Below are 57,671 nucleotides of genomic sequence, written 5' to 3'. Positions count from 1 at the left end.
ACATTTTCTACCTGATTCGTTTTAACTTATAAGTGGTGAAACAAAAAGATATGTCAAAGAAACGCATACTTGTAATTGAAGATGATCGTTCTCTCTCTGAAGTTCTCGCATATAACCTGCGACAGGAGAAATATGATGCTGTTGTTGCCTTGGATGGAATGGATGGGCTTCGACAGGCACAACTCAAAACGCCGGATTTGATTATCTTGGACTTGATGCTTCCGCAAATGGATGGTTTGGAAGTTTGTCGTAGATTACGTTCTGACCCAGTGACCAGTAATGTGTTGATTCTCATGCTAACTGCAAAGTCAGAAGAAACGGATCAGGTTGTTGGTTTTACACTGGGGGCAGATGACTATGTTCCCAAGCCATTCAGCGTAAAGATTCTGCTGGAGCGAATTAAAGCTTTGCTCAGGCGTCGCGAAAGCAATGGAGAAGCATCTGATACGATTGTGAGCCAAGGTGTCATGATTGATCGGCGACGGCATCGAGTCATGATTGACGACGCACCGATTTCTCTGACGCGGAGTGAATTTGAATTACTGGAAGCACTCGTCAGGCAACCAGGGCGTGTTTTCTCACGAGCTGAGTTAATTGACGCAGCCTTAGGTGATGATGCGTTGGTTTTGGAACGGACAATCGATGTTCATATCCGCGCATTGCGTCAAAAATTGGATAAACATTCCGAACTCATCGAGACCGTCCGTGGCGTAGGCTACCGATTCCGAGATCCTGATACGGCTTTCAAAAAGCAGACAACATAAGACCGGCTTTCAAGCTTCAGCATGCTTTATGGACCGACTGGATTCGGCTGTGGGCTCTAATTTGTGTTCCTAAACGGTTTGCGTGATTTTTCCGTATTTGCCATGTCTGCCTTTTCTTTTGATAGGTACTTTTTGTGCGCTGTTTCAGGTGGTAAAACCCTCCTTAGAGAAAAAATCTTCTTTGACTATAGTTGACAGCTTTGCAAAAACCGATATACTAATTTTAGTTGAGACTGAGTCTCATACTCTACTTGCCACAAGGTCAAACCTAAAAACAGGGTTATAGAGTCACCTGCCTACATAACCCTTTGGTAACCAAGAGATAAACCTAAAATCAAAAAAGCGTTTGTTACACAAAGTGCCACAAACGCCTGGGTATTAAGTGATATGTCAATCGTTACAGAGAGCAAGTTCAAACAATCTTCAGTAGAACAGATCAAGGAATCTGTACCGCGCCAGCGATTACTCTGTCATTGCCTCAAAGTTACACATGAAGTTGTCCGTCAATGTATCACTGATACGAGTGCGGAATCTGTGCATGAGGTGATGCGTGGCTGTGGTGCAGGAAAAGGCTGCACTGCCTGTCATTGCCGGATTAAAGACTTGCTTGCTGGATCATGCGATGATTGCGGCCAATCTAAACGACGCTGCCTCTGCACCGTTCAGGCTGGTTAATCTCACTTATTCTCTGATCTGCTCTGCAAGGTAGTTCTGAAGCCCGACCTGCTTGATCAATTCAAGCTGTGACTCACACCAGTCAATGCTTTCTTCAGATTCAACAACCATCTGATCCATCAATTCACGGCTGCCAGCATCTTTTTCCTGGTGGCAAAGCTCGATAGCTTCGTTATAGGTGGCAACGCCTTTTGTTTCCAGTTCCAGGCTGTTTTGAATTTGTTCTTCCACATTTTGCCCTACGCGGATCACATCGTAACGTGCTATTTCAGGAACGCCATCCAAATAAAGAATTCTGTCAATGACTTGATCGGCGTGTTTCATTTCTTCAATTGATTCATCATAGAAATGCTTGGCCAACTTGTCGAAGCCCCAGTCTTTACACATCTTTGATGAGATAAAATACAAATTGATTGCTGTCAATTCGATAGTTAATCCACTGTTTAAGGCATCGATGATTTTCTGGCTACCCTTCATTGGTACTACTTTCTTTCGTTTTTTTGTAATGCTGGTATTTATATTTCAAAGGCTCGAGCAGAATTGATTCTTTTTGCTGACCTGAAATAGTATTCGTAAATCAGCATGCTTCTTCCAGACTGAAGTTGATCAAAATCAGCTATTTCTGAGTATTGAAACGAGATCTCCACTCTATTCACCAATTAGGCAGTTCTTAACTGATACCGATTCTCAATCGCAGGCAGAATGGTTATGGCTTGAGCTTTAATAGTTCTACTTTGCGAAATTCAATTGGGTGGCTTTCGGACTGAAGCGAAATCGTTCCTTTTTCCAGCATGATTGGTGCCCCATTCTGAATGAGCTTTTGGGCATCTGCATCTTTTTTGTCTAACTGAGGCTTCGTGTATGAAAGCACAGTTTTGCCATTCACCCGATGATTAATGATTTCATTTCCGCGCACTTCGACTTCCACTGTGACCCATTGATCCCCGTGGTAGGTTTGAGAATGAGAGCTCGTACAATGTGGTTTAAACAACTTGTCGTTCATTACAACGTGCGTACCTGGAGTGCACAGATTAGCCGTCGGCCGTTTTCCAGTCCCTTTGCCTCCGAGTAATTGAACTTCAATGGAAACGGGGAAACGCTGGTCTTTGGTCATGGTTTCTGGTGTCTGTCCATGAACCATGATCCCGCTATTACGAAATGCCCAGCCAGGTCCACCTTTGGATTGCTCTCCTGTGAAACGATATTCAACACGGATGATATAATGAGAAAATGGATCTTTGTAAAAAAGATGGCCAAATTTTTCTGCGAACTCATCATATTGATCATAGGAGACTTTCAGTAAGCCATCTTCCACACGAAACGTATGCCCGAAGTTTTCATTCAAATCATAGCCGCGAATCTTCACATTCCAGCCATCAAGATTTTTCCCATTGAATAACGGAATCCATTCTTCCTGTGTCTTCGTTTCTTCTGCTGGTATGGTTGTCGGAAGGCAAGTGCTCAAACATAAACACCAACAAAATATAAGAAAGGATAATGATTTCACGAATGGTTTCCTTTAACATCAAAGATGGATTTCAGGGGTGAAAGATAATTTCACAGAAAGGGAAGAACATCGTAATGCCCACAGGGTTCTAATGCACATTATAATCCGTAGCCTGGGAAATAGCACGGTTTTGTGAGCGAACTTTCTGGAATTCGATGGGAAGCACTATCGCGTGGATTATTAATCTAACAAAAAACGCCCGTTTTCAGAAACGGGCGTTTTTAAGTGAATTTTCTTTGTCACCAGATCACTGGTGACTGGAAGCTTAGCTACCAGATTCTTCTTTTTTAGGCTCTTCACCACCTTCTGGTACTTCAGCTCCAGCACCACCGGTTGTTGAGCCAGCTTCTGCAGGGGCATCTGCGGCGGGCGTATCAGCTGCAGGTTTGTCAGCTGTGTTAGAAGCAGGTTTGCCGCATCCGACGGCCCATGCTGAAATACTTACAGTAACGAGCACGGCGCAAAGCCGACCCCATTTTGTGAAAGACATTGTATTGTCCCTTCTGAATTGTTGTTAAAAAACTAAGTCAAGCGTTTCCTGCTTTTAAAAACAGGCAAAGGTCTAGAAGCATTAAAAAATGAGACTCACCAGATTTCAAGAGTCATAAAGTATTTAAAGTCAGAATTCATTTTGAAAATAGTAAACGAATGGGCTTTTTCACTTTAACATGAGTGATTTCACTACATGTTTTCTTATGATTATGGGAAATAAGTGGTTTAAGGTGTTTAAATTGGCTAAAAAAATAGTTGATCGTGGAGTGCCAAAAAGTATAGTAAAGATCAAGCATAAATCTCTAAAAACAAGAGATTTATGGAAGAATTAATGTAGACGGGATATTTAGAATTCTCAAAATTTTTATGAGAAACTTCCATATAACAGTTTGCTAATTCGATTCGGGTTTGTCACACTAATTTCAGATTGAGGAATTTTGCTTTTTCAAAATATTCTTTTTGTTGAGCCAGTTCGTTATCCCAATCATTTTCATTATTCTTGTGTTCTAATACGCTATGCGTATTTTTTAGTGTGTCATCATTTGAATTTCTAACTGAATTCAAGTGATGATCAGTTACAGAGTGACAATAAACTCCGTTTTATTGTCGAGAGACTTTTAAGATTAGAGGATGGGCTTCACATGGCCACAGGAACAATCAAAAAAATTACTGAAAAAGGGTTTGGTTTCATTAACGATGGCCAGCAGGACATCTTTTTTCATCTTTCATCACTGGATGGTGTCACATTCGATCAGCTCGTAGAAGGTCAAACTGTTGAGTTTGAAACTGAAAAGAGCGATCGCGGTTTGCGTGCAGTTCGAGTATCTACTTCCGAGTAGGCATTACATTTCAATTCCACGTCTCAACGGGATTGTGTAATATTCCTAGCCCCGGTATTTCAATAACGGCTTGGTCTCCAGGCTGAAGGTATACAGGGGGCTTACGGGCCATTCCAACTCCAGGAGGCGTACCGGTGAAGATAATATCGCCCGGTTCGAGTGTCAGGAACTGAGACACGAATTGGATTACCTCTTCCACGGTAAAGATAAATTTATCGGTATTGGAGTTTTGCATTACCTCTCCATTAAGTGTCAATTTAATGGGGAGACTGTTTGCATTTTGGATTTCATCTGCCGTTACGAGGTAAGGGCCAGTCGGGGCAAATGTGTCTGCTGTTTTTCCCAACAGCCACTGTCCGCCCGGTCGTCCTATTTGCCAGTCGCGCGCTGAAACATCATGGCCGTTCATATAGCCGGCGATGTATTGTGACGCATCCGTCTTACTCACATTACGGCACGTTTTACCTATCACAACTACGAGTTCCGCTTCATAATCGACCTCTTTGGCAATTTCTGGAATACGAATTGGCTGGTGAGGTCCGATGACTGAACTGGAAAATTTGCTGAAACAAACTGGTTCATCAGGAAATGGCATTCCGGTTTCTTCTGCATGGTCCCGATAGTTTAAACCAATGCAAAGTACTTTTCCTGGACTCGGAATTGGTGCCAGTAGGGTCCCTGAGATCTGTTTTCGGGCCTGTTCAGCCTGTAACGCCGCTTGTCTGGCACGATCCAATCCATCTTCTAGTGAGAGTATTCCTTTAAGAGAACGCGGGAGACTTTCATCAATGGCACGAATATCAAAGAACATCAGTTCGTTGGCGCGGTCCATTACCGAAACGACAGTTACCCCTTGTTCCGTTTGTAGAGTTGCCAACTTCATGCAGGCTTTCTCCTCATATCAATCATATGCGTGAAACACAATTAGACTCGGTTGGATTGCAGAAATCTTATTCTGAGAACCTCAATCCAAGTAGTGAACGTCAGGATCATATCAAAGAGTTTTAGAAGAATCTGCATCAGAAAAGGTTTTCCCTGTCTGGCTATCAAATAACTGATAGGTAAGATTTTCATCTGATCTATGGATTGCTATGCTGGAGGAAATCAAATGCCTCTGCTGGAAAGGGGTGAAGTTTAAAAACATTTCCTGGTTCATTTCTGGATGACATCATGACTAAAGCGACTTATAAAGATGCTGGCGTTGACCTGGATCTCTATCAGAAAGCAATGTCTTCCATTCATCCAATGCTTGCCAAGACACATCTAGCACAAAAATCGCGTGTGATGGATTTGCCCGGTGGATTTGCAGGCTTGTTTCGTCTGAATAATCCGGAATCAGGAAAGGCGGGACGCAATTATCAAGATCCTGTCTTAGTGTCTGGAACAGATGGTGTTGGAACGAAAATCAAAGTTGCACTTGAAGCGGAAATTTATAATACCATTGGCATCGATCTGGTTGCAATGTGCGTGAATGATTGTCTCTGTCTGGGGGCAGAGCCTTTGTTTTTCCTGGATTATATTGCACTCGGCAAAGATGATCCTGAACGACTGGTCGAGTTGATGGATGGTGTTACTAAAGGATGCGTTCTTTCCAAAGCAGCCCTGTTAGGTGGCGAAACTGCGATCATGCCTGATTTGTATGATGATGGCGATTTTGATATGGCCGGTTTTTGTGTAGGAGTAGTTGAACGCAACCTGATACTGGATGGCCATGCGATTCAAGCGGGAGACGTAGTGCTTGGTCTGGAATCGAGTGGCTTTCACTCAAATGGTTATAGCCTGATTCGCAAAGTCGTGTTTGAGATAGCAGATATGGGGATCAATGATCCGATTGAAGAGCTGAATCAACGCACTGTCGCTAACTTGTTGTTGGAGCCGACACGCATTTATGTCTCCGCCATCGATTCGGTGGCTCAAGATTATCCGGATCAGATTGTCTTCAGTGGTTTAGCACACATCACTGGTGGAGGGTTGGTAGAAAATGTCGAACGCATTTTACCAGCAAATCGACGAGTCGAGATGAAAAAGTCGGCTTGGGAAGTACCAGATTCTTTCAAGTGGCTGCAATCTTTAGGCGGCATTGATGAAGAAGAAATGTTCCGGGTTTTTAATATGGGTATTGGTATGGTCGCCATCGTGCGTGCAGAACATGCCAAGGCTGTCCAAGAAAAGTTGCAGGCCAGTCAATTCCCGGTGCACGTGCTAGGTAAAGTGACTGAAGGCGAAAAAGTAGTGACACTCGTCTGATCTCAGATTCTTTTTAGAGTTACAATCTAGTCTTGCGCTCTCTATGTTTTTAAAGGACTTACTGATGTGCGGTGCGGTAAACTCAACTTTGCATCTTTTGTTCAATTGTGTGAGCACAGAACAAGCCGGGCCTCTGAATTCATGATCTGCGGTCAAACGAGTGATATCACTTAAGTCGTGATTCGTGCAGATTGATCTGAATTTAATTGTGGTTAAAGATTCTCTGTTTTATTTGCTAAACTGGTCTTCTTTTCAGATATTCTGATCTATAAATCAGCCTAAACCTTAAAAGTAGGTTTTTTAAATATAAATCACGCAGAATATATTCTTTTTTATTGTTCTAAAACCTTGTTCTGGTTCGAAAATGAATAATGACTCCGGTGTCCGATATGTGGACATTCGGACAAATCTTTGGTTGATGTTATGTTCTTCTGACTCAGTCAATTCTGAATTTCAATCAGGAATCGAGATAAATGGAACGCCCTGCCCCTACAGGTTTTGAGAGGACTTTTGCAGACGACGATATCATTGTCAGCAAAACAGATCTGAAAGGCCTCATAACCTACGCGAATCACACTTTTATGGAGGTCTCGGGTTACACAGAAGCGGAGTTACTGGGAAAACCTCATAACCTGATTCGGCATCCTGATATGCCCCGCTGTGTGTTTAAGTTACTTTGGGACACACTTGAAGCAGGAAATGAAATCTTTGCCTACGTCATTAATCTTTGTAAAAACGGAGATCACTATTGGGTACTCGCGCATGTGACACCCAGCTTTGACGGCTTGGGAAACATCATTGGTTACCATTCCAGCCGTCGCGTTCCTGAGTCTGCGGCCATTTCAAAAGTCAAAACTCTTTATCAATCTCTCAAACACATTGAAGATTCTGCATCGAATTGGCGTGTTGGTATGCAGAATGCAACGGACTCTTTGCTTGCTCAATTAGAAGAGGCAGGAATTGAATACGATGAATATCTCTTCGCACTTTGAGAATATGTTATTTTAATCAGTTCAAGTGAGGCAGTTGAACCGAATTGCTATGGTGATGAACAAAACAGATCAATTCTGTTTGATTTAACAGAGGTGACAGATGTTAAAACTGGATACTCCAGAACTGAATTCCGATGCCGGTAATATGGCACTATCCGTCTCGGGGGATGAGAGAGCAGAACTGGAACAATACAGACACTGGATTAAAAATTTAGCGGATGTCTGTGAATCTGCTTCGCAGGGAAATTTGGAAGCACGTTTGTTACATGTTGATGTTGATGGTGATTTAGAGCGCGCAATCCGTTCTATCAATGGGTTGCTCGATTACACCGATGCATTTGTAAGAGAATCAAAAGCATCTCTCACAGCATCTGCGAATGGTAAATTTTTCCGCAAAGTCCTTTTGAAAGGTATGCGGGGAAGTTTCAAACAGGCCTCAGAGGTGATTAACTCTGCAGGTGATAAAATGAAGCATCAGGCAGATGAGATCGAGCAGGCTGGTGTCAGGCGACTGGAGATGGCAGACGCGTTTGAGAAGGAAGTTCAAGGGATATCGACGATTGTTTCAGCCGCAGCAACACAATTACATGCGACCGTTCAATCATTGAAAGAGGTCACGGAAAGAGCGAGCCAGGAAACAACAGATGCAGTAGAATCTGTAAATCAAACCAGCCAAAATGTCAATGTCGTCGCAGAATCTACCGTCCAGTTGAATCACTCGATTCAAGAGATTGATTCTAGAGTCAAAGAATCGACAGAAGTAGTGCAACAAGCGGTCAACGAAAGTGAGCATGCGAAAGAGTTCATGTCGGGTTTGGTGGAAGCAACCGGTGGCATTGGCTCAGCGGCAAAAATGATCGCTGATATTGCCAAACAGACTAACTTATTGGCGTTGAATGCCACCATTGAAGCAGCACGTGCAGGCGAAGCGGGCGCTGGTTTTGCTGTTGTAGCATCGGAGGTCAAAGTCCTGGCTCAAGATACTGCAAAAGCAACCGATCATATCACAGATCAGATTCGTCATATTCAGGGAATTGTTGATGACGCGGTTTCGAATATTTCGACTGTCAGTAGCACAATTCGAAAAGTAGATGAAATCAGTGACTCAATTTCCACTTCGATTTCAGAGCAAAGTCAAGTTATTTCTACAATTCATCAAAACGTAGAAAATGCTGCAGAGAAGACGGCTCAAACAACTGATAGTATCCAGAATGTTTCAGCAACTGCAGACGAAACAAGCCATTCGACTCGAGATCTATTGTGTGCGGCCAACGATATTTCACAACAGTCCGAAAGCTTAAACAGCGCAGTCAATCAATTTCTGGCCACCATTCGTTCTAACTGAGAGAAACTTTCATAGTTTCAAATGGATTTCGTTTTTCTCCAGATGACGAACGATAAGCCAGGTGATCCAGAAGAACAGAACAAAACTGCCCCAGGCGTACCAGGCAGGAGAGTCTTTCGTAGCGAATGGTTTGACCGCTTCCATTACAAGATCATGCAGAATGTAAGCGACTAATGCATTGGTGCCTAGTGTTCTGAATAGAGACAATTCCCAGCCTCGCCGATCACAGGCCAGATGGAACAGCAGATACACAAACAATGACAAACCCGCTGCAAAGAACAGATATGAGAGCGTACCCGCGCGCTGACTCATCATCCAGTAGTTCCACTTTCTCTGCTCCTGTCCGGGTGGTTTGACGAAGGGAGGCTCAGCCAGATAAGCAGTGATTGGATTTCCTTGTTTGGCTTTGAATTGCGCTTTGTCTGGAACTACTGGGTGTGTTGCCAGCTTCTGCTTTTGAAAAACAGGGTTTGCTTGTTCTGCCAGGGGAACATCATAGAAACGGGTACCGCACGAGATGATCCAGCCCAATAGCATTAACACGATTGACCAGAACAAAATTGGTTTCACGCGCGGCAAATCTTTGGCTTCAACAACCCAGTCGCACGCTAATGTACCAATGATTGCTGGGATGGTCCAGGTTAGAAAACCTAGTGGTCCCCCATCGATTCCGTTTGGTGGAGAATTAACCCACGTGAAGTAGAAGTAATAGGAAAGGACGAGATGTGCCGCTGCAGAGAAGATCATGTATGCGATTCTGACGGATGCCCGCGCTCGAATGACAGGCACGATCCAGAGTGAGGTTACTGCGATATGCATCAGCGTTTGAAACCAGGTTCGCTTCAAGGGGCCTGCGATTGCGCCCCAGATTCCGATTGATTGCAGCTCGGTCCAAGTTTTGGCAATGGGAGAGACTCGGTAAATAATCAGTGATACCAATACCAGCCCGAGTAATCGCCTTACAACCCGCATATATGCAGAGAATGATCCTTCTGTTCTCACACGTCTCCCGAATGTCAGTCGAAACGCAAAGCCGACTGCAAACAGGAAGTGAGGCATAATTGTGTCAGCATAGCTGCAGTATGTGTTGTGGTGTTTCAATACAACCGGACAAACAACAAAAAATCCCATATAGTTCACCAGGAACATACCGGCAATCGTGTAGCCGCGAAACTGATCCAATGAAATGATACGCTTGTTTGCACTAGAAGACGCCGTATGGGTAGAGGCTGTGTTCGCCATACTTTTTGAACTTTTTCAGATGAGTTAAAGGAAAAAGTGAAGGAGGTATTGTTAGTCTCTGTTAATTAATATACGAGTTGATGCTGGAAATGAAACGTGACTGCGTGAATTCTGTTAAATATTCAATGTATTTCAAAGAGCAACTGATCAAGTTTCGATGTTTGTTATGAATCGAATGGTCAACCTGTGATCTGATTTGACGGTTCAATGATTCTTTTCTTGTGTTTTCTGATTACGACGATACATTCCTGGAGTGATGTCCGTCTGTTTTTTAAATGCCACATTCAGATACTCGGGATGTTGAAACCCAGTTCTTTCTGCGATTTTGATCAATGACAAATCAGTCTCTTCTAAAAGTTGTTTGACTCGGTCGAGTCTAATACGCATGATTTCTTCGTGAGGTGATCGACCAATTATTTTTTGAAAGCGGCTTTCCAGTACACGGCGGGAAAGAGGAATTGATTTAAGAACATCTTGCACATTGATACCATCACAAGCATGATGACGAATGAACCGGACGGCATCGGAAATAAACTTATCATCAATGGCTTGAATATCTGTAGATTGTCGCGTCGCAATGCCTAGTGGTTTAATCAAATGTGCTTCTGAAGAAACGATATGGCCGGAAATCATCTGATCCAGTAAGGCTGCAGCTTCATAGCCAGTTTGATGTGTATTCGGAATGATACTGGAAAGCGGAGGCTCTGAAAGGTTACAGAGAATCTCATCATTATCCACGCCAAGGATAGCAACTTCTTCAGGTACAGAAACATTGATCGTGCGACACACATCGAGTAGCTGTTGCGCTTTGATATCGTAACATGCCATCACCCCCACTGGTTTGGGGAGTTGAAGAATCCATTCAGAGAGCCGCTGCTGTTCTCGCTCCCAGGGAATCGCTTTTTGGCGTCTTGTTGACTGAGGATAGACGTGGCAGTCAAAACCTGCATTATTGATCGATTGGTGAAAATGTTCTTCCCGCCAGCAAGACCAGTTGAAACGGTGGTCGCCACAATAGGCATAGTGTTGAAAGCCCCGTTCGATCAAATGTTGAGCAGCCAGAGTCGCAATTGCATGATCATCAGTTTCAACCCAGGGAAGTGAAGGTGCCAAACGGGCAGCGCTCACATCGACAGCGGGCACGCTACTTTTGACAACTGCATCAGCAATTTTACTATTTTCAATCCTGGCAATAATCCCATCACCGTGCCAATTGTTGAGCCAGTTCGCGGGAACGTTACCTCTTCCATGCTCAGGAAGGTAAATCGACCAGGGTTGATGTTCATGGATGTAAGACATAATCCCACGTAATAACCCCCGAGCATAAGAATTCGAAGATTCAATCAGTAAGGCAATTGAGGGGCGTTGTTTCATTTTCTACCAGCGGCAAAAGTTTATTTACGTAAATGTAATATTATTAAGGTGTTTAAGCAGCTCACTCAAGTAGAATCGCTTAATCATACTGTAAATATAGAATATTATGAGTTTTTGTCTGGTGAAATATCACAATTTATTATGCGCAAGATTACATGGTACCTGGTTGGCTACCTTTTAAAATAGATTGTTACTTATTCATTGTGTTGGGCCATCAGATAGCAGCAAACATTGGGGAAACTAGCAGCGTAGAAGGAATGTCATGAGTCAGAAGAAAATCAATATCGCAATTGTAGGCCTTGGTTTTGGCGCGGAATTTATCCCAATCTACCAGGCACATCCTAACGCAAATATGTATGCTATTTGTCAACGGTCAGAAGAACATTTGAACGAGATTGGTGATCGCTTTGAGATTGAGAAGCGTTATACCTCTTATGATGAATTGCTGGCTGACCCAGATGTAGATGCCGTTCATATCAACACACCAATTCCCGACCATGCGCCACAGTCAATCAAAGCGTTGAAAGCTGATAAGCATGTTGCATGCACAGTGCCTATGGCGACCACAGTTGCTGAGTGCGAGCAAATTGTTAACACAGTGAATGAAACAGGCCTAAAATATATGATGATGGAAACGGTGGTTTACAGCCGAGAGTTTCTATTCATCAAGGAGATGTATGACAAAGGTGAGTTGGGCAAGATTCAATACATGCAGGCCAGTCATCCACAAGATATGGAGGGGTGGCCCGAATATTGGGAACGGATGATTCCCATGCATTATGCCACACATGTGGTGAGTCCTGTGTTGGGAATGGTCAATGGTCGCGCCGAGTATGTAAGCTGTTTCGGTTCGGGAACTGTGAATGATGATATTGCTGAGAAGTCGGGTAACCGATTTGCCGTTGAGACGTGTCATATTAAAATCAAAGATTCCGACATCGCAGCCCATATCTGGCGATTCTTGTTTGATACGGCACGTCAATATCGTGAATCTGTTGACGTGTATGGTACAAAAAAGTCATTTGAATGGCCTTTAATTGAGGGAGAAAATCCGGTCTTACATACGGCGAAGCAGCCGGAACCAGAAATTCCCGAGCGTGTAGAAGTGCCCGATTACGCGCATCTGTTACCGGAGGAAATTCAAGTATTTACCCGTGCGATTCATGATGAGGAGCATCTTTCATTCTTACAGGGAGCAGGTCATGGTGGTTCGCATCCACATCTGGTAAATGCGTTTCTTAAATCCTTGGTTGAAGATTGTGAACCCTGGCCGAATGCACCGCTGTCTGCAAACTGGACCAGTGTTGGCATTTTAGCGCATGAATCAGCGTTGGAGGGAGGCGAAATCAAAAAACTGCCTGCCTTCACTTTAGAATAGACCAGTAACTGAATTACGATTTTTAAATCAATATTATATCGTCGAAATAAAACCGATTTCCGAGGGAAAAGATTATGGCTCGAAACTCCCTGTTTTTGATACTTGTGATGTTGGCATCTCCACTCCTGGCTGCTGAAGATTTCACGATTCATCAGTTTGAGCGTTTACAATTGGGGAAAGATTTCTATGCAGAGGGTGCCACTTTCGGTGATATCAATGGTGATGGTCATCAGGATCTGATTTCGGGGCCGTATTGGTATCAAGGTCCTGATTTCAAAACGAAGCACGAATATTACCCGGTAAAAGAATGGAATATCAAAGGGTATTCGGACAATTTTTTCGCTTTTGTACACGACGTCAATAAAGACAACTGGCTGGATATTGTGATTATCGGTTTTCCTGGTAAGGAAGCGTTCTGGTATGCCAATCCACAGAACAAACCCGGACACTGGAAAAAATATTTAGCACATCCAGCCGTCGATAATGAATCACCGACCTATATTGACATCACCGGTGATGGCGAACCAGAGTTGGTCTTTCATACAGGAGGGCAGCTAGGTTTTGCGGGGCCAGGGAAAGATCCGACACAACCCTGGCAATTTCATGCCATCTCTCCCAACTTGAAATACGGTCGATTTACTCACGGTTTGGGTGTAGGAGATGTCAACAGTGATGGAAAGCTGGACATCCTTGAAAAAAATGGTTGGTGGGAACAACCGGCTGATGTCAGTAAACCTGGATTTTGGACACGTCATTCTTTCAGATTTACAGGTCCGGGAGGCGCCCAGATGTATGTCTACGATGTAGACGGGGACGGGGACCAGGATGTCATTACCAGTAAAGCTGCACACGCTTATGGCTTATCCTGGTTTGAGAATGTGAAACAGAACGGGGAAATCACATTTGTTGAACATCAAATCATGGGCAGCAGACCCGAAGAGAATAAATATGGTGTGGTCTTCTCTCAGTTACACGCTGTTGCACTGGAAGATATGGATGGCGATGGCATTAAAGATATCATCACAGGTAAACGCTATTGGGCGCATCAGGGGCATGACCCCGGTGCCAGACAACCGTCTGTGAATTACTGGTTCAAAACCGTACGCACAAAAAAAGGTGTTGATTTTCTGCCTTATCAAATCAACGATCAATCGGGGGTAGGGACACAGGTTGTGGTTGGTGATGTAACAGGGGATAAGCTACCTGATGTGGTGGTTGGTAATAAGTCTGGAATATACCTTCTCGTTCACAAAAAGGTGAAGGTGGGGAAGGAAGCCTGGAACAAGGCACAGCCGAAACCGTATGTCCCCAAAAAAGTTTCCTTGAAAAATGAACTGAAGCCAGGTGAGTTTTTTGCGACGAATGCTAAAGGCAAACGTGTCAATGTCGACTTTGAATCAGGGAATCTGAAAGACTGGACTTCCGAGGGTGAAGCTTTTCAACGGCAACCTGCAAAGGGAGACACAGTCTATTCTCGTCGTAATGACATGCGGAGTAATCATCAGGGGCAGTTCTGGGTGGGAACATATGAGTTTCTGGGAGACAAGCCTGTCGGAACGTTAACGTCGGCGTCAATTAAAGTAACTCAACCTTTCGCTTCGTTTTACGTGGGTGGTGGTGCGCATGAATCTACGCGTGTCGAAATTGTGGATCAAGCAACGAATAAAGTGATCGCTAAAGCCAGCGGACGCAACCATGAGCGAATGCATCAGCAACTTGTCGATCTTTCCAAATACCAAGGCAAAGAAATTTTGATTCGCCTTGTCGATCAACACCGTGGTGGCTGGGGGCATATAAACTTCGATCACTTTCGTTTTCATGATAAGAAGCCAGCAGCGTTAACTGCGATCAATAGTAGTGCTCCCCCTAAAAAACATGCACAAAAATACGATGGCTTGCCCGGGGCCAAGGCAGCGGAAGTAATGATAGTACCAGAAGGGTTTTCGGTTTCATTGATTGCCGCCGAGCCTGATGTGCAACAACCGATTGCGATGACCATCGATGATCGTGGACGTTTATGGGTCGCCGAATCCTATGCTTATCCCAGCAAACAACCTGAGGGTAAGGGGAAAGATCGGATTTTAATTTTTGAAGATAAGGACGCAGATGGAAAATTTGAATCTCGCAAAATTTTCAAGGATAAATTGAATCTGGTCAGTGGGATGGAAGTCGGTTTTGGAGGTGTGTGGGTAGGGCAGGCTCCGTATCTCTTATTCATTCCCGATAAAAACGGTGATGATGTACCAGACGCCGAACCTCAGGTTTTACTGGATGGTTGGCACTATGAAGATACACATGAAACATTAAATTCATTTATCTGGGGACCCGATGGCTGGCTCTATGGTTGTCATGGTGTGTTTACACACTCTCGCGTTGGCAAACCAGGAACACCCGACAAAGATCGTCAACCGATTAACGCTGGCATCTGGCGCTATCATCCGACACGGCACGAATTTGAAGTTTTTGCACACGGTACCAGCAATCCCTGGGGGGTTGACTTTAATGATCAGGGACAATGTTTTTTGACTTGCTGCGTGATTCCTCACCTGTTTCATATCGTACAAAATGCACGCTATCGCAGGCAAGCCGGACGACATTTTAATAATTATACCTACAATGATATTAAAACTATCGCTAAACACCGGCACTGGACCGGCGGCCAATGGAATCAGTCTGATCGAGTTGCATCGGATTTAGTAGGGGGGGGACATGCTCATGCAGGAGCGATGATTTACTTAGGTGGAAGTTGGCCGAAAAAGTACCGTAACCAATTGTTTATGAATAACATTCACGGTGCCCGACTCAACCAGGATGTCCTGACTCGGTCTGGGTCGGGCTATACCGGAAATTATGCCCCTGATTTTTTGCTCGCCAATGATCGCTCCTCACAGATTCTCTACCTGCGATACGGGCCAGACGGGCAGGTTTATTTTATTGACTGGTATGATACAAACCAATGTCACCATCGCGAATTTCAGAAGCATGATCGTTCCAACGGACGAATCTTTCGTGTTGCGTATCAGAATGCCAAACCAGTCAAGGTTGATCTGCAAAAATTATCCAGCGACGAATTGGTTAAACTGCAATTGCACAAAAATGACTGGTATGTGAGACAATCTCGTAGAATTCTACAAGAGCGAGGTCCAGACCCAGAAGTTCACGCGCAACTGGCGGAGATCGCGTATAAACATGAAGACGTGACTCGACGTTTACGTGGGTTGTGGGCGTTGCATGTCACAGGAGGTCTCTCGGAATCAAAAATCATGCAAGCTCTGAATGACCCGAGTGAATTTATGAGGGGTTGGGCAATACAGCTGGCACTTGAAATAGGAATCCCTTCTGCGAAACTACTGTCAAAGTTGGCTGAATTAGCGGTTCAAGATCCTTCGCCTGTCGTGCGATTGTATTTGGGGTCAGCCGCGAATCGGTTACCCCTGGATCAACGCTGGGAGATTCTTGCTGGCCTCGTCAGCCATGCAGAAGATCAAAGCGATCATAACCTTCCGTTACTTTACTGGTATGCGGTCGAACCTCTGGCCACCCATAACATGCACCGCTCGTTTGAACTGGCGAAAAAATCTAATATTCCGTTGATCGAATCGTATATATTACGTCGTATTGCTGACATCGGTAGTGAGGAAGCGGTTGCCTTTTTAGTGCAACAACTGGGGCAGGCAAAGACAGCAGAACGTCAAAAAGTTTTCCTGGATTCAATCAATAAAGCACTGCGTGGGCGTCGTAAATTTCCGATGCCCGAGCCTTGGACTTTCGTGGGGAAGAAGTTAATTACCAGCAAGGATCCGACGGTAAAATCTCAAACATTGGCTCTGGCAGTCACTTTTGGTGACCCTCAGGCAATGCAAACGTTGCGCGAGATTCTCGTTGACCGGAAACATGAAATGTCGGGTAGAAAATCTGCGATGTCTTCCTTGTTGGGCGTACAGGATCCTAAATTGGTTCCGATTTTGATCACGTTACTCGACGAAAAAAACTTACGCCGCGAAGCGATACGAGGTTTAGCAGAATATGCCGACGGAGAAATCGCTCCAGCGATTTTGAGACGTTATTCTCAGTTTGATCCGAATGAAAAACGAGACGCCCTCAACACGCTGGCGAGCCGAGCTGATTACGCGCATCAATTAATGGCTGCGGTTGAAGCAAAACAGATTCCTTCCAAAGACCTCTCGGCTGAAATTGTACGTCAGCTGGGTAACTTGAAAGATAAAAGTCTCAATAAAAGAATCGGCAAGGTCTGGGGAATTGTCCGTGAGACGGCGGCAGATAAGAAGAAATTGATCGCCAGTTATAAAAATATGCTTTCTCGAAGTCGACCTAAAACGGACTTACATTTGGGAAGAGCAGTATTTGCGAAGACCTGTCAGCAATGTCATAAGCTATTTGGAACGGGAGCAATCATTGGTCCAGAGTTAACAGGTTCCAATCGTGCAAATTTGGATTACCTTTTGTCAAATGTGATTGATCCCAGTGCTGTCATGGCGAAGGACTACCAGCCTGTCGTGATTGTAACTGAGTCCGGACGAATCGTGACCGGGATCATTAAGAAAGAAAATAAGAATGCAGTGACTGTGGCAACAGCCAATGAAACAGTCATCATCCCTCGCGATGAAATTGATGAGATGAGCCTGAGTGATAAATCGATGATGCCTGACAACTTATGGAAGCAATTGAATAGCCATGAAATTCGATCATTGGTTGCTTATCTGGCCAGTTCAAAACAGGTTCCCATGAAAGCGACGAATGACAATTTGAAATTGTTTTTCAATGGGCAGGATCTAACAGGTTGGACTGGTAATAGCCAACTCTGGTCTGTTGAGAATGGTGAAATTGTGGGACGTTCACCGGGGATCAAGCGGAATGAGTTCCTGGTGAGTGATTTACTCGTGGGTGACTTTGAGCTGAAAGCCAAAGTCAAACTATCGCCTGATGCAGGCAACAGCGGAATTCAATTTCGCAGTTCTCTTCAACCTAATGGTCATGTGAAAGGATATCAGGCAGATATCGGTAAAGGTTGGTGGGGCAAACTATATGAAGAACATGGCCGTGGCCTCTTGTTTAAAGAGTCCGGCGAGGAATTTGTTCGTGAGAATGAATGGAACGAGTATCGAATCGTGGCCGTTGGTTCGCAAGTTCAGACCTATATCAACGGAAATCTATGCACAGATTTAAATGATACCAAAGGAGCAAAATCAGGAATCATCGCCTTTCAGATTCACTCTGGTGGGCCAATGGAAGTGCGCTTTAAAGATCTTGAATTGCGCTTGGGGCCTGTTGCCGATTAAACAATTGTGTTCCCGAACGCATTAAATCACACTGGAATTCCAGCCTGTGGACACCCATTTTGTATTTATATCAATTCGGCGTAAGTAGGCACTGAGTTGTCCGGTATGATGTTGAATATGCCGAATATTATAGATGTGTAATTCACCACGCGTGATTGGTAACCAATCAAAACCAGATTCTTTTTTGAGTGAGATCTCCGTTTCTTCTGCAACCGTATCAAGTGCTTTCTTTCGACATGTCTTCAGGTAGTTAGAAACGATCTCTTGTGTTAAAGGATAATCCAATTTTGGCTTGAATGGATCTTCATCTTGTTCATTGTGAAAATCACGGAGTTGAAAAGAAGCTTCGTCTGGTGAAAGATAAAGATCGACGAAACACAATGTATGATAGGCAACATAGCCAAACTCCATATTAACATTTTTTTCGTGCCAATGATTTTGTGGGCAGTAGTGAATACAATCCCCCAGCATACAGAGTGATGCTTCAAATTGATCTGAGATGATTTTCTTTAAATATTCAATCATGTTGCCATAACCTTTCAATCAAAGAATCCGCACTCTTTCAAATATTGTATACTTTGTTTTACACGCTTATGGTGTTCTTCCAGTGTGGGATCATCTTCACCTTCGATTCCTTCGATTTCCAGGCTGTAAGGGCCTTCGAAGTTCTGATCTTCCAAGAGAAAACGGATTTTAAGAAAGTCCACGCCACCAGCTTCGCCAAGGGTGGTAAAATGCCAATCCTTATATTTACAGTAAGAGTCTTTCAGATGAACGTGCTTCACGAATGGAATGACCTCGCGTAATTCTTCCACAACGTTAGCATGCTCGTTGTAATAATTAATATTGCCTGTGTCGAAGTTGAGTCTTAGCTGTGGGTGATTTAGATCAGTCATCGTACGCAACATTCCGGCCGCATTGACGCAAATACCAGGATGTGTTTCAAAACAATAGGTAATTCCTCTTTCAGCTGCGTAGTCTCCGATGTCCTGCAAGTGTTGATAGAGGGTCTTTCTTTGTGATTCGTCTTCGATTTCACCTGCTCCCCCCACAACCAGACTTACTTCTAATTGGTGTACGAGATCAAGCTTTTGTTTTGTGATCACAACAATTTCAGGGTCAAGCGGGTTTCCACTCGTAATATTACAACTGGAGAGCTGTACCCGATGTTGTTTCAGGAGGTCTTTGACTCGGTCTATATCACTCTGTACTGAGCCATTTGTTAAGATCGGAGTTTCTTTAAAGAACGAAGGGACACCATGATTTTTGATATTGAGTTCCAGGTGTTCGAGACCGGCATCGCGAATATGTTCCATCGCGGCGATAGGGCCAAAGCGACCATATGAGTTTGTCAGGCAAGAGACAAGAGCGGCCATCCATTTTACTTTCTATGTCAAGGATCCACGAACCGTTATTGCAGTACTGCTAACAGGATGTTACTTTGAGCCAGCGACAAATTCAAAGCCAACTGGCGAAAGCTTTTGATCTGAGCTTCCTCATTAGGAAAATGGAAGAGTGTGATACATGGTTGAGACACAGGAACAGCTGAAAACGGCGTTATCGCTCCATCAAGCAGGGGATTTGGATCAAGCAGAGCAAATCTATCAGAGTATTCTTGAATCGGACGCCCGGCAGTGGGAGGCGCTGTATTATCTGGGGACACTACAACTGCAGCGAGGTGATTTGGACCGGAGTATTGAAAATTTTCTTAAGGTGGTTCAATTACAACCCGAAATGCCAGATGTGCATAATAACCTCGGGGTCGCATACCATGCAGCCGGCAAATGGGATGAAGCGGGCCAATCGTTTGAGCAAGCAATTCGGATTCATCCTCATTATGAGCGTGCTTATTTCAACCTGGGTTCATTACTGGAAAGTCGTGGGTTGTTGGAAGAGGCAGCAAAGTGTTATAGAAAATCATATGAATTGAACAAAGAAAATTTGGAAACCTACGAGAAGTTGGCCGATGTTTTGAAGTTGACGGGAGAGCAAAAACAGGCTGAGAGTATTTATCGGGAGCTGTTGGAAAAGACTCCAGCCAATTTTAATGTCGCAATGAAACTGGCTTACGTGCTTGTCTTACAACGCCAGTTCTCAGAAGCCATTCAGTTGTATAAAACAATATTGCAATCGAATCCCGAGCATTATCAGATTTTGGTAAGTTTGAGTTATGTGTATGAGCAAATGGGCGATACGACTGCAGCGATTGAAACAGCGCAGCGTTCAATTCAAGCAGCACCCGATCAACCCGAAGGCTATAACAATTTGGGTAATGCCTTAAAGCTCAAACATGATATCGATGGAGCTTGTGAAAATTTCCAAAAAGCGTTGAGTTTGCGTCCTGAATTTCCAATGGCCGAATTCAATCTTGCAACAACACATATGTTGAATGGAGATTTAGCCGCAGGCTGGCGAGGTTACGAGCGGCGCACAGACATTGATCCAGCAGCTCAGCAGAATCATTCTGGTCCGTGTTGGCAGGGAGAACCTTTAGATGGAAAAACCATCTTTTTATGGTGCGAACAAGGGTTTGGTGACACACTGTTGTTTATCCGCTTTGCTATAGAACTAAGGAAACAGGGCGCAGCTAAAGTTTTGTTACTCTGTCAGACAGAATTAGCCGAATTGCTAAAAACTATTCCAGAGATTGATCAGGTTTTAATAGAAGGCGATGAGATACCCCAATACGACTATCAAAGTTCTTTATTGAGCGTACCTCACTATCTGGCAACCAGTTTGGAAACGATACCTACTGAGATACCGTTTTTTGTGCCCGCACTGGAAAGGAAAGAACACTGGCGAAATATGCTGTCAGGTATAGATGGAAAGAAAGTTGGCTTAAACTGGAGTGGCAATACTAATTTTCCCAAGAATGAATTTCGGTCTGTTGCCTTAGAGACCTTAATGCCTCTTGGTGAAGTAGAGGGTGTGAAACTCGTTAGCCTGCAGCAGGTAAATGGATTGGAACAGATCCAGCCCTTAAAATCGTCAGAAAATTTGTGGCAACCGGGAGCCGAATATCAGGCGGAGATGGGATCTTTTATGGAAGCGGCGGCCTTGATTCAGAATCTGGATTTGGTGATTACCAGTGATACAGCTTTGGCTCATCTTGCAGGATCTCTCGGAGTTCCCGTTTGGATCTTGATTTCACCACTTCCTGAATGGCGCTGGTTTTTGAACCGAACTGACAGCCCCTGGTATCCGACAGCCCGTTTGTTTCGACAAATTCACCTGGGAGAATGGGAACCAGTCATTAACGAAATGAAATCAGAGCTGGAACGGCAATTCCAGTAGGTTTGACTCAATTTTTTTCTCAGAATTATTAAATGAGGGCAAAGCCTCTCTTTGTTTTCAAAATGTACTTTAATGGCGATAAGCTATTGCTTTTTATGAGCATGAGCCTCCTTTTCTATTGTCGCAGTTTTACCGACTATACAGTCTAAAGTGATTATTTCTGGATTGGCTGATTTTGAATTCGTTTCTGAATTCAGAAAAATTTGACGCGGAAGACCTTTCGAACTAGATTACCAATATCTCTCTCCCTGAACTCTCCCTTCGACGGCATTTCCCGAGCAAGTGCTTTCCGGCAAAAATACTGAAATCTGACTCCGTGAATTACTAATCAATGTGTCTGTTGTCAGTTGTGTTACTTTGATAAGAGCTAAAATATGGGTCAAATAGTGGAAGAGTACGAGAGAGGGCCTCGCTTAGACGGTGCTTTGAATCTCGAAACTCCAGATTTTAAGTTCGACAAAAAAGGGATTTTTCTGCGCGAAACAAAACAGTTTCCGTGTTTGCGTCAAATTCCTGAATTATGCAAGCTTGCTGAAGCAGTTGTCGCCAGTTGGTACCTTGAACCGACATTGACCAGTAGCCGTGCCTGGCATCGGATTTCATTCGAGCGGCCGATTGGACTGGCATTTGTTGATGAGAAAACAAAGCAACTGGAAAGTGAACTGCAGACGGTTGAGGGCAGAAATCTATCTATCGAGGGTATTTCATTTGCACATTCTGAGCCGATTTATTCGCGCGAAGTTGCGATTGCACTCGACTTAGAAAAGCCGACGTTGGAATTTCTCGTCACACGTCTGGCATGGAGCCGTTTTTCGGAAGCGCAATTATTCCAGAGTGGTGGTAAATTTATTCGACAGGTTGAAGTCGATAAGTCTCATTTCGAACTTTGAACGACGGATGTCAGTTCCATTGTGCGAGTTCAGAGTGTGCTTTTTGCAGCATCAATTTGATAGAATTCCACTCAGATTCAGGACAGCTTTTGAGGCAGCTTTCGAGTAACTCGATTGATAGGCTTAGTTGTTTTATTTTAAAGCTGTAAGCTGCCAGGTCTTTTTTATGTGCATTTGAAAGAGGGCTTAGTGCAAATAGCCTGCGTTGTACATTCCATGCTTTCTGATAATCCTGCTGTTCTTCATGAATTCGTTTGAGGTTCATGAGCATACGAATGATAATCTCTCGGTGGGTGGCTGGTTTTAAAAGTCTGCTTAGTTCCTTCTTGGAAAGATCTGTTAATTCTGCCAGCCGGATCAGGCATTCCTCCTCATTATAAACGGCACCTTTCAAATAAGGGTCAATGAAGAGTGGTCCCGCCTGTGTTTCATATCGCAGTATGAATTGCATTGGGGCGGCGACTCCCTGGATCTCAATACCCAGTTCTTTGCCGACAGCCATATAGATTAAAGACAGAGAAATTGGGAGCCCTTGTTTATTTTCAATAACATGATTTAGGTAACTTCCTTCTGCTCGATGATAGCAGATGTTATTTCCCATTAACCCGTGTTCTTTGGCGAGGCATTCCACAACAGCTTGGATGAGAGATCGATCGTCCTCAGCCAGTGCAACTCGGCTGGAAAGCTCGCTGGCCCGTTGTCGAATCCAAGTATGAACCGAATCAAACACCAAGTCAGGTTGGTCATCACGGGCTATTTCGAGAGCCGCAGTTGTGAGGTCGATATAATTATCGTGGTGCAGGAGTTTTGAAAATTCTTGATCCTGCTTGAATTCAAATAAATCGGAAGTGTCCATTAAGGGCAGGCTTTGTTTTGGAGAGATCGTATACTGGTCGTTATGTAATATGGAGATAGAGGGATTGCACGTATTCTATTTTTGAATCGAGTTTTGCAAAAGAGCAAGAAGCGATTAAATTCTCTGTACAGGTGAAAACTTCGAGTTTTTTGCAAGTCAAATAAGCTCGAATCAATCATGAATTCCTATAATTTGATTAACTCACGCGCAGAGCGAGTGAGCGCAAATAGACTAAAATCGATGTTTATTAATGAGATTTCGAGACTCACTAACACGAATGAAACCAAATATTATCTCAGCAGACATCAATTGGTTAAATCGTATCAAATAACAGGCTGTCAATCAGCGAGTTCGATTGACGCTAGTAGTGTGAGTCGACAAAATGGGCGAGACCTTATTTGTCAGATTTACTTCTTTGAGATGAGAGTTTGGTACGTTTCATGCAATTTTTGCCTGTTGAAGAGCAATTGGCTGTAATCCGTCGCGGTGTCGAAAAGATTGTCCCTGAGCAGGAACTGGCGGAAAAACTGAAATGGAGTCGAGAAACAGGTACTCCGTTACGCGTCAAATATGGGATTGATCCCACAGGCATTGACCTACATCTGGGGCACACTGTTCCGATGCGGAAGATGCGACAATTTCAGGAATTGGGACATCAAGCCGTCATAATTATCGGTAATTATACTGCTCTGGTAGGAGACCCCAGCGGCAGGGACGAAACACGGGCACGTCTGACAACCGAACAGGTAGAAGCGAATGCGATTGATTACCTGAATCAGGTGGGCAAAGTAATTGATCTGGAACATGCAGAAGTCGTTCGGAATGGCGACTGGTTCAGTAAAATGAGCTTTGCGGAAATTTTGGAACTCTGTAGTAAAGTCACAGTGGCCCAGTTACTGACCCGAGATGATTTTTCGAAGCGGTATCGTGAAGAAGCAGCGATTTATCTGCATGAGTGTCTTTATCCTATTATGCAGGCCTGGGATTCCGTTGAGATCAAAGCAGACATTGAATTAGGCGGAACCGAACAGCTTTACTCCTTTATGTTAGCACGTGATTTGCAAAAAGATCAGGGATTGCATCAGCAGGTCAGTGTGATGTCGCCGATTCTAGTGGGTACGGATGGCGTTCGTCGAATGGGAAAAAGTCTGGGGAACTATATTGGGATTAGTGAATCTCCCTACGACATGATGAAAAAGTTCATGCAACTTTCTGATGACAGTATGCAGATGTTTTTTGAATTGCTGACCGATTTTCCTTTGGATGAAGTGACCTCGATCTTGCAAGGTCATCCCAAAGAAGCCAAAGTACGCTTGGCGAAAACGATTATCACCGAATACCACAGTGCTTCTGCAGCTGACGAAGCAGCCGAACGCTGGCAACGTGAAATCGGATCAGGAGGTTTACCATCTGAAATTCCTGTTGTGAAAGTATCAAAATCGGAACTCAATGAAGATGCCACTTTACCTGCAGCGAATTTACTGAAGCAGGTTGGATTATGTGCCTCTACCAGTGATGCCCGGCGGTCGATTCAACAGGGTGGGGCCAAAATGGGGGAAGAGAAGTCGAAAATCGAAACCCATGATCAGGCGATTCGTGTGGAATCGGGTTTGTTGCTCTGGGTGGGCAAGAAGCGATTCTGTCAGATTGAATTAGTCGAGTAAAAAACAATTGATGTGGAACGGGCTTGGTTTTTTAACAATCAAAAGAAAAAATTCCGCGCTCATTGCAATCATCGTTAATACTTCGTAAAACGTGGTCTTAGCCGCTTGAAACGGCAGTACTGTCCGCCAGCTTCAGAGTTTCTTCTGGCGAAAACTCCACCTTTTGAATGAACTACAGGAAATAACAGTTATGGCAACAGGTTTTGGAATTGTCGGCTGTGGCATGATTTCGAACTTTCATGCAATGGCTCTCGCAGAAATTCGGGGAGTTAAACTAGTCGCCTGCTTTGATCGGTTTGCGGGATCGGCTGATAAGTTTGCGGAAGCGAATGGTTGCACGGCCTATCATGATTTGGACGAAATGCTGGCAGATCCGAAAGTGGATGTTGTCACGATTTGCACTCCCAGTGGTGCGCATATGGATCCGGCAGTAGCCGCCGCGAAGGCGGGCAAGCATGTTGTGGTCGAAAAGCCCTTGGAAATTACCCTCAAACGATGTGATGCGATCATCAATGCCTGTAAGAAGAATAAAGTTCAGCTTGCAACCATTATGCCATCTCGCTTCGGAGCCGCTAATCAGGAACTAAAAAAAGCGATTGAGAAGGGACGCTTTGGAAAACTAACATTAGGCGATACTTATGTGAAATGGTGGCGCACTCAGGAATACTATGACAGCGGCGGATGGCGTGGGACCTGGCAATTGGATGGGGGCGGTGCCTATATGAATCAGGCGATCCATAATGTTGACCTCTTGTATTGGTTCATGGGGGAAGTTGCTGACGTGAATGGAATGACCGGAACATTGGCCCATAAACGGATCGAAGTGGAAGATACAGGAGTCGCCACAATCCGGTTCAAAAACGGGGCACTGGGGGTCATCGAAGCGACGACCAGCGTTTATCCAGGTCTGCTCAAGAAAACAGAAATCTCCGGTACAGAGGGGACTGTGATTATTGAACAGGATGATGTCCTGCATTGGGAATTTGCGAAAAAGAATGCCCGTGATCAAAAAATTCGTACGGAACTCGCTAAGAAAAGTGGAAATACAGGCGGCGCAAGTGACCCTTCTGCTATTTCCTATGCGGGCCATATGGAACAGTTGAAGGACTTTATCAAATCGATCAAGACCGGAAAAAAACCATTGGTTGATGGTAACGATGGTCGTAAGAGTGTGGAAATCATTCTGGCCATCTATCAATCTTCATGGACTGGTAAGCAGGTTTCCCTGCCACTCAAGAGAGATCCCAAAATTCCAAATCAGAAGAAGAAATAAAATTTCAAGATATTCGACTTAATAAACAGGGCAATCCATTTAGGATTGCCCTGTTTTTTTATGAGCTAATTTTTCAATGATTTATTTGCAAAAACTTTTGTTTAATAAACAAAAGTTTGCGATTGTCCCTTTCTAAAGTGTGATTTCTGTTAGCAACTTGATGATTAGTGGAGAATTGTATGCGGTTAGTATTACAAGTGATATTGTTTGCGTCTTTGTTGCTTTCGTTGAATGTCGTTCAAGCGGACGATGCAAACAAGAAGACACCGTCAGAAAAAAAGCCATTTCTGACAGTATGTCTAATTGATTTGCAAGGCAAGCCTGTCGTGGGTGCACAAACAGGAATGATTGCTCTTATCAATGGATATGATGAAGAGAATGGTGCTAACTGGAGTTTCGGGCATTTCGGACTCAAGTCAGATTCCAATGGCCTCATTCATTTTCGTGATCCTGACAAATATCGTGGCTTGGTATTTGCGCGTCATGCTGGAAGACGCCTTGTTGCTGTGAAACGCACGGATCTCTTAAAAGAAAAAGAGGATCCACTTTTGCTAACGATGTATCCCGAATGCCATGTCACTTGGCAGATCAAGAGTAAGCAGCTTAATCAGATAGGAAAAAAAATCGGTCTAATTCGGGGACTCAGCGGTTCTCAGAATATATCCTGCCAATGGTGTAACGATATGGGCTCAAAACTTCATTTTTTTCTACCACCGGGCGAGTTCACATTGGTTAGTTCAGGAGAGTATATTAGTCCGGTAGAAAAGAAGATCGTCATCAAAGAGGGGCAAAAAGAATTTAATGCAGGGGTAACCAACGCCGATGCCAAGAAATGGATTCTACTTGAAGGCAAGCCTGCACCGAAAATTACCGATGTTCGTGAATGGAAAAATGGGCCCCCTGTCAAAATTTCCCAGTTTCGTGGGAAAGTCGTCATTTTAGAGTTCTGGGGCTGGTGGTGTAGCCCTTGTGTTCTTACTGGTATTCCTTCAATCTTCCAGCTCCAAGATGAGTTTTCAACTGAGGACCTGGTGATCGTTGGCATCCACACACCATATAGCGAGAAGGATGAAGTGACTTCGGTGAAAGAATTGGATAAGAAATTAAATCAAGTGCAAAAGAACATGTGGAAAGGGAAAACGATTGATTTTCCAGTAGCACTCACACAATATCGAAAGTTACCTTATCTTGCTGGCGGAGAGCCGGTTGCAAATTCAAAGATGTGCGTCGACTATGGTATCGATGGTTTTCCAAGTTCAATTGTCATTGATCGAAAAGGCAACGTTGTGGGTAAATTCCGTCTGAGAGTAAAAGCAGATCGCGACAAATTGAGGCAACTGATTAAGGAAAAAAAGTAGCTCACTCTAAAATGAACTAGGCTTCCGACTGATCGGTCGTGACTTGCTGACGGTAAATACGGATGATGTATAAGAAACACAGGAAATCATAAATCGTGTGTGTCACAATTGGGATCAGTAGATTCTGTGGAGAAAAAGTGACGAGCAGCAGACTTAAATAAACGCCCATCAAAGTTGCGATAATGACATACAGCCGCGTGACCGAATGCACGATACCAAATAGCACATTCGTAAAAATGATCGCGACTACAACTCCATATTGAGTCGCCCATGCTTGTAAGACTCCGCGAAACAACATCTCTTCTCCCAGGCCGATGAAGATTGAGAGAATGAACAACTCTAAAATCGAGCCCTTTTCTATGCGTGGACCCAACTCGTCAAGCAGAAATTGCTTGATTTGTTGAAACGCTTTAATCTGAACGCGACAAGCAAACAGAAAAAACAGAAACAGAGGCAAGGCTCCCAGAATGCCAATTACTAGATCAGGCCAACTCCAGTTAAGATACTGAATGGGACTCACGCCTAGCAACCAGCCTAATGCGAATGCAATCAGGATAAATCCAATGGAAAAGAGAGAACCTCCCAGGATGAAGAATTGTTGTTCTTGCACAAAGGTTTCTTCTAATTCTTCTTCGTCATCCGAATTAAACATGGGAAATTTGTTCACTCTCTATTCCTGAAATATGACTGATTATATCAAGGCGATCTCTGGAGCCAAACCAATAACTTGCATCCTAAGTTGCTCGGTCTTCCTGTTTTATTGTTTTTTTACTCGATCCTAACTGCATCTTGCAGAAAATCACCATCTCGAATACATTTTCCCAATCTTAACAGGATGTTCTATGAATAGTAGGCTTCTCTTTTACTGACGAGAGAGAGTGCCAATTGTTTGCTATTTTCCGATCGTTTTATTCTTTTTTTGAAGAAGCGGTAGTGCAAGGATGCTGCACCGTTTACGTCAATGGCTCTGTCCTGATCTGGCGATAGATCTGGGAACCGCAAATACCATTGTGGCTATCCAGGGTGAGGGGATTGCGCTTGATGAACCTTCGGTTGTCGCGCTGCATAAGGGAAGCCGTAAAATTCTGGGAAAAGGAACAGCGGTTGGCAAATTGGCCAAACAAATGCTGGGCCGCACGCCAGATAGTATTATTGCAGTCCGTCCTCTCAAAGAAGGAGTGATCACAGACTTTGAACTCTGTGAGTCGATGTTGCGCTATTTCATCCACAAGGCCCGTCACCATTCGCGCGGACTGCGACCACGGGTTGTGATTGCTGTACCCGGGAGCATCACACCAGTCGAGAAACGAGCTGTATTTAACAGTGCAGAGCGCGCTGGAGCAGGCCGTGTGTATCTGATCGAAGAATCAAAGGCGGCTGGGATTGGTGCGGGGTTACCGATTTCAGAACCGATGGCGAGTATGGTTTGCGACATTGGGGGAGGGACCAGTGAAGTCGCTATTATGAGTTTGGGGGATACGGTAGTCAGTAATTCTGTACGTATTGGCGGTGATAGATGCGATGAAGCAATTGTGGAATATATGAAGCAGCACTTTTCACTGCGTATTGGAGTTCAGACGGCAGAAGATCTCAAAATGGAATTAGGCAGTGCATATCCTTTGGAACAGGAATTGACAGGAGAAGTCAAAGGCCTGGATACGATTAGTAGTATTCCCCGCAAAGCCATAGTGACTAGCGAAGAACTCCGCGATGCATTGCATGGACCTCTCGAAGCAATTTTAAACTGTTGCAAGCAAACGATCGAACAGTGCAAGCCAGAGCTTGTAGCGGATCTCGCAGACAATGGGATGGTTTTAACGGGAGGTGGCGCATTGTTGCGAGGGCTCGAATATTATATGAGCGAACAACTGGGAATTCCGGTACGCATAGATGAAGATCCGCTTCGTACGGTGGCACGGGGAACTGCAATTTGTCTGGAGCATCTGGGGCAATGGAGGCATGCTTTCGACAATGGTGAAGGCGATTTTTAAGGGACGGGCTTAAGTGCAATGAAACGTGAGACGCGTTCATCGGAGATTAAACTCGTTTTGTTTGCGATTTTGACAAGCGTGTGTCTTTATGTAATTCCGACTGACTATTCAGATCGTGTATTCAATTTAATTCGCGATGCCGCCAAACCAGGATTAGTGCTGGTCCAACAGTTCAAAGGATGGCAGCATCAATCAGATCAGAAACTTCAACAGCAGTCGCTCGTAAAAAAACTTGAAGCAGAATTATCTGAAAAAGCTTTCGAAATCAGACGTCTCGAATTACATGCGCTGCAGTTATCTGACCAGCTGCAAACATTAAAACAAACGGGCGTTTCCTCTTATCAGGCACAGTCTGAAGAAGATCTACTCATACCTGATCTAGTTGAAGCACAATTACTTGGTGAGTCAGCTATCGCATTATTGAAAGAAGGTCGATTACTCAATCAGGGACGGGAGCAGGGGGTCACTGAATCGTCTTTTGTGTTGCAGTCTGATTTACCGTTGATTGATCTGGGAGAGAAGCAGGGAATCAAAATGGGCTATTCACTATATGCCGGGCAGGCTGTGATCGGAAAAATTAGTGAGGTAGGGCACTGGACTAGCAGCTTTATTCCCATTGCTTCAGTTAAATATCGAGGGTCGGCGCGAATCGCTCGAAAGACAAAGGACGGTTTACAGTTGGGAACAGATGGGATTTTAGTGGGAATCGGTGAAGGGAAGTGTCAGTTGTTACAGATACCTCCCACGGAATCAATTCAGGTGGGACAAGAAGTTTACACGGGGGAAGTTGACCGTGAACTCCCACTGAGCATGCAATCGACTTTAAGACAGCCCATGTATTACGGTCGCGTGATTGAAGCTGAACTTCCCAGAGGCGCCCCTTATTGGAAGATCATCGTAAAGCCTGTTGTCGAACTTTCTGAGATCAAGCAAGTTAATGTACTGAGACAGATTATTAATCCTCGGCGAATGCTGACAAATTGAGTGAGGAAGAGTGTTGTGAAATTTTTCTGTTTATTATTGCTTTGCTATCTCTTTTTGATCGTCCAGATTAGTTTTGTGCCTGATGCAATTGTGGCAGATAGCCGACCTAACCTTATTCTGCTTATATTATGTTTCGGATTGTTTTGGCATCGTGATACAAAAATTTTCCTTTGGGCCATCATTATAGGACTCATCTGTGAAACCTTCGATTCTTCAATTCCTGGCATGGGGATTCTACTTTTGACCTGCTTGAGCTGGATCGCGTATCGCATTCAAACTCATTTTGAAATTCGTTCGCTGTTGAGCCGCTTTATCTTGATAGCGGTAACAGCTTTCCTCTTCGATGGTTTCTTTCAAGTCCTGAATCAATGGGATGCTAAAGTGTTATCTGACTTGAGTACATTGGCTCAACAATCAGCCGGCAATGCCTTGTATACGGCTGTGGTGGGCGCTGGTTTGCTGATGGCGTTTAACACGATTTGGAGACTCATCCCTGTTGGCCTGCAGCAGAATTTGGGAAACAAAACGGTTTATAATTCCCGATTTACACATTGAATCAACTTCAGGATGGTCATTTACCACTCATAACATAAACGAAGTACTGTCGTCATGCTAAACCAGCCTGGTATTGATCACCTGAATTCAGAAACTGATGCTATGGGGCATTCGTTTCAGGTAGATCGTATGCCCGGTGTGCGTGTTTTCTTGTTGGGATTAATGTTGATGATCCCTTTGCTGGCAGTCAGTGGACGCTTACTCTTTATTCAATATATGAATGCAGAGTACTTTTATTCTCAGTTTGGTCGGACAACAGAATCAATTGAACCGATTCCCAGTCGGGATGGACGTATTATCTCTGTCGATGGTCAAATACTGGCGATTGATGTGGAACGCTTTGACTTACAGGCACATTATCGTTGGCTTGAAGAACCACCGAATTCACGTTGGTTAAAGAAGCAGGCGTTAAAGTTGCTGGAACCAATAGATCGTCGAAATCAGGAAAAAGTAGAGGCGGCGAAACAGCAGATTTTAGCCCGTCGTCGGCGACTCTGGGAAGATTTAGCAGTCGTTGTGCGAATGAATCCTGATGAATTGAAAGTGCTATGTCGAAAAACGCAACAACGGGTCGAGACGATTATTGAGAATGTGAACCAGAGAGCTGCGAAAGTGCCGTCTGAAATTCAAATAGAAGAATCGTTTTCTGATTCAAAAGAGCCACGCAGTCAAAATCACTTATCAGCGGTCTGGGAGCTCTTGAAAGAAACGTTAACCAAACCTCCACGACGTCCTCAAAAAGAACGGATTGTAGTACGTGAAGAGCTTGACTATCACACGCTCAAATCAGACATTCCACGAGAAATTGCGTTAGCCATCTCGGCCCATCCAGAGCGGTTTCCTGGTATCAATATTGAAATCGCCACACTGAGAGAGTACCCAAAAAAGACCATTGCCCCTCATGAGATTGGAATTCGCCATCGCATTGATGATAAGATATTGGTAGCACGTAAACAGCGATTCCCTGAAGGCGATCCGCTTGATTATCGCGAAGGAGATCGTATTGGTAAAACAGGAATCGAACGGTCTTATGATCGTTATTTGCGCGGATTACGTGGTTTAAAACGCGTTGTTAAAGATCGTCAGGGTGAAATTGTTCGTACTGAAATTATTCGCGAGCCAAAATCGGGTGATGATGTTGTCCTTACGTTAAGTACTCAAATACAGGAACAGGTACAGCATCTGCTTGATCAAACCTTGCAGAGATTACAACAGAATGTGGATCAAACAGGAAGCCCACATCATGTCTCTGCCGGTGGTTGTGTTGTGGTATTAGATGTCCGAACGGGGGCGATTATTGCTATGGCTTCCGCACCGCGCTACGATCTGAATTTGTTATTAAATCCTTCCCCAGACGAGTGGCAGGCGGTACTTAATGATCCAAAACGCCCACTTTTTCCGCGGGCGACTCAGATGATGCTCCCTCCCGGATCGACATTTAAAACGTTAACCTCGATTGCGTTACTGGAGAGTGGTAAAGTTGACCCCGATGAATTTTTCAGTTGCCGAGGATATTTGGATCGACCTGATCGACATCGAGATTATATCTATCGTCATTTTGGAGTGGGGCACCACGACATTAATTTGACTCAAGCTCTAACTCAGTCCTGCAATGTTTACTTCTTTCAAGCAGCACGAAAAATAGGACCACAAACTATTTATCATTGGGCAGACCAACTGGGATTTGGCAAACCTACGGGGATTGATATTCCCGGTGAACGCGGTGGGCATTTACCGGATCCCAAACCATCAAATAAGAAAAAGAAATCTCCCTGGTATCCTGGAGATACGTTAGGAATTGCCATCGGTCAATCCCGTTTGACGGTCACCCCTTTACAGATTGCACGCCTAATGGCCGTTGTCGCCAATAATGGTGAACTGATCGTGCCGCATTTAGCACAAAGTATCGTTCCTTCCGCTGAATCTTCTACTACAAGACGCAAGATGATCTCGTATCCAAGACGTTATGTGAGTGGCATTCATCCCGGAACGTTACAGCGTGTGCGTGAAGGCCTGATCAATGTTGTTGCGCATCCTCAAGGAACTGGTTATAAAACCGTGCGGATGAAAGAGATTACTATTGCTGGCAAAACGGGGACCGCAGAGACCGGAGGTGGAAAAAATGATCACGCCTGGTTTGCTGGTTTTGTACCAGTAGAGCGACCGAAGTACGCATTTGCGGTTGTAATTGAGCATGGTGGTTCAGGAAGTAAAGTTGCTGGGCCTGTTGCCAAAACACTGATTCAATTGTTACTCAAGGCGGGCTTCTTGACTTCAACGCAAGTGAAGCTACAGGCGAACTGATTCTAACAGGATTACTTCGTTTTTTCTTTTGGTGGGATTAATGCCTGAGGTTGGTCGATATGTAAATAGTGGCCGTGATCTGCAGTGAGAATAATAACAGATTCGTCCCAGTTACTATTTTTTTCTACCCATTCAGTGATCACTTTGAATGCCGCATCACCACTCTTGACGGCTCCGATTGCGTTATCAAGATTATTATCGTGATTTGCCCAGTCGACGTCACCAGCTTCGACCATTAACCAAAACCCTTTTTTATTTTGACTCAAAACCTGGAGTGCTGATTCAGTCATCTCTGCCAAATTGGGATTCTCTTTCAGATCAGATTCAGAGTAAACTTCGGCTTCCTGCTTTCCTGGAGCAGGTTGAAAATTTCCATTTGCTGTCTGGTAGGGTAAGTGAGCCGAGTATTGACCTACCCCGTACACGCCCAACAGACGTGTCTTATTTTGGATGGCGTGTTTTGTCGCCTCTTTCAGTCCACAACTTCCTTTTTTATCAGAAGTACGTACGGCGACTGTATACTGTCCCCCATTTTCGATATCGGATTTTTTCAATGTTTCTTCGGTAATGTATTTCCAACCAGGTTCAAAATTCTTTCCTTGCGCTTTCTCATCAGAAGTTTTTGCAATGGTGCCAAAACCACCTCCCAGAACGACATCCATTCCAGGCAGAGGATGATCAGGGTGCGAAATAGAAGGCAGACCGACTAAGTCTCTGGCCAGATCCTGATAGTCATTGCGACTGACATTATGGGCATAGGCGGCTGCTGGAGTCGCATGAGTGATGGGTACACTCGTGACGATGCCGACCGAATATCCTTTTTGTTGAGTCATGTGGGCAATTGTCGGAACGCGAGCACCAGTGGGATCGACGTTTATGGCGTTGTTATATGATTTCAGGCCGGTTGTCATCGACATGGCAGTATTAGCAGAGTCTGGATAAGCGTGTTCGCCGTAATTGTTTTTCAAATTTCCAATCAGATACTTTTTGTCATTACCGGGTGTCCAGGGAGTAGGGCCTCCTTTGGCTGCATTGTAACCACCCCTGATTTTTCCTCCCGGATTCAAAACTGTTTGCTGATCCACATCCACATCCGTATTGGCATTATGGGGGGCTGTGACCATATAACCAAATTGAGATGTACCTGCTGCAGGATAGTCCTGAAAGTGAAAACCGGTACCACGCCCACAATGATAGTTGTCTTCACCTGAATAATAGAGGGCAGCCGCTTTTGTGGTCTGCCAGTCCATCCCATCAAAGATGAAGAGAATGATATTCTTCTTGCCAGCTTTGAGAGCCGCTAATTGCATTTCATAGAGATTTGTCTGATCCAGATAATCTGCTTCTGGATTCACGGTATTTGTTGGCAGGAAACCATAGATTTGTGCTAACGATTTTTCGTTACGATAAGGGCTATTCTGCCCGGTATAGGAACTTAGATTGAGTCCTTTGATATTTCCTTTTGTGCCAAAAGTATAAACCGGAATCAGACGTAATGAATGGTTGGACCATTGTGTGTAGTTTTCAGGTTCAAAGCCCCAATGCGCGACGGGACTTTTCTTCTTTTGAATCGCAGACGTCTGGATTTGCCTGATATGATCCTTGTCCGGGTCTTCTGCTGCGATCGATGTGACAAGTGCCAATAAGATCAGCCCTGACAGGCTGGAAGAAACAGCGAGCTTCATTTAATCCTCTGTAAATATAGTGAGAAGTAAAAACGGGAGGGATAGAAGAAAGTAGAATATTATTATAGCCTAAATTGGTCGGGCTTTGTAAATAGCCCAGACATGAAGCCTGCGTTAAGATTTGAAGATTAAGGTGGGGCTTTAAAACCAGTAACTTGAAAGCAGATCCAAGCGGTCGAGAAGAGTTGCAGCGCCATACCAATAATCGATGTATCTAGACGGATTGAGAGTACTGATTGAAATCTAATTTCAATCAGCAATAACTCGCATCACAAAAGCTCAAGTGTGGCTTTAATTCAATTTGAAATCGAACTTATTATTTCCACTGGCTTTTACATTGGCGGTGAGTCCAGACTTCTTTGGGTCTCCATAATCGACAGGAATCTCGGGTTTCGTTTTATCGCTTTTCGCTTCTTCTGTTCCAGGCATGGGAGTTTCTCCACCAGAAGTAATTGTGACCACATGTTGACCAGGAGTTGCTCCGATTACTTTTCCCGTTTTGAGTGCATATGCTCCTGATGCATCTGTTATGCCAATGGCAGAAGGACCTGATTCAGGCATAAACACGACAGAAGCTCCCGATATAGGCTTATCTTTCATAGTGATAATTCCGGTGACTTCGACTGTTTTGGGAGTATCATCTGGTGCTCCATTACAACTGGTACCTAATAAAATGATCGCAGAGAAAAGAAATAAGACATGATTTCGCATTTCAGCCCCTTTAAAAAATGCAACCTGTTAAATTGATCTAAACAGGTTGCATTCGATTGCATTGAATCGGAATTGATATCAAACCTTAGGAATATGGAAAGCTAAAAATCTCCAATTGTTTCACCACTTTGAATAGAAGCCAGTGCGCGATAAGTCCCGGTATCAATGTTTTCACTTATAAAACGGACAGCTCCATCTCCCATCAAAAAGTGTGCTCCCCCTTCATGGCGACTGGCGAATGAATAATTTCGTCCCCAGTCTCCCGCTGTAAAAGTATTATTAATATAGTGATTCAAAGGGACAGCACAGTTTGCCGTGGAGCCGTTGAACCACCACCACCAGTTGTGAGAGCATTCTCTCGGAAGGGCTTCTCCTACGAAAAAAGTGCCACTCATTCCATCGGTGACATCACGTACTCGAGTGATGTTGACTTTGGAACTACCATTCCGGCACATAAAACCGTTACCCCAGTCTAGTCCATTGGTATTTCCAGCATTGCGCCCAGTAGGGTCAGAATGCACAAACCCACCCCAGGCCCAGTTGTTTCCTGACACAGCTTTATAGCTGGTAACAGCCCTTTCATCTCCTACATTGGAACGCCCTGGTAAAATTCCACTTTCCACACCGGTATCGGTAGGACACAAAAACACTTTTAAAACCGTTCTGGAAACTTCGGTGTTATTAGGGTCAGAGAGAGGTAGTCCATGATTAATTCTGTTGTATACATTCGCCTGATCGACAAAGGGTAAAAGGTACGCTATCCAGCTCATTCCTCGTTGCGTATTGTTATAGCCACCATCGAGAGTGTGCTTGTAGCTCATGGGAAACACACTGTGTGTTTCATGATAGTTATGAAGCCCCAAACCAATCTGCTTCATGTTATTTTTACATGTACTTCTTCTGGCTGCCTCACGCGCTTGTTGTACGGCCGGGAGTAGCAGTGCTATGAGGATCGCAATTATGGCTATGACGACCAGCAACTCAATCAGCGTAAAAGCGCGCCTCGGTGAATGATTCATTCGCACGTTGTTTCTCCTTCAAAAAATAGAATAAAGAATAGAAGTGACAAAAATCTTATTTTTGAAATGTAAAATTGCTTGATTTACATACAGGCAGAATTTGGAGCTAAAAGCTTAAAACAAAGGGCTTTGAGTTCACTTGTGGTGCCTTTAGAATTCGAGTATGAAGTAGTTAGAGAAAAAACTATTAATACATTGGTTCATTAATATACATAGGTATTAATTTCGAGTCTACAACTGAAGCTCTATTCTGTCAATTGGTTCCATTAGTAAACTGCTTGCTTTGAGACTATGTATACTTTGTTAATTAAATCTTGCTTTTGAGTTTGTGATCACGGTATCAAGGAATAAGTTGCTCGACGAAGTTCTCTACTCTGAATACATGAGTGTTTACAGAGGGTTACTTAAGGGGCGGACAAAGCAGCCGAATTGAACGAAAAGTGATTTCGATATTACCTTGCCCGCAATCTCGTAAGCTCTTCCCAAGTCTTTGAGTGTGCGATATCTAGAGGGAGTGCACTCGAAACTTCTGGCAGACTTATATCGAGTAATTCTTTTGCAGCCTGGAACAAACGGATTTTCATTTGATGTTCGGCTTTTTGAATGCATAGGAAGGATTTAAGATTCGGGACGAATTAATCCATGATATTTACTTAGCCCCGATTTTAATAAAGTGGGGGAGTCAAGCCGGAATCCTCAATCAAGAGTAGCTTGCGAATGAGAGTGTCACGCGAAATACTGTGATTTGCATGAAAAATTGGTTGGCAAGATTTTATGCCCGTGAGCCCTTCCAAAACGATTCTTGGGGGGGTATCAACGGGCAGTTTACCAATGACACTTACATCGGACAAAAGTGACTATTTCATGTCCAAATCGAATGTGTTCTCGCCGGCTTTGACAGTGAAAGTCACTTCGCTCGTTTCGGGGTTTTGGTATTTCTTAGGAATTTCGGGCCACTCTTTTGCAGCGGGGGCTTCTCCTGTGATTGCTGCGTCTGCCTCGGCAGCAGTCATTTCAGTTGTTGGCGGCGTAACGCCAATTTGATAGTCACCTACTAAGATTGCATCACCACGTCTCATACGGAGTGAATATGTTCCATCAGCGGCAATAGCACTCGATGCAGTAATTCCCTTGTCTTTGTGGAGAAAGACAATAGATGTACCATCGGGTACAGGCTTTCCATTGGAAGTAACTTTTCCTTTTACAGTGCCTGTGTCTCCCTCGGGTAACCTGCTTCCACCGCTGCAGCCAGCAAAACTCAAGATCGCAAAAATGAGCGCGCTTATGATTATAGTAACGTGCCTTCGTTGATCCCTCATGAATAATTCGTGCATTTCTTCCCTTGTTTTCGATGTGATTCAAAGAGGTCTGAAAAAGAAATTTAAACAGATGAGACATTGTGCCTCGAAGAGAATTGTAGGCGGACAGGATTGCCCGCCTACAGGATTGATATCAGAATTCGCCGAGTGGCTGTCCATCATCGCGCGTTGCTAAACGCCGTAAAGTTTGCATATCTATATTTTCGCTGAGAAACCGGACTGAACCATCTCCCAGCAAAGCATGAACTCCTCCCGTATGTGGAGAGTAGATCCCATTGTTGGGGCCATCGTTTGTTCCGGTGCCCGGTAAACTGTTATCTACGGTATTAGGTGGATAACGAATAGTTGTGAGATTGAATGTACGGTTTTGACCTGTTTCGCCAGCGTCAGCTGTACCCATCATCCAACCATGGTTGCTGTTAACCTGAACTGGATTGTCAGCTGCGTCTCGAAAATAGTTTGAACACTCACTCACAACGATGATATTAGTTGTTCCATCTGAGATATCTTTGATTTTGATGCACAGGTTCTGGAGCATGACGCCCCCACGCGCTTTAATTCCCCCTGGGGTGACTGAGGTGCAACATCCCGTATAATTGTATTGATTATGGATTGATGCATTCGTGAAGCCGTTTCCGTTTGTGGCTCCCGAAATCCCTACATAGTGTGGCCTGACAGTCGATCCTCCCCCCGTATTATGAGTAATCGCTTTCATTGGACTGGATGGACAGAGCATCAATGGAATGATTACCTTATCCGCAACCAGCCCATTTCCGACGTAGCCGGAGTGATTGGCTTCATGATTGAGCTGGTTGAACAGCGGAGCCTGGTCCATATATGGCAGAATGCCGACCCACCAGGATTGTCCCCAGCCGCCTAATTGGTCTCTGCGTGCACCGAGGGGGAAGCATTTAAAGACATCATGATAATTATGATGTGCCAGGCCGATTTGCTTCAGGTTGTTTTTGCAAGTTGATCTCCTGGCAGCTTCTCTTGCTTGTTGCACTGCTGGCAACAGTAAGGCGATCAAAATGGCTATGATAGCGATCACAACCAGCAACTCAATCAGTGTAAAAGCGCGTTTCTTTGAATGAGTCAGTTTCATGTTTTTCCCTTCGAAAAAGAAAGAATAAGAAAAGAACAGTAGAGATAAAAATTCTCATCCTGGATGATGATATACCTGCTTCGATCAACTCAATTCGATTGCTGATTACAGCGAAAGACGTTGAATTCTCTTGTGTCATCCTGCGAATTCATTTATGACATGTTTAAGGCAACATAATATTTTATATATTAATACATTGGTTCATTAATATACAAAAATATTAATCCTAAGTCTATAGTTGATCAGAGGCTTCTGTCAATTAGCGCAAACAATAATAAACGATTTTGTAAATTCGTATGCTTTGTTAATAAAGTCCTGCTTTTAAGTTGGATCTTACGAAATCAAGAATCTCTTAACTCTGATGTGAGAGAGAGATGATTTCAGCTCTCACCTCATTAACAGGTGAAGTCACTTAAATCTATGAGTAACACTGCCTGTTTTTTGAGCAATTTTCTGAAATGGTATATGGTTTGCATTATTAAGATATTCTGTTTTACCTTAGAATAATTGATAAATGACAAACTCCAATCAGGGAACTACAATGACTCCTCGGGAAGTGCTCGCCCTCTGCCGTGAACGGGAAATTCAGGCCATAGACCTTCGATTTATGGATTTTCCTGGTACCCAAAAACATTTCACAGTTCCTGCTAAGATATTGGTAGAGAAGAGTTTCGAAGATGGCTTCGGCTTTGATGGCTCTTCAATGCGAGGCTGGAAGGCGATTAACGAAAGTGATATGTTAGTCGTCCCGCAACCTGAAACGGCGTTTGTTGATCCCTTTATGACAAACACTCTGGTGATGACCTGTAACATTCAGGATCCGATCACTCGCGAGGACTATGCTAAAGATCCGCGCAATGTTGCCCGCAAAGCAGAAAGCTATATGCGGTCCACTAAAATCGCTGATGTGGCCAATTTCGGGCCCGAAGCAGAGTTCTTTATCTTTGACGACGTGCAATTCGACCAAAATGAGCACGAATGCTATTACCATGTGGACAGTATTGAAGGCCAATGGAACCGAGGAAAAGCAGGCAGCACCCCAAACGCGGGTTACAAAATCCGGCATAAGGAAGGTTATTTCCCCGTTCCACCAGCTGACACCTTACAGGAAGCACGTACTGAGATGATGCTGGCATTAATGGATTGTGGCGTCGAAGTCGAAGCGCAGCATCATGAAGTCGCAACGGGCGGCCAGTGTGAAATCGATATGAAATATGCACCGTTGTTAAAGACCGCTGACAACCTGTTGCGCTACAAATACATTGTTAAGAACGTGGCTGCCAAACATGGTAAAACAGCGACCTTTATGCCGAAGCCACTCTGGAACGATAATGGTTCCGGCTTGCATTTGCATATGTCGCTTTGGAAAGAGGGCAAACCGCTGTTTGCGGGTTCCCGCTATGGAGGTCTTAGCGAGATGGGCATGTATGCGATGGGGGGGATTCTCAAACACGCGCCTGCTCTATTTGCATTTTGTTGTCCCACGACCAATAGCTATAAACGTTTGATTGCCGGCTATGAAGCACCCATCAATTTGACGTACAGCTATCGAAATCGATCAGCGGCGATTCGGATTCCCGTGCACAGTCCTCATCCTGAAAACAAACGTTTTGAATTCCGCTGCCCCGATTCTTCTTCGAATCCTTACTTAGCAATGTCAGCTGTGTTGATGGCGATGCTGGACGGCATTCAAAACAAGATTGATCCCGGTCACCCTCTGGAAAAAGATATCTATGACCTGAAACCTGATGAACTGGCAGAGTTACCCGCTGTACCTGAATCACTGGAACAGGCACTTCAAGCGTTACGCAATGATCATCAGTTTCTGCTTGTGGGTGATGTCTTTACAGAAGATGTGATCGATACATGGATCTGGTACAAGTCCAGTCAGGAAGTGGCTGCCCTTCGCGAGCGCCCGCATCCTTACGAATTTGCCATGTATTACGATATCTAAATGTTTTATATAAGGTTTATGGGAAGCAATCGGCAATGTTCTGAATCGTGCCTCCACCAGCCGTATTGACTGTCGCACCATTGTTGTTCGTGGAGAGATTCGGCAGGTCTTCCACATTGATGGTACCACCCACGGCAGCAAAGAAATCGAGAGACGTGTTAGTTGTATTTCCTGTCGCCTCTACACAAAGCAGATGAGGTGAGCCGACAAACACATCGAGTCCGGTACCACCTCCACCAGCTCCAAAGAGTATGTTACTATTGACCTGAATGCGGGCCGCACTTACCGTGCCACTATCCAGGAGTACCTCGATACTATCATTAAAAAGACCACCCGTTTGTGCGATCAAGTTATTGGTGACGAAGACGTCATGGTCTGTACCACGATCAATGTCCAACGAGATACCATCATCAAACAGCGCTGCCAGGACATCATCCGAAATCGTGTTTTGGTTAATAGTAGTGTCTGTTGTACCTGTCGTGTTCAGACCAAGATAAATGCCCGTACCAAAGAGATTCACCAGATCATCCGAGTCGATCGTATTTTGAGAGATCGTTGTTGTGGCTGATCCTGCATTGTAAATCACACTAATACCATCTCCGAATACGCCTGCGGTATTTTGGATTGTGTTACCCGTAATGGTGGTTGTCATAGCGCCGGTTGAATTACCTGTGTAATTAATCCCGTCTCCAAAAGCATTCAGGATACTAGTAATCTGGTTGCCTCTAATCCGTGTTGTCACATTACCCGCGGTGGTGGATACTTCGATTCCAGTACCAGCTAAAGCAAGCACACTGGTAATGATGTTATTATCAATTTCGACGGTTGCATCACCGCCAATTTCCACATCAATCGCATCATCAAATGCAGTCAGAATACTTCGGATCGTGTTTCCGCTGATGGTGCCGTTTCCAGAACCATTCAGTACTGCAATTCCATCAATGCTTGCATCGTCTATGGTATTGGATGAAAAGTTAAAGTTCGTGACATTTTGTGCGAAGATACCTTCAGTCGTGGGGGTGTCAATAGTCGTGTTTTGAATGGTAATATTTTGTGAATTGGTAGCAGTAACGCCGGTTGCTCCACTATTCGTGAGAGTTCCACCATTAAGTGTAAAGCTACCCGTCAGATTGTTAATCAGGACTGAGTCAGCGCCCGCATTTGTACTGCTTAAGTTGTCAATTGTAATATTTGCCGTGCCGTTGTTAACATTGACTGAAGTTGTGCCATTGGTTGTGGTGACCTGTCCGAACTGAATCGTTCCGCCTGCGTTCTGGATATCGATACCATCGCCGTTGGTATTTGTATTCGAACTATTGGTAAAGGTCACATCCCCATTACCCCCGGAGATCAGCACACCCAGACCACCCGATTTGGTGAGAGGTGTTTGGTTGAACGTAGCGGGGCCGGTTAAATTTGACAAGCTGATTGCCGTACCAGCTCCGGTATGATTAATGGTATTGTTGGATACCATCAAGTTCCCCACTCCATTGGAGATAATTGAAGAGCCCGCACCGGTTGTTGTGATACCAAATCCGGAAAGCACACTGCGGTTATTCAGCGTGAAGCTACCGGTAATCTGTGGAGTCAGTCCGGTATTCGAATCAGGTAGTTGTACCTGTCCCACTTGAGTGGTAATGAATTGTGCTGGCCCGGATGAGAGTACCTGTGTATTCGTTGCAAGTGTAAAGTTACCTGCTTCAGCGGCATTCCGATGGTCGTACACGACAACATTCCCCTGTTGTGTTCTTGTGTCTGCAAAGGCGGCTGCCAAAGTTCCAAATGGATCCTCAAATGTTCCATCACCACTGCCTCCTGTTTCGACATGCATGAAGAAGTAAGGCAGTCCCGTTGAAGGATCAATAAGTAAACCACCATTGGGATCCTGGATTTCCTGGTTGGTGACCACGATATTACGAAGGCGTTCGGGAGCTTCTCCCAGTCGATCACGAGCCGGCAGGTTAGATCGTGGTCCATTTCTCAAGCCTGTGATACTAGGCCACTGAAACGATACAGCGAAGTTAACTGTTGTGTCAAACACACGATCATTTTGAATACTGAGATTCAAGGCGACGACATCGGAAATACGACCTTCAATGCGCGACTTCCAGCCCCAGGCTTGTGGAGTGCCGTTTGCTTGAAAATGATACCAGCCCGCGAAAGCACGAACATCGGTATTGGGGCCGGAATAAATTTTCCGACCAGCTTCCATATCAACTCCCGTCATCGCGGCTTGGTAGAATCTGGTAAATGTTCCGCCGAAGAGATGATGGCCGATAAATGTGTACGTGCCCGTAGGGTCATGAGTGGTTCTTAACAATTTACGTCTTGTTCCGGTGGGGATGTACCAGTTGAGTCGTGCATCCCAAAAATCGCCAAGTGTTTCGATACCCCCTGAAACCTGGCCAAAGTTGGCATAGCCCGTATCACGGGTGTCATAGTAAATGTAGCCGCCAATGGTTCGCTGGTATTCGGGTAAATATTGTCGGGCACCAATCCCGATATTGGAACCCAGATTATGATTCTCATCATCAAGCAGTAACCGTGCATCGAGGAAGGCAAGCCAGTCGCTATTATATCCCTCAAACAAGGGAAGGAAGCCTTCGAAGGAGGAAAGTCCTCCAACACGACCTATTGTGTCCCCCGCTTCATAGCTGTAACCGAAATGGGGATGGTAGCGTCCAAACCAGGCGGAATCGCCGAACAGCTCCGAGACATCACCACTATAATTTTCATTATCGAATTCAGGTATCTGATCGATTGTCTGCGCGAAAAGTAAAGAATTTCCACCCAGAATGATGATGACAGCCAGACAGTATTGTTTCATGGAATCCATTCCAGTTTATGTGTAGAGCCCCTACTTCTGTCGTCAGGATTGATCCAGTTACTAGATCCATTTTAGTTAGGAAACGATTAACTATCTTGACACTGGTCAGGGTTGGTCCGGTTAGGAATTCTAGGTGTAGAATATCGTTTGCTTTCTGTTCCCATATTTTCTCAAAACGCATGGTAAAACGCCTACTATTTCTAATTTACTAAATCAATATCTAGTAGCCTCAAAACAGGTTAGCTGAAAAATCAAATTGACAATTTCAGGAATTTTGAAATGGAGTTAAAGTCCTAAACAGTACTGCATGATTTGTATCTTGACTCGCTGATGTCATTGACTAAATTGCACGAATTGCGTCGCGCGCGTGAGAATGGTTTTACATACTGAAGGTCTCTTCACAACTTGATTTTTTCACTATGAAACCCTCTGGTTTGAAAGCAATTTGAACCGACTCTGCTCATAAGTCCTCCTGTTATCGATTCGTATCGGCTGTCTCTCAGATGACATCGGTGAAACAACAGATTGTATGAGCACGCTCTCACTTGCTGTTGACGACAAGTTCCTATTTTCTTTCGACTTGACCACTTCGGTCTTCTTCGTTCGATATTACGCTCATACAAAGATTTGATTGATGAGTATAAACTGGCAACATCAGCTTGATTGAATGGATTCTATTACCGCTGCAATAAATTTGATGGAAAATCAATCTTCAGACTTCATTTTAACAGATACCGCCTCAATCGAAGAACTGAAAAATGAGAAGTGAAAAAGAGGATCGGTCAGGATGGAATGTTGTGGTACTGCTTAACTCAGATGAGTCTTCCAAACCACAGTCAATGATGATTCCCCCATGAGGGCTAATGCTACCTCTGGGTCTATTCTCCGGGGGCAGTGTGATCTATACCAGCGCGACGTACCGCTGAATGTACGGTTCCTGTCCTGCGATTGTAGTCTGACGCCCGTTCGAATTCATTAATGGTTTCCGTCAGCAGTGATCACAACGTGTCTTGCAATAGATAGATTCTTCATTTTGTGATTCATCGATGGCGAAATTGATCAAACAGCGAAGTACTTTTGAACGATCGGGGAGACTGTGTTTCTGTACCATCTGGTCAAGATAATCAATCTGGCTTTGTTTTAATTCCAGCGTAACTGCTACATTTTCACTCATGTCAATCTTCTCCTTTGCATACATTGAAGTGGACGTTTTGGAACGGTTCTCAATTTTCAGAGATTGTACTTACTGGAATTACGATTTCCATAGCGATTTTTTATTTCAACCTGCGACCGGCGGAACTCCAGGCTGTTCATACCAGTAAATAACAATTCTACCACAAAAATCTGATTTCTGATGTCTTCTGCGATCTGCTTTGTTACAATTCAGGTCCACAGCCATGCTCCCGCCTGAGAGGGCGATCCATCCTCAAAATCCATGATCAGCTTTCGGAGACACTTTCATGAAACAGTCACCAGGCATTTTATTCTTTGTGACGATCTTGCTTTTTCCTTATATCGGATACTCAGGCGAACCGGCATTGCACGAAGGATGGCAGGCGATGACGCCTCGCGAGGAATTGCGTCCACAAGTTTCCTGGGATGCAAAGGCAGGGCTGAAAAAGAAAGGCGCCTTTATCATTCAGGCCGATGGCCGTGAAGGTCTGATGGGACACATTCAAAAGTCGTTCCCTGTTCAGGGGGGAAAGACTTATGAATTCACAGCGTTTCGCAAAACAGATGGCGTTGATCTGGTACGTCGAGCTGGCGTGGCTCGTTTGCGATGGCTCGACAAGAACGGAAGACGTGTGAAGCGTGATGAGAAATCCTATGCTTCCTATCGACCGGGCGAGCGTCCTCAGGCAGAACCGGAATTTCCCAGTGATCAGGAAACAACAAATGGCTGGACAAAAGTGGCTGGAAATTATCGTGCTCCCTCAGAAGCGGCTCAGGTGCAAATCGAGTTACATTTTCGCTGGGGCCCACCACATTCACAAATCCAGTGGAGTGATATCAACTTCGAACAGGCAAAAGAAATCAAGCCACGCAAGGTACGACTCGCAACGATACATCATCGGCCCCAGGCAGGCAACAAGCCCACTGATAAACCGGCACAGTTTGCGAAGTTGATCGAACAGGCGGCACAGAAGAAAGCAGATTTGGTGGTGCTTCCTGAATCCATAACGGTCTATGGTACAAAGCTGCCTTACGCTGAGTGTGCAGAACCGATTCCCGGACCATCCACAGACTATTTTGGTGAGCTTGCCAAAAAACATGACCTTTACATCGTCGTCGGGCTTTACGAACGGGCAAAGCATCTGGTTTATAATGTGGCTGTGTTGATTGGTCCCGATGGGAAAATCGTTGGTAAGTATCGAAAAGTCACACTACCGCGAGGTGAGATTGAAAAAGGCGTCACACCCGGAAGCGAATATCCGGTGTTTCAAACCCGTTTCGGAAAAGTTGGTATGATGGTTTGCTACGATGGATTCTTTCCCGAAGTGGCGCGCGAATTGAGTAAAAACGGAGCCGAAGTGATAGCCTGGCCTGTCTGGGGCTGTAATCCGATGCTCGGCGCCGCACGCGCCTGTGAGAATCACGTTTACGTGATCAGCAGCACTTACACAGACACATCTTCCAACTGGATGATTTCCGCCATTTACGGACATGATGGCAAACCACTGGCCCAAGCTAAGGAGTGGGGAACGATTGCCATCACCGAGGTCGACTTGAACCATCCCCTCTATTGGCAGAGTCTGGGTGATTTTCGTTCTCAAATTGAACGGCATCGCCCCGAAGTGGCTCCGAAACCTTAACGAAATCACTAGCTCATCCGTTAAGGTACTCGTTATGCTTCGCGATTCTTGAAACTCCACCAGCGGTTTTGCGGAATCAAGGCGATGGCCATGATTGCCAGTTGTGACAGCATAAACAGCGCCAAGGCTTTGAGAACGCCTTCTGTGAAACCATAGGAATGCAATCCGACCCCCAGTTCATTGACGCCGAACCAGGACCAGCTGGTGACGATATTGCCACCAATGGAAAGCATTGCCAGACCACGATCTTTGACCAGCCCTCCCCAGCGGGCATGTAACACGAGTGCGTTCCAGAGCACGATGATTAAGGCCCCGTTTTCCTTGGGGTCCCAACCCCAGAAACGGCCCCAGGAATCATCGGCCCAAAGACCACCAAGTACCGTTCCCACAAAACTAAGGAAGATCGCGAAGCAGAGCACGCCATAGAGCATACGAATCACTTCTTTACCTGCATCCGCTGTCATGCGGGGCGTGCACGTTCCCCACAGAATATAAAACAAACCGAGTAGTCCAGCCACGAACGTTGCGGCATAGCCAAGAGTAATACAGACCACATGTGTGGCAAGCCAGAACTGTGTATCAAGAACAGCTTGTAGCACGGTCATCGTATCACCATCCCCGGCCAACATGTGGGCGATCAGAAGTGTGGAAAATCCGGAGACCGAGGCCAGCAGGTTTCCAATGCCCAGCCGATTCATGCGTTCGATCACAATTCCCCCCAGTACAGCTCCCCAGCCAATAAATACGGCCGAGGAATACAGGTTCGTGACAGGTGGACGTCCCGAGATATAAATACGAGAAATCAGGGCAAAGGTATGTACGACAAACGTAAGCACAATCAGCCAGAATGCGGCATCGCCCAACGGGCGATGCCAGAACAAAAATGAGAAACAAACCAGTACAAACGCGATCAGATATAACACCGAGGAGTAATAAAAGGGCTCAAAGTGATTGAAGAAGGCTTCGTAATCAATTTTGGACAAGCTGGCATCTGGCATCTCGGCCTGATGTTTCTCCAGCCATTTTTGATAGTTACGAACTTCTTTATTAAATTCTCCGACATCATTTTTCGCATAGGCAACCAACATTTTCGTCCAAGCCTGAGTCGCTTCGCTTTCTTTGTCATTCGAGAAACTGGCTTTGACCAGATCACGAGTCCAGGCGTAGGTGTAAGTTTGCCATTGATCATCTTCCCCTTCGACTTCATTACCCTCTGATTCTTCTGGTGGAATCGCGCGTGGAGGATTGCGGCGGTCAAGCATCCGATGACGTCGGATTGCTTCAATCAGATCATCACGCGCCGATTCGGGACGGATATTCGGAGGGGTGAATGACTGGATAATCAAATCAACAATGCCAATCTTTCGTTCCAGATCAAGGACCTGAGATTGATACAGGCTGGCCTTTCCACGGCCTGCTTTGCGAGCCAGGTCAGCCTGTTTGGAGAGTTCAGGAATCTTTTCTGCGAATTCATCGAAGGAGTAACGGAAGCCTTTCCGTTTCTCCAGCCCCAATGTGTGTAGCAGTTCCAGATTTTCGATTCGAACGACATTGAGTGCAAAGGCCTCGCGCGGTTTGGCAATCGTATCTAGCAGCCACTTGATGGCAGGTTGAGTTTTTCCGTTTTCGTCTATGTAATCCTGCCGACCGGAAATGACCCGCAGGCTGTTGCGCGCCAGCGTATCAATGGGCTTGAATCGTCCCTGGTATAAAATTGGGAGCTCTCCGAATTTGTAGACGTTCATTTCATCTGACGGTGTCTTAGGGACGCGGGCTTTGCTCATGAGATAACCGCCAAAGACGATTAGAATCAATGCAGGAATCAGACAGCTTTTCAGCTTTGCCTTTGATCGTTTTTTCTTGATCCATTTCGCTTCGTCTTTCTCTTTAGGTGGTAAAAACTCAGCGACGGCAGTTGCTTCTGTAGTCCGTTCGCGGCGTCCGAGAAAGCGTAACAGTGTAATCATAAAATGGTATAACATGCCGACGGCGACGATCATGCAGGAAACATAGGGGATCATCCAACCCATATTTGTGACGACAGACAGGGTGGTCATTTCTTTTCCGGTGCGGGGGTCGGCATGATAGCCGCTTTGATAGAATGTTTCGCCGCTGTAACGGAGTGGATTGTTCATCCAGATTTTGATCTCTCGATCGACGTTGGTTGTGGGGTCTACCAGTTCAATGTCCGAGGAATAGTTCATCACAGTGCTGGTGCCGGCATAATCATCTTTTCGTACATCGATGAGTTTCACACGATACGGTTTATAGATGCGTTTGAAGCGGAGATAGAGCTGATATGGTTTTTCGTCGACAATGACTTGCTCGCCAATGTCCTGTAAAGCCATTTCCAGACTGATGAGATAAATGCCGAGCGACTCATTTGTTTTTTTGTCAATGATTTTGATGTAGGCAGCAGGTGTGTCGACAGCGCCGTCGCTATCGGTACCAGCCGAACTTCGCGTGGGTAAGGCAATCCATTCTTTGCCAATACCCGTGGTGGCTGGATTCTCAGCCTGCTTTTTTTCCTCGGGACCCAAGGAAGAAATGCGTCGTAAGGAAGCATTCGGGTAAAATTTCACCAGTTCATAATCGAAGGCGAGTTTGGGGTCGGAAACGACTTCTTCTTGTTTGGCGAGTAAGATCGATTTGGGGATGACGGTGACTTGGTCCTGTTCGGGATCGGTTTCATCAATGACCGCCAATTCAATTTCGCGGATGTCATGTACAAAGTTTGCCGTTTCCCCTTCCGAAATCGTCATCTGTGTTTCGACAGCCATCGTACCGACCATCAATTCACTCAGCATCATCAGACCGATGCCACCATGCAAAAGCACGATTCCGGCTCGCTTTTTAAACAGGATGATACAACCCGCCAGAAGCACAACGCCTGCAAAAGTCGCTTTAATCAACTGCCAGAGAATGCGCATCGAGGAATCACTGAAGCGTGCGGCATCACCCTGAGAGAGAAACCAGGCCAACAGGCAGGCAAACAGAACAGCGCCTCCCATGGTCAACCAGCGTTCTATTTTTCTGAACGACTCGATTTTAAAAAAGAGCCAGATCCCCCCCAGTACTAATGCTCCCAGCCCGACTTCAATCAGAGTCCATAAAGCAGACCAACTGAGTAGGGGAGTTTCCTGAAACCCGTCTTTATTGGAACCACTGGCGATCACGACCCAGGTCAATAGCAGACCCGCAGCAATCACGGCCCAGCCAATCGCTTTTTGATTTCCCTTCGCCTGCACTTTAAATCGAATGAAATGCGCTGCCAGCAGATTGATGCCCATGAGAAAACCAATGAGCCAACCACCGGGAAAGTAGAAGAAACCGGGGATATTTTCCTGGTTGAGGTTCGGAAAGAAAGAAGGGGGGAAGAAGATTTTAAATTCGATACGGGCAAAGCCGGTGCGGAAGTATTCATCGATGACAACCCAAATGTCTTTATTCACTTGCGCCAGCGTTCCCGCCAGGATGATGAAGATGGCCATCGCAAACAAGACGACCGTCAGTCGCAACGAGGCAAAAGGCTTTAAGAAACTCAGGAACTGCTCATGGAGATTTGTCGAACCCGAATCGAAATCTGGTGCGGCAAATTCGCTGGATTTGTCGGAAATGGTGTTCGTTGACATACTAAATTCCTGAAATATAAGCTCAAAAAATTACGTCTCTAAATCAGCGTTTTTTTTGTGATCATTCAAAGCGAATCGATTGCACAAACTGTTTGAAACGATCTGCTTCCTGTTCCGCTAGTTTTGCGGGACCTGAGAACTTGACAAACCAGGCCAGATTATCGCGATAAATTATGGCCCCCAGAATCGCTTTGCGTGGTTTCGAATTTTCGGGGCCAATCAGTTTCACATAGGTCGCTTTAAGATCTCCTGCTTTCAACTCTTCAGATTCTTTAGGAAGGTCCGATTCAGAAATGTCTTTCAAGCCGACCTGCCCACGCCAACGGTTGATATTAGGCAACAGAGGAGAGTGTTCTTTGGATAAGTCAATAATCGTAACCTCACCCGTTTCATCTCCTGCGTTAATATTAAAGGCTGCTTTTCGCATTCCGCCACTTCGTCCAGGCTTCCAGCCTTCAGGAGTTTCATATTTTAATTTCACGGATCCAGTCGGAGGGGTAGCTGGTCCTGGAGACGGTTGCCTCATGCCACCCCGCATACCTGATGCAAAAGGAGCACTACCCATCGGATTACCGGCCATCATGCCTTTTAAACTGACGGCGGTAATGGTTTTGTCGCCTTGATCTTTTAGTGTAAACAGTTCAGCGTCTAATGCTGGTTTGGTATCGGAGGCGGCTTCAACGTCTTTCGTCGTGATTTCTGAAAGTCCTACCTGATCACGCCATCGGTTGATATTGGAAAGTAAATCTTCCGGGAGTGACTTCCCGGCAGAGAGTGGTGTGACAGTCAGTTCCAATTGGGGATCACTATCTTTAATTTTGAGTGTCGCGAAACGGATTGAGCGTCCTGGCTCCTGTTCCCAGTTTTCCGGCAGCGTCCATGCAGGTTTACCCGCTTCCAGTTTGATCGATTTGAGAAAGGCAATAAACGTATCAAACTCGGCACTCACTTGATCGGGAGCACCCGTCATTTTGAAAAACCAGTTCTGAGAACCACCGGGCAGGATCGCAGCCAGCATACGCACTTCTTTGGCAGGTGCTGTAGTACGTTCCGACACGGTTGAGCTTGTATCATTCGCACTCTTTGGCACAGTGTAAGAGGTGATCTCTTCCTGTTTGGTGCAACCGGCAGAGAAAATCAGCAGGAATATCACAATAAGTGAGCATGTTTGTTTCATAAGATTCCGTGGACCCCAAAGGTCTAATCAATTGATTCAAGTGATTTTGTCGAACCAGCGTTTCTCTCAACAATATCGTGATTGGCTGCATCACTGATATGTGTATGTGTATAGAAAAACAGACAGTGGTTCCGTAACTGTACTATAAGGTAGGAAGGTGTTGAGAAAGACGAGGTCTCTCTGCAAGGTTGTAAGTCATTATATAAAAAATGGATACGTAAATCTTGGTTGTGTCGGTTCTTCCTGATTTTGTTCGAGAAGCACCGTTGTTTTATTATAGTTGTTTCAGACAGAAAAAGTACACAACCAGTTTGTCTCCCTCTCGTAAAATCTTTCTCTTTCGTGGTGATTCGATACCGCAATCGACAATATCCGGCCATTACCGAAAATGATTAAAAATAGGGTAAAAATTACAATGCCTTGCAAAAAAGTTACGAAATTGGTTTCGAGTAAGGCCGATTGTAAAAGGTTCCAGAGAAAATCCTATTTACAAGGAATTCTCTTTAATGTATTTACGCATTCTCGCGAATAATTCGCAAAATAATTTGTTATTGTGGTACGCAAGGTGCTTATTTTTGAAATCACCTGTCCCAAATGGGATTTCGATCCTGTTTCTTTCAAATAGTTACTTCTAGGTACGGAACCGACAAATCACATCAATCAATGCAAATGGTCAGGAAGACCGACGCTTGATCCCGTTTTAAGTATCCAAAAAATCCAACAGCTTGTTGGCAAAACAACCTTTTAGGCATGGAAGCCGCATAGTGAAGCTATTTTCACAGACATCGCCTGTTGATGCACTCAATTGGGCTGTGAATTTTCGAACTGTCGAAGCTCTTCAGATTAAGAGAACGTCTAAGCAGTTTGTCGCTCATGTGGGGATTGAAGTTCGATCTCCTTGCTCTGCTTCTCTGCAAACGGCAACCAGTCAGGTTGTTTGCTCACCAGCGAGAAACCGATCTGTTTCTCAACGGAAGCAAAGAGTGAATACCCCTTTATCTGATTCAGTAACGTGTAGTGCGTTTAAACCAACCTTTTTGAGGAGTTGGTAGATGAAGTTTGCGACGACAGTCATTTTATCTTTTTTGTTATTTTCCAACTCTGTTTTTGCCGAAACTTCCAAGGGAGTGCTCTTAGACTTTACCGCGACGTGGTGCGGCCCTTGTCAGAAAATGAGTCCGTTGATTTCGCGTCTTAAACGCGAGGGTTATCCTATCAGGAAAGTCGACGTTGATCAGGAACCGGAATTAGCACGTCGTTTTAATGTTTCCAGTATTCCTGCATTTGTTTTAGTTGTCGGAGGACAGGAAGTCGCCCGGTCTGTTGGTTCAACCACTGAGAGCAACTTGAGACGGATGTTGGCACGTATTCCCACAGCGGAACCACAGCGGCCGCCCGTTCCCCATAAAAATGACGAGGTCATTTTTGTTTCCAATGATCAAAAAGGAAGCGAATCTAAACAGGGTTCGATCCAACTGGCGCAGCATAAGACCAAGCCAAAGAAGAAGTCTCGTGGTTTCAATATTCCCTTCTTTGGAAAGTCGAAAAAAGAAGAATCGGTGGTGGTAGAAGAGCAAGAGCCTGTCATTCGTGCTCAGTTTGGTGATTCTTCCAGTGATCAGATGTCTGAAACACCACAACAGAAGGTTGCTAACAACTGGCGTGAGAGTGCCGTTCGCATTCGAGTGAAAGATAAAAAAGGTCTGGACCTTGGATCGGGTACGATCATTCATAGCGCGGTCGGACGTACCTTGATTGTAACCTGCAGTCATATTTTCAGTGAATTGCGCGATGATTCGGTCATCGAGGTGGATGTCTTTCAAGGTGACAAGCACGAAACCTATGTAGGTACATTAATTCGCTATGATCTGGAAGCAGATGTCGGATTGATTTCAATTCCTACTTCAGGTGTTTTTTCTTCAGCAAAAGTTGCTGGAATCGAGCATCAGGTTAAGAAAGGTGATATCGTTGCCAGTATAGGCTGTAATGGTGGAGAACTTCCGACATTGGAGAAAATTCAGGTCACGGCCCTGAACCGCTTTTTAGGACCAGACAACATCGAATGCACGGGGATGCCCGTTCAAGGACGCTCTGGTGGTGGATTGTTTGATCGATCAGGTCAGTTAGTGGGTATTTGTTTTGCTGTTGATAAAGAAGATCAACGCGGACTTTATGCAGGTTTGCCTGTCATTCACAAACTGTTGGATGATTCGAAACTGACAGCACTTTATAAAGAAACAGAATTCCAGCAGACTCCTCCTGAAACCAAAATGGCGGCAGAAGAACCCGATCAAGAAATGCTTACCGAATTTTTAGAGCGTGCGATGCCAACTCAACCGGTGGAGTCTCCAACTACAGGAAATCATGATCTTTCTCAATTGCAGGCGGCTTTAGAGCAAGCGGGGGAATCAGAAGTCGTCTGTATCATTCGCCCCTTAAACAAACCAAAGTCGGCGAGCCGTGTGGTCATCATTAACAAAGCCAGTTCCAAATTTGTTTCTTATCTGTCGGGTGAAGTGAGCAATCAACCACAGCCGACATCAGCACGTTTTAAGCCCAGCGAATTAATTTCCCGTGAGCCACAAATGCAAAAAAAACGCATGGTCCGCAATCTACCACGTGCGAAAAGTATGAATCATGCTCAGTCAGAAGAGCTTGATTTTCGTCATCCTTCATCGTTCACTCAAACTGCAAACAAGACCACGATTACAAATCAGCAGCGCAGAGAAAAAATTCAGCAGGTCGAAAATCAGATTCAGCGTTACCGCCGTTCTGCTCAATCTCGACGCTAAATTTGTAGTATAAGTGGCTTCTGGTTCATTATTCACAACGATAATCCAGCCCGGAAAGAATACTTCTTTTTAGGCTGGATTTTTTTGTTTTCTGCTTTCAGGCTTTTGTTGTGCTATTGAGAGCCTTTAGAATGAACAGTCTGTTGATGGTATCAGCAGATTGTTTTCTTCGATTCCTTCCCATTGCCTGCCACCAGGAGATTCCACGTGAACGTTTTGCAGAAACTGGCGATTTGCCTAAGTCTGGTTTTGGTCTCAACTACCTCGCTGTCGGCTGAGGATCTGAAGTTACAACTGCGTTATCAGCAGGAAACGAGCAAAGATTCGGGACGCTATCATCGTTTGTACCGTTCGGAAAGCTGGAAGCCTCAAGAAACTGCAATTATTGTCTGCGATGTCTGGGACTATCATCATTGTTTCAACGCAGTCAAACGGCTGGAAGAGTTTGCACCACGCCTTGACAATTTATTGAAAACGGCTCGCGATCAGGGCGTCACCATTATTCATGCTCCCAGCGATTGTATGGACGCTTACAAAGGGCATCCGGCACGCATGCGCGCGATGCAGGCTCCCAAGTCTAAGGTTCAACCAGAGGGTATCAAAAACTGGTGCTCGCGGATTCCCAGTGAAGAGCGTGCCGTCTATCCCGTTGATCAATCTGACGGTGGCGAAGATGATGACCCCAAAGAGCATGCGGCCTGGGCGAAGAAACTGGCGTTACTGGGGCGTAATCCAGGGCTTCCCTGGAAAAGTCAGTCCGCTCTGATCACGATCGACGGCAACAAGGATTTTATCAGTGACAAAGGCGATGAAGTTTGGAATATCCTTAACAGCCGCGGGATCAACAACGTCATTCTCACCGGGGTTCATACCAACATGTGTGTGTTAGGGCGTCCCTTTGGTTTACGTCAAATGGTCAAAAACGGGAAGAATGTGGTGCTTGTCCGTGACATGACTGACACCATGTATAATCCTAAAAGCTGGCCTTACGTCAGTCATTTTACGGGCAACGATTTGATTATTTCACATATTGAGAAGTTTATCTGCCCGACAATCACCAGTGATCAATTTTTAGGTGGCAAATCTTTTGTATTTAAAAAAGATCATCGACCACATCTGGTTATCGTGATGGCAGAAGCCGAATATGATACGAAAAAAACGTTACCCGAGTTTGCCGGAAAACATTTGGGTAAACATTTTCGAGTCAGTTATGTATTTGCGGATGACAAGGATCGAAATTCGATACCTGGTATCGAAGTGATTAACGAAGCCGACGTGGTACTCTTCAGCGTGCGTCGTCGTGTGTTACCTGAAAAAGCAATGCAGGCGATCCGCAAATACGTGAAAGCCGGGAGGCCCGTTGTCGGTATTCGCACCGCCAGTCATGCCTTTTCACTCAGAGGTAAAAAGCCACCGGCAGGATTATACGATTGGCCTGAATTTGATGCGGAAGTCTTCGGCGGAAATTATCATGGCCACCTCGCTAACAATTTGAAGTCGATCATTTCGATTAATGAGTCTCAGAAACAGAATCCGATTCTCACCGGAATCCCTGATAAACCATTCCAGCAAGCCTATTCGCTGTATGAAGTCTCTCCTCTGGCGAAAAACACAACCGTTTTAATGACGGGAAAAGCTAAAGGCTTTCCAGTCGAGCCAGTTGCCTGGACGTTCAAGCGTAAGGCGGGAGGCAAATCATTTTATACTTCGCTTGGCCACCCGGGAGATTTTAAAAATCCTGAATTTGTGCGGTTACTGGCGAATGGCATCTACTGGGCCGCCGGTCTGAATCCAGCTGACGTATCGGTTTCGGAAAAGGTAACTCTTCATGAAGCACCGCATTGGTCAGTGGTACAGATTCCCAATTCAGAGAAAACAAACGATACGAACCAAAGTCGCTGGTATCGATGTGTAGTTCGAGTTCCCGAAAAGTGGATGTCAAACCAACCACTGACATTGAAAGTCGGCGAGGCCGAGGGAACTCAGGTCAATGCCTGGTTGAATGGAACTGCTTTAAGGAAATCAGACGCTGGTTTTCAGATCGCCCCAAAATCAGTGACCCCCAATGATGCAAACCTGATTGTTTTACAAGTCACAGGCCAATCTAAAAACGCAGATTTCTGTTCTGTGCCTCAATTAGTTTCCGCAACGGGCAATTTGTCTCTGGCAGGTCGCTGGCAGTACCGAAGAGGAAATAATTCCCAATTTGCCAACATGCCTTTGCCCGCGAAATTTGGGACGGTGACCGATATCGTTTTCAAACCCTGACCTTATTTTGTATGTGTCCGCATTATGGTTCTGTTTTAAATTGCCGCCCATTCTTTTGGAAGAATTCCAGCCAGCTGGCCATGATGGCATCGCGGATCGTCTTTCCCTGTTTATATTCAGCAAGCGTTTTGCCCCAGTAAAAGCCAATCCAGCCATCCGCGTATTGCTTCGATTTCTGGATAAACTCTTCGAATTCCTGGGGTGAGCTTTTCAGGGGGAAGGTTTCTTCAATGACAATGGGTTTCCCAATATCAAATCCTTTGAGCGTTTCCAGGGCTTCATCGACTTTGCCTTTTTCCGGATAAATATGCACACTGATGAAATCAAGATGCTGGCTCACCTGTTCGGGAACAAAGCCCGACTGCAGTCCGGGGCGTTTCAGGCTCCAATGAACCATGCCCACGGTAATCAAGTGCCGTTGATCTTGTTTTCGGATGGCGTCTACTAAAGTTTTAATCCAGGCGGCTGCGATTTCGGGACGCGGTTGTTCTGAAGGGCTGAGTGTGATTCGTTGCACAAAATGCTTGCCTGCAAACCCGGGGCCAAGCCAGTCAGTTCCTTTTTTCTTACCGCCATGGACGACCGGCTCATTCATCAAGTCGTAACAAAATATCGCCGGGCTGTTTGCACATTGTCTGGCGATCGCTTCCCAGAAATTTGCCTGTGCTTGCCAGCGTTCTTTGTCATTCAATTGATCATACCACGCGGGAACATCCTGTTTGTGATAACATCCCAATCCGGTTAGATCGAGATACAAGCCCGTCCGCTCAGCCAGTCTCAGTAATTCATCCAGTTTTTTGAGTGCTACGTTGCGAGGCTGATCGGGGGCTGACATGAATTTGCCGAATTGAAGATGAATCCGCACCACATTTGCGCCCAGTTGTTTCATCTCAGCGAAGTCCTGTTCGACTGCTTTCCATTCGGTGTTCCAGTAGTCTTCTAAAAGTCGTCCGTCTCGATCATGGTCGTAGTTAAATCCCCAGGGGACAAACTTTTTTTGCTCTTCTACAGTGATGAATGATTTACCATCCGGGCTGACCTGAAT

General features: G+C 45.0%; 42 protein-coding genes (2 of these 42 only partly in view). 22 read left to right on the top strand and 20 right to left on the bottom strand.

Features of this window, described 5'->3' with window-relative positions; translation table 11 throughout:
- The 3 genes from phoU to V202x_RS09095 form a co-directional block, all read left to right on the top strand.
- Positions 1 to 15: the end of a phosphate signaling complex protein PhoU gene (gene phoU, locus V202x_RS09105; RefSeq protein ID WP_144989479.1), read on the top strand. It extends 657 nt beyond the left edge of the window; only the last 15 of its 672 coding nucleotides appear in the window; its start codon lies beyond the left edge, outside the window; its stop codon occupies positions 13 to 15.
- A 35-nt stretch (positions 16 to 50) separates the two neighbouring features.
- Entirely contained in the window at positions 51 to 764 is a 714-nt protein-coding gene (locus V202x_RS09100; RefSeq protein ID WP_145173316.1) for a response regulator, read from the top strand.
- Positions 765 to 1,151: 387 nt separating this feature from the next.
- Positions 1,152 to 1,439: a (2Fe-2S)-binding protein gene (locus V202x_RS09095; RefSeq protein ID WP_145173313.1), complete on the top strand. Its 288-nt coding sequence runs from the start codon at positions 1,152 to 1,154 to the stop codon at positions 1,437 to 1,439.
- A 6-nt stretch (positions 1,440 to 1,445) separates the two neighbouring features.
- On the opposite strand, the gene bfr is transcribed toward V202x_RS09095, so the two are convergent.
- The 3 genes from bfr to V202x_RS09080 all read right to left on the bottom strand — a co-directional run bounded on the left by bfr (position 1,446) and on the right by V202x_RS09080 (position 3,436).
- A complete protein-coding gene (gene bfr / locus V202x_RS09090; RefSeq protein ID WP_144989473.1) occupies positions 1,446 to 1,916 on the bottom strand; it encodes a bacterioferritin in 471 nt (156 codons plus the stop codon).
- Between the two features lie 229 nt (positions 1,917 to 2,145).
- Positions 2,146 to 2,904 (bottom strand): DUF1080 domain-containing protein, encoded by a 759-nt coding sequence (locus V202x_RS09085; protein ID WP_232098919.1) that lies wholly within the window; start codon positions 2,902 to 2,904, stop codon positions 2,146 to 2,148.
- 307 nt (positions 2,905 to 3,211) lie between these two features.
- The gene (locus V202x_RS09080; protein WP_145173310.1) at positions 3,212 to 3,436 is read right to left on the bottom strand and encodes a hypothetical protein; all 225 of its coding nucleotides are present in this window, start codon (positions 3,434 to 3,436) and stop codon (positions 3,212 to 3,214) included.
- Positions 3,437 to 4,079: 643 nt separating this feature from the next.
- Here V202x_RS09080 and V202x_RS09075 point away from each other — a divergent pair.
- On the top strand, positions 4,080 to 4,277 hold the full coding sequence (locus V202x_RS09075) for a cold-shock protein (protein WP_144989469.1): 198 nt from the start codon (positions 4,080 to 4,082) through the stop codon (positions 4,275 to 4,277).
- A gap of 10 nt (positions 4,278 to 4,287) precedes the next feature.
- Here V202x_RS09075 and V202x_RS09070 read toward each other — a convergent pair whose 3' ends face one another.
- Positions 4,288 to 5,160, bottom strand: a complete 873-nt coding sequence (locus V202x_RS09070) for a fumarylacetoacetate hydrolase family protein (RefSeq protein WP_145173307.1) — start codon at positions 5,158 to 5,160, stop codon at positions 4,288 to 4,290.
- Positions 5,161 to 5,447: 287 nt separating this feature from the next.
- Here V202x_RS09070 and purM point away from each other — a divergent pair, with 287 nt between their 5' ends.
- The 3 genes from purM (at position 5,448) to V202x_RS09055 (ending at position 8,861) form a co-directional block, all read left to right on the top strand.
- A complete protein-coding gene (purM, locus tag V202x_RS09065; RefSeq protein WP_145173304.1) occupies positions 5,448 to 6,524 on the top strand; it encodes a phosphoribosylformylglycinamidine cyclo-ligase in 1,077 nt (358 codons plus the stop codon).
- Between the two features lie 473 nt (positions 6,525 to 6,997).
- Positions 6,998 to 7,516, top strand: coding sequence for a PAS domain-containing protein (locus V202x_RS09060; protein ID WP_145173301.1), 519 nt, complete (start codon positions 6,998 to 7,000; stop codon positions 7,514 to 7,516).
- A 100-nt stretch (positions 7,517 to 7,616) separates the two neighbouring features.
- Positions 7,617 to 8,861, top strand: a complete 1,245-nt coding sequence (locus tag V202x_RS09055) for a methyl-accepting chemotaxis protein (RefSeq protein WP_145173298.1) — start codon at positions 7,617 to 7,619, stop codon at positions 8,859 to 8,861.
- Positions 8,862 to 8,870: 9 nt separating this feature from the next.
- Here V202x_RS09055 and V202x_RS09050 read toward each other — a convergent pair whose 3' ends face one another.
- Together V202x_RS09050 and V202x_RS09045 are read right to left on the bottom strand one after the other, a co-directional pair.
- A complete protein-coding gene (locus V202x_RS09050) occupies positions 8,871 to 10,103 on the bottom strand; it encodes an acyltransferase family protein (RefSeq protein WP_145173294.1) in 1,233 nt (410 codons plus the stop codon).
- Positions 10,104 to 10,307: 204 nt separating this feature from the next.
- Positions 10,308 to 11,477, bottom strand: coding sequence for a XylR family transcriptional regulator (locus V202x_RS09045; protein ID WP_145173291.1), 1,170 nt, complete (start codon positions 11,475 to 11,477; stop codon positions 10,308 to 10,310).
- A gap of 262 nt (positions 11,478 to 11,739) precedes the next feature.
- Here V202x_RS09045 and V202x_RS09040 point away from each other — a divergent pair, with 262 nt between their 5' ends.
- A complete protein-coding gene (locus V202x_RS09040; RefSeq protein ID WP_145173288.1) occupies positions 11,740 to 12,855 on the top strand; it encodes a Gfo/Idh/MocA family protein in 1,116 nt (371 codons plus the stop codon).
- A gap of 74 nt (positions 12,856 to 12,929) precedes the next feature.
- Positions 12,930 to 18,155: a PVC-type heme-binding CxxCH protein gene (locus tag V202x_RS09035; protein WP_145173285.1), complete on the top strand. Its 5,226-nt coding sequence runs from the start codon at positions 12,930 to 12,932 to the stop codon at positions 18,153 to 18,155.
- Positions 18,156 to 18,176: 21 nt separating this feature from the next.
- Here V202x_RS09035 and V202x_RS09030 read toward each other — a convergent pair whose 3' ends face one another.
- Both V202x_RS09030 and V202x_RS09025 read right to left on the bottom strand, forming a co-directional pair.
- Positions 18,177 to 18,680, bottom strand: a complete 504-nt coding sequence (locus tag V202x_RS09030; protein ID WP_145173282.1) for a DinB family protein — start codon at positions 18,678 to 18,680, stop codon at positions 18,177 to 18,179.
- Positions 18,681 to 18,694: 14 nt separating this feature from the next.
- Positions 18,695 to 19,531, bottom strand: a complete 837-nt coding sequence (locus V202x_RS09025; protein ID WP_145173279.1) for a sugar phosphate isomerase/epimerase family protein — start codon at positions 19,529 to 19,531, stop codon at positions 18,695 to 18,697.
- 148 nt (positions 19,532 to 19,679) lie between these two features.
- Here V202x_RS09025 and V202x_RS09020 point away from each other — a divergent pair, with 148 nt between their 5' ends.
- Both V202x_RS09020 and V202x_RS09015 read left to right on the top strand, forming a co-directional pair.
- Positions 19,680 to 21,449, top strand: coding sequence for a tetratricopeptide repeat protein (locus V202x_RS09020; RefSeq protein WP_145173276.1), 1,770 nt, complete (start codon positions 19,680 to 19,682; stop codon positions 21,447 to 21,449).
- A gap of 374 nt (positions 21,450 to 21,823) precedes the next feature.
- Positions 21,824 to 22,339: a hypothetical protein gene (locus tag V202x_RS09015; RefSeq protein ID WP_145173273.1), complete on the top strand. Its 516-nt coding sequence runs from the start codon at positions 21,824 to 21,826 to the stop codon at positions 22,337 to 22,339.
- 10 nt (positions 22,340 to 22,349) lie between these two features.
- Here V202x_RS09015 and V202x_RS09010 read toward each other — a convergent pair whose 3' ends face one another.
- Entirely contained in the window at positions 22,350 to 23,195 is an 846-nt protein-coding gene (locus V202x_RS09010) for a SirB1 family protein (RefSeq protein ID WP_145173270.1), read from the bottom strand.
- Positions 23,196 to 23,635: 440 nt separating this feature from the next.
- Here V202x_RS09010 and tyrS point away from each other — a divergent pair, with 440 nt between their 5' ends.
- From tyrS to V202x_RS08995, 3 genes are all read left to right on the top strand, one after another.
- Positions 23,636 to 24,859, top strand: a complete 1,224-nt coding sequence (gene tyrS / locus V202x_RS09005; RefSeq protein WP_145173267.1) for a tyrosine--tRNA ligase — start codon at positions 23,636 to 23,638, stop codon at positions 24,857 to 24,859.
- Positions 24,860 to 25,049: 190 nt separating this feature from the next.
- Entirely contained in the window at positions 25,050 to 26,132 is a 1,083-nt protein-coding gene (locus V202x_RS09000; protein WP_145173263.1) for a Gfo/Idh/MocA family protein, read from the top strand.
- 179 nt (positions 26,133 to 26,311) lie between these two features.
- Positions 26,312 to 27,490, top strand: a complete 1,179-nt coding sequence (locus V202x_RS08995; RefSeq protein WP_145173260.1) for a TlpA family protein disulfide reductase — start codon at positions 26,312 to 26,314, stop codon at positions 27,488 to 27,490.
- A gap of 16 nt (positions 27,491 to 27,506) precedes the next feature.
- Here V202x_RS08995 and V202x_RS08990 read toward each other — a convergent pair whose 3' ends face one another.
- Positions 27,507 to 28,157, bottom strand: a complete 651-nt coding sequence (locus V202x_RS08990; protein ID WP_145173257.1) for a CPBP family intramembrane glutamic endopeptidase — start codon at positions 28,155 to 28,157, stop codon at positions 27,507 to 27,509.
- Positions 28,158 to 28,431: 274 nt separating this feature from the next.
- Here V202x_RS08990 and V202x_RS08985 point away from each other — a divergent pair, with 274 nt between their 5' ends.
- From V202x_RS08985 to V202x_RS08970, 4 genes are read left to right on the top strand one after another with little or no spacing between them, the layout of a single operon-like run.
- Positions 28,432 to 29,481 (top strand): rod shape-determining protein, encoded by a 1,050-nt coding sequence (locus V202x_RS08985; RefSeq protein WP_144989430.1) that lies wholly within the window; start codon positions 28,432 to 28,434, stop codon positions 29,479 to 29,481.
- An 18-nt stretch (positions 29,482 to 29,499) separates the two neighbouring features.
- Complete coding sequence (locus V202x_RS08980; protein WP_145173254.1) at positions 29,500 to 30,465, top strand: rod shape-determining protein MreC; 966 nt, start codon at positions 29,500 to 29,502, stop codon at positions 30,463 to 30,465.
- Positions 30,466 to 30,480: 15 nt separating this feature from the next.
- Positions 30,481 to 31,020 carry a rod shape-determining protein MreD gene (locus V202x_RS08975; RefSeq protein WP_197993304.1) on the top strand — a complete coding sequence of 180 codons (540 nt, stop codon included), beginning with the start codon at positions 30,481 to 30,483 and terminating at the stop codon, positions 31,018 to 31,020.
- A 54-nt stretch (positions 31,021 to 31,074) separates the two neighbouring features.
- Entirely contained in the window at positions 31,075 to 33,324 is a 2,250-nt protein-coding gene (locus V202x_RS08970; RefSeq protein ID WP_145173248.1) for a peptidoglycan D,D-transpeptidase FtsI family protein, read from the top strand.
- Between the two features lie 11 nt (positions 33,325 to 33,335).
- Here the strand turns inward: V202x_RS08970 and V202x_RS08965 are convergent, their stop codons facing one another.
- The 5 genes from V202x_RS08965 to V202x_RS08945 form a co-directional block, all read right to left on the bottom strand.
- A complete protein-coding gene (locus tag V202x_RS08965) occupies positions 33,336 to 35,009 on the bottom strand; it encodes an alkaline phosphatase (protein WP_145173245.1) in 1,674 nt (557 codons plus the stop codon).
- Positions 35,010 to 35,300: 291 nt separating this feature from the next.
- Positions 35,301 to 35,720, bottom strand: coding sequence for a hypothetical protein (locus V202x_RS08960; protein WP_145173242.1), 420 nt, complete (start codon positions 35,718 to 35,720; stop codon positions 35,301 to 35,303).
- Positions 35,721 to 35,821: 101 nt separating this feature from the next.
- Complete coding sequence (locus V202x_RS08955) at positions 35,822 to 36,739, bottom strand: DUF1559 domain-containing protein (RefSeq protein ID WP_145180483.1); 918 nt, start codon at positions 36,737 to 36,739, stop codon at positions 35,822 to 35,824.
- 857 nt (positions 36,740 to 37,596) lie between these two features.
- Entirely contained in the window at positions 37,597 to 38,058 is a 462-nt protein-coding gene (locus V202x_RS08950; protein WP_145173239.1) for a carboxypeptidase regulatory-like domain-containing protein, read from the bottom strand.
- 133 nt (positions 38,059 to 38,191) lie between these two features.
- Positions 38,192 to 39,163: a DUF1559 domain-containing protein gene (locus tag V202x_RS08945; protein ID WP_145173237.1), complete on the bottom strand. Its 972-nt coding sequence runs from the start codon at positions 39,161 to 39,163 to the stop codon at positions 38,192 to 38,194.
- Between the two features lie 541 nt (positions 39,164 to 39,704).
- On the opposite strand from V202x_RS08945, the gene glnA reads away from it, so the two are divergent.
- A complete protein-coding gene (gene glnA / locus V202x_RS08940; protein WP_145180481.1) occupies positions 39,705 to 41,117 on the top strand; it encodes a type I glutamate--ammonia ligase in 1,413 nt (470 codons plus the stop codon).
- Between the two features lie 16 nt (positions 41,118 to 41,133).
- Here glnA and V202x_RS08935 read toward each other — a convergent pair whose 3' ends face one another.
- Positions 41,134 to 43,944 carry a beta strand repeat-containing protein gene (locus V202x_RS08935; protein WP_197993303.1) on the bottom strand — a complete coding sequence of 937 codons (2,811 nt, stop codon included), beginning with the start codon at positions 43,942 to 43,944 and terminating at the stop codon, positions 41,134 to 41,136.
- 988 nt (positions 43,945 to 44,932) lie between these two features.
- A complete protein-coding gene (locus tag V202x_RS08930; RefSeq protein WP_145173231.1) occupies positions 44,933 to 45,118 on the bottom strand; it encodes a hypothetical protein in 186 nt (61 codons plus the stop codon).
- 286 nt (positions 45,119 to 45,404) lie between these two features.
- Here V202x_RS08930 and V202x_RS08925 point away from each other — a divergent pair, with 286 nt between their 5' ends.
- The gene (locus tag V202x_RS08925) at positions 45,405 to 46,757 is read left to right on the top strand and encodes a carbon-nitrogen hydrolase family protein (RefSeq protein ID WP_145173228.1); all 1,353 of its coding nucleotides are present in this window, start codon (positions 45,405 to 45,407) and stop codon (positions 46,755 to 46,757) included.
- Between the two features lie 32 nt (positions 46,758 to 46,789).
- On the opposite strand, the gene ccsA is transcribed toward V202x_RS08925, so the two are convergent.
- Both ccsA and V202x_RS08915 read right to left on the bottom strand, forming a co-directional pair.
- Positions 46,790 to 50,389: a cytochrome c biogenesis protein gene (gene ccsA / locus V202x_RS08920; protein ID WP_145173226.1), complete on the bottom strand. Its 3,600-nt coding sequence runs from the start codon at positions 50,387 to 50,389 to the stop codon at positions 46,790 to 46,792.
- 61 nt (positions 50,390 to 50,450) lie between these two features.
- The gene (locus V202x_RS08915) at positions 50,451 to 51,566 is read right to left on the bottom strand and encodes a hypothetical protein (RefSeq protein ID WP_145173223.1); all 1,116 of its coding nucleotides are present in this window, start codon (positions 51,564 to 51,566) and stop codon (positions 50,451 to 50,453) included.
- A 1,052-nt stretch (positions 51,567 to 52,618) separates the two neighbouring features.
- Here V202x_RS08915 and V202x_RS08910 point away from each other — a divergent pair.
- Both V202x_RS08910 and V202x_RS08905 read left to right on the top strand, forming a co-directional pair.
- The gene (locus tag V202x_RS08910) at positions 52,619 to 54,358 is read left to right on the top strand and encodes a thioredoxin domain-containing protein (RefSeq protein WP_145173220.1); all 1,740 of its coding nucleotides are present in this window, start codon (positions 52,619 to 52,621) and stop codon (positions 54,356 to 54,358) included.
- A 207-nt stretch (positions 54,359 to 54,565) separates the two neighbouring features.
- Positions 54,566 to 56,626, top strand: coding sequence for an isochorismatase family protein (locus V202x_RS08905; protein WP_145173217.1), 2,061 nt, complete (start codon positions 54,566 to 54,568; stop codon positions 56,624 to 56,626).
- A gap of 22 nt (positions 56,627 to 56,648) precedes the next feature.
- Here V202x_RS08905 and V202x_RS08900 read toward each other — a convergent pair whose 3' ends face one another.
- On the bottom strand, positions 56,649 to 57,671 hold the 3' portion of the coding sequence (locus V202x_RS08900) for a cellulase family glycosylhydrolase (RefSeq protein WP_145173214.1). It continues 75 nt past the right edge of the window; only the last 1,023 of its 1,098 coding nucleotides appear in the window; its start codon lies beyond the right edge, outside the window — the gene reads right to left on this strand; its stop codon occupies positions 56,649 to 56,651.

Origin of the sequence: Gimesia aquarii, from assembly GCF_007748175.1 — a bacterium.
GTDB lineage: Bacteria > Planctomycetota > Planctomycetia > Planctomycetales > Planctomycetaceae > Gimesia > Gimesia aquarii_A.
This window is presented reverse-complemented; position numbering and strand designations above follow the sequence as displayed.

Bases quoted from the DNA above. Each gene is read 5' to 3' on its own strand.
- V202x_RS09000 (WP_145173263.1), top strand. From the start codon at position 25,050: ATGGCAACAGGTTTTGGAATTGTCGGCTGTGGCATGATTTCGAACTTT.
- V202x_RS08985 (WP_144989430.1), top strand. From the start codon at position 28,432: ATGCTGCACCGTTTACGTCAATGGCTCTGTCCTGATCTGGCGATAGAT.
- V202x_RS08930 (WP_145173231.1), bottom strand. From the start codon at position 45,118: ATGAGTGAAAATGTAGCAGTTACGCTGGAATTAAAACAAAGCCAGATT.
- ccsA (WP_145173226.1), bottom strand. From the start codon at position 50,389: ATGTCAACGAACACCATTTCCGACAAATCCAGCGAATTTGCCGCACCA.
- V202x_RS09050 (WP_145173294.1), bottom strand. From the start codon at position 10,103: ATGGCGAACACAGCCTCTACCCATACGGCGTCTTCTAGTGCAAACAAG.
- V202x_RS08915 (WP_145173223.1), bottom strand. From the start codon at position 51,566: ATGAAACAAACATGCTCACTTATTGTGATATTCCTGCTGATTTTCTCT.
- purM (WP_145173304.1), top strand. From the start codon at position 5,448: ATGACTAAAGCGACTTATAAAGATGCTGGCGTTGACCTGGATCTCTAT.
- tyrS (WP_145173267.1), top strand. From the start codon at position 23,636: ATGCAATTTTTGCCTGTTGAAGAGCAATTGGCTGTAATCCGTCGCGGT.
- V202x_RS08980 (WP_145173254.1), top strand. From the start codon at position 29,500: ATGAAACGTGAGACGCGTTCATCGGAGATTAAACTCGTTTTGTTTGCG.
- V202x_RS08995 (WP_145173260.1), top strand. From the start codon at position 26,312: ATGCGGTTAGTATTACAAGTGATATTGTTTGCGTCTTTGTTGCTTTCG.
- V202x_RS09060 (WP_145173301.1), top strand. From the start codon at position 6,998: ATGGAACGCCCTGCCCCTACAGGTTTTGAGAGGACTTTTGCAGACGAC.
- V202x_RS08910 (WP_145173220.1), top strand. From the start codon at position 52,619: ATGAAGTTTGCGACGACAGTCATTTTATCTTTTTTGTTATTTTCCAAC.
- V202x_RS08925 (WP_145173228.1), top strand. From the start codon at position 45,405: ATGAAACAGTCACCAGGCATTTTATTCTTTGTGACGATCTTGCTTTTT.
- V202x_RS09010 (WP_145173270.1), bottom strand. From the start codon at position 23,195: ATGGACACTTCCGATTTATTTGAATTCAAGCAGGATCAAGAATTTTCA.
- V202x_RS09070 (WP_145173307.1), bottom strand. From the start codon at position 5,160: ATGAAGTTGGCAACTCTACAAACGGAACAAGGGGTAACTGTCGTTTCG.
- V202x_RS08950 (WP_145173239.1), bottom strand. From the start codon at position 38,058: ATGAGGGATCAACGAAGGCACGTTACTATAATCATAAGCGCGCTCATT.
- V202x_RS09045 (WP_145173291.1), bottom strand. From the start codon at position 11,477: ATGAAACAACGCCCCTCAATTGCCTTACTGATTGAATCTTCGAATTCT.
- V202x_RS09035 (WP_145173285.1), top strand. From the start codon at position 12,930: ATGGCTCGAAACTCCCTGTTTTTGATACTTGTGATGTTGGCATCTCCA.
- V202x_RS08945 (WP_145173237.1), bottom strand. From the start codon at position 39,163: ATGAAACTGACTCATTCAAAGAAACGCGCTTTTACACTGATTGAGTTG.
- V202x_RS09100 (WP_145173316.1), top strand. From the start codon at position 51: ATGTCAAAGAAACGCATACTTGTAATTGAAGATGATCGTTCTCTCTCT.
- V202x_RS08965 (WP_145173245.1), bottom strand. From the start codon at position 35,009: ATGAAGCTCGCTGTTTCTTCCAGCCTGTCAGGGCTGATCTTATTGGCA.
- V202x_RS08970 (WP_145173248.1), top strand. From the start codon at position 31,075: ATGCTAAACCAGCCTGGTATTGATCACCTGAATTCAGAAACTGATGCT.
- V202x_RS09020 (WP_145173276.1), top strand. From the start codon at position 19,680: ATGGTTGAGACACAGGAACAGCTGAAAACGGCGTTATCGCTCCATCAA.
- V202x_RS08955 (WP_145180483.1), bottom strand. From the start codon at position 36,739: ATGAATCATTCACCGAGGCGCGCTTTTACGCTGATTGAGTTGCTGGTC.
- V202x_RS09075 (WP_144989469.1), top strand. From the start codon at position 4,080: ATGGCCACAGGAACAATCAAAAAAATTACTGAAAAAGGGTTTGGTTTC.
- bfr (WP_144989473.1), bottom strand. From the start codon at position 1,916: ATGAAGGGTAGCCAGAAAATCATCGATGCCTTAAACAGTGGATTAACT.
- V202x_RS08935 (WP_197993303.1), bottom strand. From the start codon at position 43,944: ATGAAACAATACTGTCTGGCTGTCATCATCATTCTGGGTGGAAATTCT.
- V202x_RS08960 (WP_145173242.1), bottom strand. From the start codon at position 35,720: ATGCGAAATCATGTCTTATTTCTTTTCTCTGCGATCATTTTATTAGGT.
- V202x_RS09015 (WP_145173273.1), top strand. From the start codon at position 21,824: ATGGGTCAAATAGTGGAAGAGTACGAGAGAGGGCCTCGCTTAGACGGT.
- V202x_RS09030 (WP_145173282.1), bottom strand. From the start codon at position 18,680: ATGATTGAATATTTAAAGAAAATCATCTCAGATCAATTTGAAGCATCA.
- V202x_RS09025 (WP_145173279.1), bottom strand. From the start codon at position 19,531: ATGGCCGCTCTTGTCTCTTGCCTGACAAACTCATATGGTCGCTTTGGC.
- V202x_RS09040 (WP_145173288.1), top strand. From the start codon at position 11,740: ATGAGTCAGAAGAAAATCAATATCGCAATTGTAGGCCTTGGTTTTGGC.
- V202x_RS09095 (WP_145173313.1), top strand. From the start codon at position 1,152: ATGTCAATCGTTACAGAGAGCAAGTTCAAACAATCTTCAGTAGAACAG.
- V202x_RS09055 (WP_145173298.1), top strand. From the start codon at position 7,617: ATGTTAAAACTGGATACTCCAGAACTGAATTCCGATGCCGGTAATATG.
- glnA (WP_145180481.1), top strand. From the start codon at position 39,705: ATGACTCCTCGGGAAGTGCTCGCCCTCTGCCGTGAACGGGAAATTCAG.
- V202x_RS09080 (WP_145173310.1), bottom strand. From the start codon at position 3,436: ATGTCTTTCACAAAATGGGGTCGGCTTTGCGCCGTGCTCGTTACTGTA.